This is a genomic window from Rhodococcus sp. FG69 (assembly GCF_057808915.1).
The window spans coordinates 1-56599 of the sequence record NZ_JBMDIX010000041.1 but is presented as its reverse complement, the minus strand read 5'-3'; the positions used below and the strand labels follow the sequence as shown (position 1 = coordinate 56599).

Genomic DNA, 56599 nt, shown 5'->3' with positions numbered 1-56599 from the left:
CGGGGTGGGGACTTTCACCTGGCCACCAGCGGGGACTTCAACTTGGCCATTGACAATTGGCCCGCCTTCTGTCAAACCAAGGAGGCACTTCGTCCACAGGACGTATTCTTCGCTTCCTCCGCAGCGAAACTGCTCACCGAGGCGCACGTGACGCGACGTCAGTCCAAGAGATTTCGCGTACTCCTCGATCTGTTCGAGCGAACCCATTTCGCCGGGTCTCACAATCTGATGCTCATCGAGAAGGAAGACGGGAACGCGGGCGGCGGCAATGAGCTCATCCACCTGTGGGCGGTCAGTGCGGAGTTCGGCCCTGGTGTAGCGGTCGACGGACGTCTCGCGGATCCGGTGCGCTTCATCCAGGATGAGCACGTCCAGGCTGTTCCGCTCGGCCGACATGAACTGATTGAAGTACTTGAACATCTTCTGGACGCGTGGAGCGCGGTGACCGGCGACTTTTCGCAACGTCTGGGTGAAGGAACGTGATCCGGTGGCGTGCAACACTGCGCGGCCACGTCGGGCCAACTCGCCGACGAGGGACAGCGCGACTACGCTCTTGCCGCTTCCGGGCCCACCCGTCACGATGATGACCTGCTTGCTGTCAGCTTGCCGAGCTTGTTCGACAGCGTGAAGAACGAGGTCGACGGCAAGTTGCTGCTCGCCCAGCAGGTGGAACTGCGGACGGTCGCGAACTTCGGCGGCAGCGACCTTCAACAGCTGCTGCGAAGGCGCGACAGCGGATCGGATCAACGTGTCTGCAGGTGAGTGGCTACTACTAGTGGCTGACAGCCGTGACCGAAGAAACGCGTGGAGGTCTTCGCGATCCGACGCGGTGAACAGCCGTCCGTCAGTTGATGGCGGGAGAGCACGCAGATCTGACACGGCCGCTGGATCGAGCGCGTTGTGTAGGTAAGCGACGCCCGCCAACGCGTCAGGCTGGTCAGCTAGCGACTTGGTGAAGTCGGCCATGTATTCGCAGTATCCGCGAACCTGGGCGACTGGATGTAGCTTCGGTCCGCCCGGCATCCCTGGCACATCAACTAGCTCTTCGTTGCCCTCGAACTTGAATGCAGACGACCACTGCTTCAGCTCCACCAAGACGTAAGAAGCTGCACCGGTCACTGGATGCGTACCGGCGAGCACGACGTCGACACGTCTTGAGGTCAGTGGGAGCTGATACTCGACGAGCATCTCGACATTCGACAACCCAGCGTCGACGAGGTCGAGTGCGAAAGCCGGCAGGCTCTTGCTCCACGACGTTTGCTCGGAAGGACTTGCACGTCGACCGGTACGAAAGAGCATCTGTTCCAGCAATTGCTCACTGACCGACGCGGGATCTGCCATGCCGACGATTCTGTCAGCGGTAGTACGAAGCAACGTCACAGAAATGTCCCCAAGGCAGCACGAATCGAGTCGTGCGGGTGGGGGCATGTCCGTAGCTGTGAGTCGCAGCGGAAGTCCGTCGGGCCGCAGTGGAAGGCTATCTGAAACGGGTGGTCTGTTGTCGGACCGACGAGCCAGTGGCGCGCCATGTTGGCGGATGTACGTGGTCGGCTATAGCGTCCTGTACATGGCCACACTCCAGCAGGTGATGGACGACCAGCGAGAGTTCGCGAAGGCACGCGACTGGGGGCAGTTCCACACCCCAAAGAACCTGGCCATGGCTTTAGGTGGCGAGGTCGGAGAGCTCTCCACCGCGATCGCCGACGCGCTCTCCTCCCCGGGTGACAGGGCCGGGCTGGCTTCCTTAGAGTCAGTGACCGGCGAGATTGCAGACGTCACGTTGTACCTACTGAGGCTGTTCGACGTTCTGGGCTGCCCACTGCCGGAACGGCAGGTGCAAAGTGGCCAGGGAGCTACTGCCTCCGATTCGGAGCGCCTTGTGTTTGTGGCTCTTGCGAGACTCGTAGGGGCAGTTGGGGAGATCCTGGAATTCTGGCAGTGGTCAGAGCCTGGCGAACTTCATACCTCGCTCGAACGGATAGAACCCCGAATCAGTGCGGCCTTCGACGATCTGGCTCGTCTTGCTGGCCTGGTAGGTGTAGGGCTAGCGGACGTCGCGGAGGCAAAGCTCGCCCACAACGCGGATAGATACCCAATCAGTAAGAGCTTTGGGGTGCATTCGAAGTACTCCGAATTCGATTGAGGAAGAACCAAATTCGAGTCCGTCGTGCTGAGCCGGTATGGCCATCGCCTTCCGAACGGTCCAGCAAATGCGAATAACGCGGTGTCGCTGCGCGAGCTTTGACACTGTGCGGACTTAAAATTCGCACAGTGTCGGTTCGAGTCCGACTGGGGGCACCAGAGTCCGCACGGATCCTCAATCTCGCTGTCGAGCAGCGTATTTCGGTGGTGGTCGTGGACTGCGGTAGACTGTGCTGTATCTGAATGGACAAGTGAGGCAGCGGATTCAAAAGTCCGATCGGCGCTTGGTTTCGCAATCCCACTGACTTAATTCCCGCAGGTCACAGTTGGGTAGTCTTGGTGACGAACACAAAGCCATGCGGCGAGTGCTTCTTGGCAGCGGCCAAATCGTCGGCGAACTTCTTCTTGATCGTGGTGAATGATTGCTCTCCCCTGGGGAAATACACAACGTGCGTGGTTCGCTCGAGGTGAAGCTCGATCGCGGTACCGTCTCCGAGATCTTCCAGGTTCGCTCGTTCACCCAAGGTCAGCTCTTGGTAGCCCCGTGATTGATTACGGCAGAGGCTTACAACTGGCGGGCGCACCACATTCTTGGGAGAACTCCGACGACGAGACGTTCGTCATGACGAACGATCTTCCACGCTTCCGGCCCGACCAGATATGAACGAGCGACGACGACACCCTAATACTGCAAGCGATCGATCCAAAGTCGCCGTCTCTGACAGCGGAGCGGACGGTGACCGCGCAAACCTACGGCGAGTTTTATAGCGGAGCCGTTATCGAAATTCCGATTCAAGCCGAGTCCGTCGGCAGCAGCTTCCGAGCGGCGGCGGATGCTGCACGAGCCGTCCGAGACTGACGAGGCAAATGCAACACAGCTAGCGTCAGAATCCTCACGGTCAGACGTAACCTGGCCGGCGCGAACTGCACAAGCCAGGAGACTGGAACTGCAACGAATGAACTTGTGCAGTCCTAGTCGCAGAATGGTGAAGTGGGCGTGGACGGGGGTGACAGGTCCCCGATGGTCGGACCACCGCGTTCTAGAGCCGCGGTTTGATTGATTTCAGTCGATCTCGCAGCCGCATGCCGACCGGCTCCCGGGACTGCTCATCGGTCCATGGTCCGTCAGGGCTATTTGAACTGCCCGGGGCTACCAAAGATCAGTAGAAGGGTCGCAAAGATGAAGTAAGCGATCGGAACTGCCCATCGCATAGTCACGATCCGTTTTCGTGCTGAGACTAGGCTTGGTAAGAGGTTGATCGCCGCTCGTTGTTCGCTGGTCAACAAACCTCCCTGGTGGTCCAAATCGTCTTTGAGCTTCTCCGCGGGTAGTGCTAGAAGCGGTCCTTCGAGCGCTGTTGAGGCGATTGCCAAGACGCACAGGAAGAGCGCTACAAGCACTATGAGAAGCCGACTGATATCGTCGGGAAGGACCCTACCTGCGTTCGCCATCAGCACGGCCCCCACTGCGATAAGGGCAGCCAAGGAGCGCTCGCTCGCGCCTTTAAGCATTTCGGTGGCGTTTTTAACGGTTTGGCGTGCTGCTTCCTGCGCTTGTGCGTGTGCTTCTCGCGCACCTTTGACGGCCTCAGCGACCGCTTCGCTTCGCAAACCTACGTAAACCATCTCGGCGCTTGCCTGGATGTCGGCAGCGTGTGCAAAAGGCGTCGATGTGTCGTCGTACAGACTTGCGATCTGGCGCACCGCCAGCAGGCGGTCTGGGCTAAGGTCGTGTAACGCCCAGTCTCTCAGCGCCAGCGCTTCTTTCACCTGACACTGCGTCCAGGGTTGAACGAGCAGGGGAAAAGAGGAGTTCTTGTAGCCGGCGAAGGTCAAGGCAATACCTTCGCTCCCACGCTGCTCCTTCGAGGCAAGAGAGCGCCAAATCTGTTGTGTCATAAGAGCATTAAGATGAACGGTCGCGTTCGACCACGCTTGAGGAACGTGCGCGTACGCATTGCTGAGCAGGGCACCGGCAGGTGGAAAGTGCTCGTGGTGGACTTCGCCATCCAACAGTTTGACAGGCTCCAACTCGACCAGCAAAGGGTGCGGGCGGCCCGGCATGCCGACAAGAACCAACAGGCCACATTGAACAGTGTCAGGCGTGTCGAGTGCGACGAACACCCTGTATCGCTCGTCGGGCAGTAGTTGCCGGATGTGGAGAGAATCTATGTCAAGTATGTAGTCTGTGATGGTCGCGGAGTGCAGCGAGACCGTCACAGTGGCGTCGAAAGGTGGGTCGATCGCCTTTGCAAGGGCAAACGTCCCGGAAATGTTCCAGTCCATCGGCAACCGCAGGGCGGCATCGGCGCTTCCATCTAATGCTTCCAGCGCCAAAGCTTGATCCGCTTGCTCGTCGAAAAGCTCGCGTGGATCTGCGGTCGGGAAGTCGACAATCTCGGGAATCCCGTTCACGAGCCGTATCGTGAATTGTGACCCAGCGCGCAGTCCGACGGCTTCCACGTTCAGGGCAGCTTCGAGTAGCGTCGTCAGTTGTTCGAGGGCTGCAATCGGATCGTGGACCGAGGCCATCGCCACCTTTATGCTTCTAACACCGTCTGTGACCGTCCACCCTCGCTCTTTCAAGCGGACGACCTCGCCCCCAAGGCGCGAAAGTTGTGCTAAATCAAGTGTCAGATCCTCGCTCGTCATACCCAGAAGCGTAGGTGCGGCCACCGACACTGCCCTCTATGTTCCCGCTTGGGGTGGTGTGTCAACGCGAATGCTTAGTACGAAGCCGTTCCCGTCCGGGGTCACGGTGACGTCCGCGGCTCGGTGGGCGGGGACCCTGAGTTCGACACCGTCAGCCCGCCACACAACGGGCTGCGCGGAGATTTTGTTAAGACGGACGACGCCAGCCGGCCGGTTCGCTGCCCCGATACTCTGCGCGGACGGTGCAAGCGATGGGTACTTTCCGGAAAGAGTTTTAAGTACCTTGTCGGCCGGCCCATCCAGCGCGGAAGCCTCCTGCAGTGCCTGCGAAAGCTGGTTTTGCGGGACGTTCTCGATGATTGCCGCTCTAACTCCGCCCTCGGCCTCGGCCGACTTAGGACTCACCCGAACGTCGTAAGCGTTCTCAAAGTACTGCGCGTTCGCGGCGTTCGTGTCAACCATTAAGACGTCGCTGTCCGGCCGCGGATCCGGCCAGGACAGCGCTTTCTGCAGGTCGCGTGGTGTGGGCAGGAGATCGGACAGCACCGTAAGACTGATGGCGCCGTTGAAGATGTCGCGGCGCGCCGCTTCAACGTTCGCGTCGAGTTTGAGCATTGTGATGTGGTTCGGTTGCCCTGGCTGGTCCTGCGCCTGGACCAGTGCTGTGACGCAGTCGCTGGCGTTGCTTGATCTGCTCATCGTCGACGTGAGCAGTTTTTGGAGTGCATATGCGTCTGCCACGAACCTTAGGTCGTCACCGGCAAGCAAGCCTGCGAGTAATGCTGGCACGGTAGAACCGGCGTCGAAAAAGCTGCGGGCTTGGTTTTTGGACCGTACCTTGTCGATATGCCGACCAAGGAAATCTTGCTCGACCGGCCCCGTAAGTGTTGCCAAACTGGGCGCAATGACACTCGCGCCTCTCCGGGCGATGGCGCCGAGGGCGACTCTCACGATGTGCATTCGCCCATTGTGTCGTGTTTCTGGGAATCTATCGGGGCATGACGCGCTGAAAGCTGCGCTTTGCACCGTCATGTCCCGCTCTAGAGCTGAGAAAGCCGTTTGCGTGGCCAGACTGCCACGCGACGATCACCGCGGCGCGCCCAGCGGCTCGCTTCGCCGGCCGGGGTGCGGTCCGAGCTTGCGCACCCCGCGCCGGGCGGGCGTTGTGGGTCGCCCGCACACCTGGGAGTCCGGTCATGTTCCGGTTTGAATTCCGGAAGCTCAGGGGACACTGGCAACCGACACCGAAGTCTCGTACGAAACAAAGACCGTTCGCGCGGTCCGCGGCACGGAGTCGCGCCATCAGGAAGTGGATAGACGAAGGCTGGGAGGCCGGCGGACTCTGACACCACCTTGCTCTCTGGTTGCGTGCACTCGGTGAAGTCGTCGTGGATGTGCCTCCCTCAGCTACGGCGCGAGTGCGTCAATCTGCTGAGGGGGACGACGAAAGAACGACCGTATCGATGCGGCGGCTGCGGCTTGTATGACAGCACTCCAAGGCGACGCCAAACCAGTGCAACCGGAGCCGCATGCTAACTCACTCGCGCTGCTCCTTGAACGACGAAATAGCATTTCCAAACGAGGGCGGGAGGCAAGCCCCTCTCACCCGCCATCGCGCGGAACCGCCACAACAGCAACCGGATCCGCGCACGGCCGCCGCGGATCCGTCCAACCTGGTGTCGCTGTTTGGTCGACGGTCGGGCTAGAAAGGCGCCGCGACTACCTCGGGTATTGGATCACTCCACTAGACCACGCCGTCACATGCGAGAGTTGGACTCGCAGGTATTCGTGTCGTATTGGAGATATTGGGCCGGGGATAGAACAGGTGACGTCCTTCAGATGTATGAACCGGCTGAGGTAGGGGTCGTACGTTTCGTCGTCCTCGCTCGGCGGTTGTAGTGCGGTCGCCCAACGATCAAATGTTTTTGCATAAAGGTCGGCGACTTGCCCCTTATCTGCGGACTCTTTCGCACCGCTTTCGCGAATGCCTTCGGCCATCTTCTCAAAGTATTCTGCGCCGCCGATGATGTTGCCGCTGGCGGCTCCCCACGGGAGGTAAAGCGTGACACCAATTCCGATTATGTGGGCGTAGTCGACGAGATCTTGTAGTACGGCGTCGGGGCGGCTGAAAATGTCCTCCGAGCGGACTGGATCGGGACCACTGAATTCGCTATCGCCAGTTTCAGCGCTCAGCTCCGAAGGCTTCTCAACTTCGATATCGGACATTTTTTATTCCCTTTGCGTTTCGGTCGTGCCGCGGAACGGCCTGAGTTGTACCACGTCGACTGCGACGTTCTTTTCGGGATCTTTGTCGAATTTGACAACCACACGTCGGGCATCGTTTGGCCGTTGGCCTACAACCGTACCGATCCCCAGTGCTTGGTGGCGTACCCTCCCGCCTGCTTGCTCCAACAGCATCCTCACCCGCGCCTGAAGCTTCGCAGCAACCTCGGGGTCTACGTCTCCCGATTCGGATCCGACTGATGCTTCGCTCACAACGCCCTCAGTGGGCAGCAAACCGTGCCGGATAGCGTTATTTCGAAGTTCTTCGGATTCGCGCTTCATTGCATGTAAGTTCGTCATCTGGCTGCTCGGGTTAGGTTCGGGGCTCGTAAGCCTGATGCTCCTTTCAATGCCGCGAACGCGCTCTAGTATTTCGCCGACCAGATCTGGAACTGTACGAGACTGTTCAGAGTCCAGCTCATCGGGATGGGCGTCTTTATCGATTTCTATTTCATTCTTGATTATCGTTATTTTGGCTTCAAGATCTGCCCAGTTGTTCTCGAATACTTTCTCCAAAACCGACTGCTGGAGGGGTCTCGTGCAGTGGTCATTAATCGAGCTGAGAAACTTCAGTACGTCTTGTTTGTCGTGGATCTCGGTATGTTGAAAATCCGCCAGCGGGCCTTCTATGTCCTGTGGCGGGAGATCGAGCAGAATCGTGCGGACAGAAGCCTCGCCTGCCTGCTTGGACAAAGCGCCAGCCTCGAAGTTGAGCCAGGGCTCACGTAAGTTGGCACGGGTTATGCAAACGATGCCTTCGCCCGTCCCTTCCAACTCTTTAGTGATCGTATTTCGACCTCGCGACCCCTTTGCGATGTCCTCGGAGGACACAAAGGGAACGACCTCTTGTATGACTATCTCGAGCCATTCTTTCAATGCCAACGCGACAGCGTGACTGGATGACTTTGACCAGCTGATGAAGATCTTCACCTTCGGGTGCCTCTCGGTTATGGATGCTTCATCATACCGAGTGGTACTGACAGAACATGCTGACACGCCCGGCGGCCGGGGTGGGGCCGGGCTGGAAGTTGATGACCGCTTTGGCGGTGCGTGTGCTGGCGCCCTACCAGGTGAGACGTGGTGCCCTCGAAAGGATTAGAACCTTCGACCTGCCCTTTGGGAGGGGACGGTCGTAGTTCTTTCTGCCGCATTCCGGGTGGTCCGCTGTGGGCGTCTTCCTCTGAACGCATGTTCGCGATCCGGTTCGTTACACCCCCTCGCCCCAAAGTCGCCCATCTCGGATCGACATCATGATCCTCGCCCGCGCCAGCTTCCACGACCAATACTTGTGGTAGTCGAAGTCTCACGCTCCGCTGAGTTTGTGGTTCACACAGCCCCACAGTCCCCATTTGACCTCCGCAAGGAAGCTGCACACCTGGACTCGCGACACCATGGACCACTCCGCGCGACCGAAGAACTCCTCGATCAGTTCCATGATCTGCTGTTCGCCGTAGCACATTTCGGTGACTATGACGGCCAGCTCGTAAGCCCGATCGTTGTTCGACGCGAACTCGTAGTCCACCAACTTCATCGGCAATCCGTCGCCGATGAGGATGTTGCCGGGCATCGGGTCGTTATGACACGCAACCAGATCCAAACCCGACGCTAACATCGCTTGCTTCACCTGCCGGTACTCGGTCAGGATCACTCCGCGTCACGCGGCAGCCGCACACCCAACTCGGCAACCTGTTCGAGGTGCTCGTCGATTATTTCGAATATTGTCTTCGTGACGCTCAGCTTGCTGCCCGAATGCAGCGTCCGATACACATCGATCATCCCCAGCGGAATCTCCGGACGCTTCAGGTCACCGTTCGTGCACGCCCGATAGCCCTCCAAGAGCTCGATGACCTCGACACCGGTGATCGGATCTAACAGCACCACCTCCGGCCCGATCCCCAACGCGCCGGCACGGCGAGCTGCTTCGTTGGCCAAAGCGCGGTCGATGAACGAATCTGTTCCAGCGCCCGGGAGCTCCATGAAGTAGCGCTTGGACTTGCCTTCGACAGTGATGGGCCAGTTGCTGTTCGTCAGCCCGCCGGTGACTGGGAAGTAGGTGACGCTCAGCCCCGCCCACTCGGTGGCGGCAGCGAGAGCCTTCTCGACCTGACAGTTGGGCTCGGTGCGGGCAGATCCGACTGCTATGTCGTTCATGGTCACCTCAGAGGTTCCGTACTCGGTCGTCGAAATGCGGGTCGCGCAAACCAGCGCGTGCCCGAGGGAACTGCCAACCGGGAAACTTCGAATACTCGTGCGCCCCCCGGCTTCACTGCATCACAATACGATCTGACCAACGCCCGGCGCATCGAGTCCGCAATGCCATAAATCCGCGTCCGATCGAACAGTGCAGTATCGAACGACCCCCCACGCTATCTGGAACACCTCACGCGCATCCGAGTCGAACGGGCGGATCTTCGCCAACTACGCACCGAGGTCCTGCAGCAGGTCCATCAGTGCTGCGACATCCCAGTCGACGAGGCGCATGGTGCCGTCGTCGAGCACTAGGACGTTGGAGAAGTTGCCGTTGCCGTGTGGAGGGACCAGACCGCAGCCGGCTGACTGGATCCAGGCAATGTAGAGGGCAGATGATCTGGGCCCACGAACGCGGTGTCAAGTAGACGGTGCACTCAGTTGAACGACTGACAGTCGAATAGCGGACCACCGAACAGCGGACAGACAGCGCGGCTGTGGGTTCGTATATTGAACCCACCGAACGTCGATAAATTATCTGGAGATGCCCCAATGCGCAGGAAACTCACATCGTCGCTGCTTGCGTTGACCGGCGCAGCGACCCTGTTTATGTCCGTAGGCGCGACGGCGCACGCTGGACCGATCGTCGATCTGGGTTCTGGCGCAGTCGAACTGCCCATCCCCGATATCGGTGGCATTGTGTCAGGTAGCGCAGGTGGCGTGCTGAACTCCGTTGCTCCGCTACTCGGATCTGCCGACGCGCCGGGCACGGTCCCGGGGTTCCCTTCCGTTCCGTTGCCCGCTGGTCCACCGGCAGATGACCGCGTCGTCGGCGGTTGGTATGGGACGTGGACCGTCTCCGATGGGACCTATCCGGCGGTACTCAACATCAGCCAGGCGAACCCACTGCGCGCAAACATCGACATCCCGGGCCGACCGTGCAACGCAGACTGGACCGAGGAAAGCCGAAGCGGCGCAGTAGTCGTCGTGCGAGCTACCGTGCGATCGGGTAGCTGCAGTAGCAACACGTGGCTCATGACCCTCACCGAGAACTCGATATACGCAACCGATGCGCAGGGATACACCGCGTCGGTCGAATTTCGTAGAGGCTGAGCTTCGGTCAACCGACTGAGGTGGAGCTCGGCGGCCGGCCAGGCGACCGACTGGTTCCAGTGCGGGGACGGGGTGCCAGATCTCGACCGTCGGCTACCACATCGGACACGCCGAGACGTTGTTTGGGCCGGATGGCTGGCGAGCCCAGCTCCGTGATCGATCGACCCGTGTGACCAGAAGCCAGGCCGCTGAACAACCAGGTCTACCCGAGCGCGTCTGCGATTCTCGGCGCGAGATTGTCGATCGCGTAGGGGATCGACAGGACCGAGTTGTAGGTGATTGCACCGCGCTGATCGATAGTCGCGGGAACGATTGCTCCGTCGCGCCCAGCCTTGGTGTTCGCGAAAGCCGGGTTCTCGGCGACGATGTCGAAGTTCTCGTTCGGGCCGAGCACGAGCATGACGTCGGCATCGAGCAGGTTCACGTTCTCCGCCGACACTTCCACGTAGAAGGTGTCACTGGTATCCCGGCTGGTGACCTCATCGGGGATCGTGAAGCCCAGCCCGGTCAGGAACTGCCCGCGGCCATCTCCAGGGAGGAATCCGGCGTAGACGCCGTCGTAGGACATCACGGCGACGCCCGTCTTACCCGCGAACTCGGGGTATTTCGCGACGGTGTCCGCGATCAGCCGGTCGGTCTGTGCGTTGAGTTCCGCACCTTGTTCAGGGACACCGAGGGCGGTAGCGATAGTGTCCGTCGCTTGGGCGCGGGGGACCGCGTAGGCAGCAGTTCCTTGCGGCCGGGCAATAGTGGGCGCGATTTCGCTGAGCTTGCCGTACATCTGCTCGTCGAACCCCGCGGCGAGCCCGAGGATCAGATCAGGGGCCAGGCCGGCGATCTGCTCGAGATTCGGCTCGGAATCTGACTGGATGCGGGTGAGTTCGGCGTCGCCGACCAGTCCTTCGGCCCACGGCCCTAATCCTGTCTCGTAGAAGGCGAATCCGGTGTTGCCGACGGGAACCTGCCCGAGCGCCAAGACGACATCGGCGTCGGAAACGCCCAGGGCGACGATTCGTTCGGGCTTCTCCGGCACGGTGGTGCTGCCGAATACGTGCTCGATGGTGACGGGGAAAGCACCCGTCGCTTCAGAGGTGTCCGATGAACCTGCATCCGCACCCGAGCATCCCGCCGTTAGCATCATGCCGACCAGCAGTACACCGAACATCTTCGAACTTTTCCGCACCGCGTTCTCCACCTTCGTAGCTGTAGGTAGGCAAACCTAACCTGACGGTCTGGGTTTTGTAAACGCGTCCTCGACGGACCGACCGCCGCTGCGCACGCTGGGCGACCGAGAATGGAGTTGCCAGCGAGACAGGTCAGTGGCGTAGCTGACATCCGGTCGACGTTGTGTAGGCGGTGTGCGCTGTCCTCCGCGTGCATCTGGACCCACTGAGGTTCCCATTCCCACTGACTCGCCTGAAGATCTGTGCCATATTGACCTCCACTCTCCGTATCGGAGCGGGGACCACCTCTGAGGACCGGTTGCCATGGGTGTCAGCCCAGGTTTTCGTATTGTCGTCGCGGCAGCCGCCGTCGTCATGGCCGTCGGTTGTTCGAGCAATGATTTGACCGGCTCGACGGGAGATGATGCCCAATCGTCGAGTGCTGCTCCTGCCTCGAACCCGGGTTTGGTCTTCGACGGAACGTACGACGCCGTTCAGGTTCCAGAGGACCGTCCGGACGTCCCGCCGACGCCACCCGAGTATCGGACAACAACGTTGTCCGTGAAGTCATTCTGCGCCAACGATTCCGGACCGTGCGTGGCCTCGGCTCTGCTCGCGTACCCCAACGTTGTTCCGGCGCCCGCACCACAGCCGCTGGTCTTGGATTACGTCGACGGTCAGTGGATCTACAACCTGCCGTCCGCGGGAACCTGCACCACACTCGACGGAGTAGCTCTCCAGGCGCCGCAATGGCAGGTGGCTGCATTCGAGCAACCGGACGGAGTCGAGGACGGGTCGCTGATAGCGGGGATCGGAACGACGCACGCCGGGCCGCCGTGCGCGAATGACTACGCCATCACCTACACATTCACGCGCACTGGGCCGCTCGATCCCGCGATGAACGTCCCGCCACCAGATGGGGTGCCGGGGCTCGTCGAAGCCGCAGGTTCCGCGCTGTCCGGTACGTATGACTTTGCTTTCGCGCCGTTGTCGGCGACCGATGGGTTGTCTGTCGCGGCACTGAACGAGACCGGGAGATACACGAGCTCATGCACCCGAACGGGCGAGCAATGTGTTTCGTTGTTCGACGCCGAATCCGACGTGTTGCCGATGCTCGAATGGTCCGGGGGAGCGTGGTCGTCGGACGCAACGTACGCGTCAGCCGCATGTGCGAACGGGACTGGTGAGCAGCAGACCACGATTCGTGCGTCATTCACGAACGACGATCCTGGTGCCACACCGGCGCAAGCTCTGACAGGTGAAGTGCGAAAAATCTACAGCGGCGATTGCCCCGGTGAGGTCGCGTGGACGGTCACTGCGACGCGCACGGGTGACTGACGGGCCGGTCAACCGTGCGCCAGAAGTAACGGCTCTAGAGCGTCGACGATCTTCCGAGCTGGCCTGTACGAGTGGGGATCCGCGTCGTCGACTTCGAGTTCAGCGATTTCGACTCCGACTACCTCGCTGTGTGCGAGCACTGCGGCGCACGCATTCAACTGCGCAAGCGTCATTCCGAATGGCACCTGATAGTCGGTCGGCACTGTTCCCGGATCCAGTACGTCACAGTCGATGTGGACGTAGACGGGTCTGCCGGCGACCACGCGCCGGAGCTCCTCTGTCATATTCGACCCGACTGGGACTAGGGCGACGGATCCGCTATCGACGAGCTCTTGCTCGGCCGCGTCGAGATCTCTTGTCCCGACGAGAATCGCGTTGGAGTTCGCGAGCCCTGCTCCGAGCCCCGAGTCCCACATCCCCAGAGGCCCGGACAATGCGAGGCCGCCGAGATAGCCGGTCTCCGTCATCAGCGGTGTATTGAGATCTGCATGTGCGTCGAACCAGACTACGACCGCATCCGGCCGGTGCTTCGCAACCACAGGCACAGTCGCTAGAGCGACAGCGCAACGGCTGAGGGCGGTGACCGGTGTTGCGCCCCTGCTGAGCAGATCGTCGTAGTGCTCTGCCATCGTCCGAAGCTCTGGAGCGGCGAGGCGTAGTTCCTCGTCCCACGTTGTGGGGTGCCGTGACGCTCGCTGGCCGATCACTGTGGCGCTGACCGACAGTCGCTTCTCGAGCACTTTCGCGAGTAGCGGGGTCGCGGCCATTGCACGGTCGTTGTAGTCGCCGACTCGTCCGGCAAAGTGCGTTAGTGCGACGGTCACGGGGTCTCCTCGAACGAATGCGGATTGGGATCGACTCAACCGTAGATAGCAGCGATGTGGTCCTGCAATCGACGTGGTGTCGGCAATGTGCTGCCATTTCGAGCAGATTGATGTGTCCAGTTAGGCTTTCTGCATGATCGATGATCTCGACAGGCGCCTTCTTTCACTCCTGAGGGCTCAGGCCAGAACGCCGGTGGCTGTGCTTGCCCGCGAGCTTGGAGTCAACCGGTCGACGGTGACAACGCGGATCGATGCGTTGACGCGGTCGGGGGTGATCGAATCGTTCACGATCCGGCTCAGCGACGAGATCGACCGTGATGCAATTCGTGCGATCACGCTCGTGCTCAGTGATCCGCAGGCGGGCCAGGACATCGTCCGTGCGGTGCGGGGATTCCCGGAGGTAGAACGGCTGCATTCCACCCTCGGGGCATGGGATCTGGTGGTGCAGCTCAGGGCGCCGTCGATGGCGGAATTCGATGCGGCCCTGGAGCGGATACGCGCCATTCCTGGCGTCCGGGATACGCAGACCAGCCTGCTCATGAACTCGCTCACCGGGCATTGAGGAAGCGATTCGACCTGAACCAGTCCATCCGTGGCGGGCGAACTGGGCCAGGTCTCGTCGGTCCAACGGAACCAACTGGCGTCCGTCGGCGTCTAACCTATTGATCGACGTGATCGAGGGGGTCGGATGCGCAAACGGGTGGCGACGCTTGTCGCTGTGGCGACGATGCTTGCAGGGTGCGGCGGTGGAGTCGAGGGGAGTCCGGTCGCGGCTGAGCGTTGGGATCCGTGCAGCATCCCGGATGAGGCAATCGCCGCGACGGGCCTCGATCCTGCAACCAAGGACGAGGGCTGGGGTGAGGGGATCGAGGTCGACGACTGGGCCCTGTGCACGTACAAAGCTGCGGCGTACTACCTCACGGTCAAGTCATCGTCGACTCGAACGATCGACGAGGTCCGTGAGAACTCGTCCAACCTCGAGGGACGCGATGTTCAAGTAGGTGAGCGCGACACTTACCAGTACAAGACGAGTGTTGGCAGGTTCGGCCGAACCTGCAATGTTGCGGTGGGTATGCGTCCAGGAGTCATAGTCTTTTCAGTAATCGATATGGCTGACCTTGATGGGGATCGCCTGTGTGAGTTGGTCATTCAGCACACGAACGAATTGCAAGACGCGCTACCGAATGCGAAGTAGAGGAGACGTCGATGGCAGATCCAGAAGTTCCGTTGACATACTGGCAGGCACTTGCCGTTGCCGCAGACCAAGGGCACCTGTATTTGAATCCGGAGGCCGCGGCGGCCTGTAGCAGCGCGTGCGACGCCTATATTTCGAACCTGCGGGACTCGAAGGCCAAAGCGGTGGGTCTGGCAGAGATCGACGGGTATGGCGATTTCGCGTCCGGCCAAGCGTTGAGGAAGATATTCGCAGAAAAGGCAGTCGGCGGTAAGAACAACATGGTCGACGTATTGCAAAGCCACATCGACGTCGTCGAAGAGATGAAGGTCGTTTTCGGTAAATTCTTCGCCGCAACCGAGGCCGCTGACGACACCAACGCCACTGACCTGAAGTCTCAGGGGCCGAAATAGCCCGAAAACACACCAGCACGTTTCACGACAACTCCGCGCACCGATCATCCAACATCTGTCTCAACCGCCGCGTCGACTTCTCGTCGAATCCGACCTCATGTATGCCATCGATCCCGTCTCGCACTCCCCGGCACACGTCGTCGAGCAGTTTTCGCGTTGCCCGTTCCGGCATGCCCAGCCGAGTGGCTGACTCGACAAAATGCTCCCGAGTCCATCGATTCGCGCGCCCATAGAAGTTCAGGGCCATGGGGTCGTTCCAGGATGCGTACGGCTGCGTGCACAGTAGGTCGTATGCAGGTGTTACCGACCACATTCCGCGACCGTTCTGGTGTATCGAATAGTTCTTGCCATGCAGGTCACTGTTGCCGATCGCATACGAATATGCCGTCAACCGCAGCAGTTCGGCGGTTGCTTGACGAGCCGATCCTCCTCTCCGTTCGACAGTGTCGGCGAGCAGCGCAATCACCGACTCGGTCTCCATTCGGTACTTCGATGCGGGATACTTGCCAGACACCTGGCACGCGTCTTCCTGCGCCAGCCGAACTGCACCGCTGCGGTCGAAACGGGCGACCAGCAAACCGCTGACTCCATTGTTATCGACGATGATGCGGTGATGGGGTACTTCAATTCCGCATCGACGTGCGAGATCCATGAAGTAGCTCTCGTTTTCGACCAGAAGCGGAAGACGCGTGGGTGGCGCAAGTTTCAGAATGGCCGGACCCGCCGTCGTCGAAACCGGGGTCGAATACAGCTGCGCCGACACCTTTCCTTGCACACCCGGCAGGGCGGCCGCATCCTGATCCACGGACTCACCGGTGGACAGGGAGTCGAACAGTCGATGAAGATCGGGAACCGGGCTCCTCGCATCGAATGCAGGCGACATCGATGACGGGAGTTCGTCTCGGGGAACCACGCGAACATCTCCGATCGTGTCCGCGCCGACTGCAAGCAAGAGTGTGAAGTGATCGTCCTCCGAGGTCTTGGTTGCCGTCACCACCCCGGTCAAACGAACGCCTTCGGGTAGTAGGCCCGCGAAGAAGGGCGGGACGCTGCCTCCTGATGCCGACGTTTCGGATGTCGACTTGGGTATCGACCATGCGAGGTCGGGTGCAGCGGGGAGCGCGAGGTACTCATCGCTGTAACTGAAGACGACATCGTTGCCGCGACGTGTCAGGGTGCCGGCGACCAGGTCGCCCTTGTATACGTCGGCTGCGTCGACGAGGCGCAATTCGGAAGTGAGAATCATGGCGAATCCAGCGGTGGCACAGTCATTCCCGCGCGTGTCGTTAGAGAGATCTCGCAACCCAGTGCGTCCGCGACAGCCACCGCACCGTCGAGTTGCACCGAGTCCTTTCCGCCTTCGAGGGCTTGGACCGTCGAGCGACCCACGCAAGCGAGTAGTGCTAGCTCTGCTTGTGTCAGCCGCAATTGGTGTCGGCGCGCGACGAAGGCGTCGGCCAGACCGCTGGAGCGCTTCCGGGTTCTTCTTCGAGGCTCGGCCATCATCTACCCCTTGTGCTTGCGTTAGCATGCATATCCGACCCTACTGTGCCAAGTCGTCACTGAAAGCTCTTATGCTTGTTATTCAAAGCATAAGTCGTCAAGAGGGTGTCCAGTCGGGGTGAACTGACTTCTATGCCTGCAATTGGATGCATAGCGGGCTTAGTGCCAGTCAAGAATTTGCCGTCGTCGGGCGCGATGGAGACCGTGCTCTTAGCACCATTTGCGCCCCCACAAAATCCAAAGGAACCGGCGGACGTTCGTCGGCGTCTAACCTATTGATCGACGTGATCGAGGGGGTCCGATGCGTAAACGGGTGGCGACGCTTGTCGCTGTGGCGACGATGCTTACAGGATGCAGTGACGGGGTCGACGGGAGTCCGGTCGCGGCTGAGCGCTGGGATCCGTGCAGCATCCCCGACGAGGCAATTCAGGCGACAGGTCTCGATCCTGCGACCAAGGACGAGGGCTGGGGTAAGGGAATAGTCGTCGACGACTGGGCGAGATGCGAGTTCCTGCTGCCAGGTGGCAGCGAGGCCTACGCGCTGAGTGTCAAGTCGTCTATCGATCACACGATCGCCGAGGCTCGTGCGAAACCCGCCAATCGCGAGGGTCGCGATCTTGTGGTGGGTGGGCGTGACGCGTATTTGTACAAGACCGAGTTCGGTGCCGCAATCAGGGATTGCAACATCGCGCTCGACGTGCCTCGGGGAGTCGTGGTGTTCACAGTGCTCTACCAAGAAGACGATGGCGCGGACGCGTGCGAGATAGGGCTCGAACACGTCAATGATCTGGAAAGTGCGGTTCCGGCCGCACCCAAGTAGGAGGTCGCGATGGGTAAACCAGGTGAACCGGCGACATACTGGCAGGCGCTCGCCGTGGCCGCCGATCAAGGACAGCTGTACCTCAACCCCGAGGCGGCGCGGGCTTGCAGCGCGGCGTGTGACGATTACATCAAGAAGTTGCTAGATCATCAGCGAAATGCACGGGAGCTGGCCAACACCCGGGGTTGGGGTGATTTCGATTCAGGCTTACAACTTCAAGACATTTTCGCCAAGAAAGCCGTGGGCGGAGAGAACAACATGTTCGACGTCCTCCAGAGCCATATCGACGTCGTCAAGGAGATGAAGGTGGTCTTCGGCAAGTTCTTCGCTGCGACGGAAGCCGCTGACGAAGTCAACGCCGCCGACCTCCAGTCCCAGGGGCCGAAGTAGCAGAAGCCGCAGAGCCGCTTCGTCGTCGAAATGGTGGCGCAACAGTGCTCGCCGTCATCTGTTGTATTGCAGAACGTTCGAGTTCCAATTTTGCGCAGTCGGCCGTCCCTGATTGATACGACGTGATGGTTATTGACTGCGAACGACTCGGCTGTGGTGAACACTCTCCCTTGACCGGTTCTCACGAAGCAGAAGGCTTGGCTGACCGGCGCAGTAGCGAAAGGGAGACACCATGTCTGTCATCGTCCAGGCCGCCGACGGCCGCAGCCTCGAGGTGCTCCAAGCGGGGCCGGAGGACGGGTTCCCGCTCGTCTACCATCACGGCACTCCGCAGGGCGCGGTTCCGTTCCCGACCCTGGAGCGCGCCGCGGCGGAGAACGGGCTCCGAACCATCTCCTACTCGCGCCCCGGATACGGTGCCTCCTCGCCGCGCCCGGACGGGGCCACAAGGGCGCAGGTGGCCGACGACGCGGCAGACACCGCGACCGTGCTCGACCACCTCGGAGTCGGCGACTTCCTGACGATCGGGTGGTCCGGCGGTGGTCCGCGCGCGCTGGCGTGCGCAGCGCTGCTGCCCGACCGGTGCCTGGCGGCCGCCTGCTGCGTCGGCATCGCTCCGGCCGATCAGTACGACGGCGACATCCGGGACGGCATGGCAGAAGAGAATGTCGAGGAGTACACGGCGGTGTTCGACGGAGTCGACGCGCTGGAGGCGTTCCTGGATATCCGCAAAGGGTTCTTCGGCGTCACCGCGAATCAGGTTGCGGAGGGATTGGGTGCGCTGGCACCGCCTGTGGACCGCGCCGCGTTGACCGATGAGCTGGCCGAGTACCTCGCCTCCTCTGTCAACGCGGCCGGCCGTCAGGGCATCGTCGGATGGCGCGACGACGACCTGACCCATACGCGTCCCTGGGGATTCGACCTGAAAGAGATTCGAGTGCCGGTCGCGGTATGGCAAGGCAGTCTGGACACGATGGTGCCGTTTGCGCACGCGGAGTGGCTGGCCGCGAACGTCGCTGGGACGCAGTCTCATCTGGTCGAGGGAGAAGGGCATATTTCCCTCATACAGAAGGCCCCTGCGATCCTTGCGGACCTCCGTCGGCTCGGCGGCCTGGACTGAAACTCAGGCGATGGGTGGGTGGCTCCGAAAGAGGAGCGGACGGAAGACAGTGACCGCAAATCCTACGAACACAACTGCGACGACGGTCAGTACGACGACTTGACCGACCGAGGCGGTCGGATCCGAGCGGGCCACCATGACCGCAGCCATAGCCGCCACGGACGGCGGAACCAGAGCAAACCAGCCGAGCACCGCATAGAGCGCTTTCTGGGCAGACCGTGCTCCGCGGAAGAGTGACACCGCGGTGACGACGGTTGCTGGAACCACGAGACCGAGGTCGAGCAGAACGATGGACCAGAAGAATGTGCGCGCATCTGCGAATTCGGCCGGCATCGCACCGCCGAAGATGGGGTCGAGGTATCGCGACACTATGAACGCTGCCAGCGCAAGCAGGACTACGCCGTAGACGCGTTGTCTGGTCGGTGTCGTATCCGGCAACGAAGCAGTGTCGGTGATCATCCAGGCCCAGGCGGCGAGAACGACACTCAACGCGAACACTCCGAGGTCGAACAACACAACCGCGTTGAACGTCGCATACTCCGGGCCGAGCGCGTATTGAGCGAACATGTACGCGGTGTAGGCCGCTGGGCCGAACGCCAGAGGACCAGCGGCGCGGTGACCGCGCAGAGCCAGCACTCCGGCGGCAATGCTCAGCGGGGTGACCAGGACGAGGGTGACTATCTCGAGGCCGATCAGCTGGTTCTGCAAAGTGCTCGAGATCGGATAGTCGAAGACTTCGATGCCGAGTGGTCCGAGAAACGAATTCGATACCAACAGAACAGCCAGGACAAACATCCCGGTTCCGAATGCGGCGTGCACACTCGTCGGCGACTGATCTTCGGGTCTATCAAGCGTTTTGGGCGTCACGGCAGGCCGCGTTGTTCCGCAGTGCCGGTGTGGTCGGCCGTTCGAGTCCACCAGATCACTGCGACCCCGGTAACGAGGTAGATCACCTGCAGGAAGTGAAACGCCCGAATGGATGCGATCTCGGCAACTATCCACACGATCATGGTCACCCCGGACAGAATGCTGGCCAGCTGCCAGCCCGCAATCCGTTTGATCATCGCCGACGCCGCGAACAGCGAGCTACCTCCCACGATCGCGAGCAGAATGACGCCGGGGAAGTAGAGACTGGTGAAGTCTGTGTGCTCGACCCACGTGGGTTGTTCGGGGATCAAGCTGGTCATCAGCGCAATCCCCCCGCCGACCGCCGACACCCCATTGAAAAGTAGCAATCCGAGAACGAATTTGCTGACTCTGTTCATGCCTGGAAGCCTATGCCCGGCGCGCGTGAATTGTCGGCCTCCCGACTTCCGCAACGCCGCCAACTTGCCCCCCGATTACCACCCCGGACTCGGTGGCTCCTCCTGGAACGGAACTGCGAACTCACGCCTGTAACTCCGTGTAGCCGTCGAACGAGACAGGCTGGAATCTACACATCACAGTTGCCGAACCTTGCTGAAAACGAACTCGCGCCGACGTCCGTGGCGGAGCTTCGGAACCTTCAAGTTGCGACCCAGCATCACAACGGGGGCCACCTGCATGGTCGCCTCGCGTGCCTGTCGTAGCTACGGGAGTGGGGCATTGGTCCTTCGACAGAAGACCGGGCGCGATGTGCGCTGCGCTGCAATCCTTTTTGCGCACCCGAGCCGATGGCAAATCGCCTGAGCAGGTCGAAGTGCGCATGCGGGTCACGTATTCGACGCTTCCCGCTATCGATGTTTCTCGCTATTCGGCGTGTGCCCGAGTTCGGAGATCACCGTGCTGAGCGCCGTCCAACGACTCTTCTTTACTGTCGACAGCCCGTTGATTGCACCGGCGACTTCCCTGAGTGTGCGGGCGAGACCCTGTTCGTCGTCGGCGAGGAGCTCGGCGTACCTGGGGTCCAAGAGGTAACGAGATTGTTCGCTCGCGTGCATGGCGACTCTGTCGAGCAGAACTTCGAGATCGCGAGCGGCGATCCTGTCAGTCGGGGCCGTTGATGCAGGGATGAAGTCGAAGTCGCCCTTCCACAAGGCGCTTCGGATCGCATCGGGCCTCAAAGTGATGACTGTCCCGAGAACTCTTTCCTGGTCGTACCTGGCATTCATTGCCAGCACCTCGTGCGCTAACCGGAGCACGTTGTCATCGGTCATCGACGCGCCGATGACAACAAGATGACCGGTGGACATGAGTGACTGCACAATCGAACCCAGAGGGCGACGCTCCGCGTCGTACAGCACGAAATCGCGCCGACTGAGCACGATGCTGTCCGGATCTTCGACGTCGCCGTGCATCTTGAGAAGCCACGGCTGATCGGCCACAACGTCGCCACGCGGAAGAACGGAGATCGATGCGGATCGGTGGGCTGCATTGAATGCGTCCTCGTACAACGAGTCGTAGTTCGTTGTGACGACCTTGGCGACGTTGAGCGATGCCAACAGACAATGCGAGAGCGTCGGCTTCTTGACACCGACCGATTTGATCAGCTGCGAGACGCTGTGCCCCAACGCTTTCGATGGACTCGAATTCGCGAGCAGCTGTGCCTGATCGAGCACTCCGAGTTCTGAGAACACCTCGGGATCGAGATCGGGAAGGAGCGTGTTCTTGAGCTGGCCGAGCAGGTTGTCCCATGTCGGCAGGCCGGCGGAAATGCTGACACCTGCGCCGAGAAGTAGTGCGACGTCACCGCCTGCGATGAGCTCGGCCAGCCGTTTGGCTTCATCACGTCCTTCGTTCGATGCAGCCTTGCGTATGGACTGGAACGCTGCATAGTCGGCCGCATTTTCGACCACGAACACGACGTCGAAGTTCGAATGCGCGACGAAGTCCATTGCCGTCGAATGAAGAGCGCGGATCACCTCCCCTCGGACTCCCTCGTACCCACCCTGACCCACGCCTAAAGTGGGAAGAGCAACGAGAGGACGAACCCGTCCATCACCGAGGCTGTGCAATGCGAGTTCGGCCGCGATTCGGTCGAACGCGGCCCTGAGACCGTCGACCAGCCAGTTGACCGATCGATGCCCGTCGTGAGCCACGTTCAGCAGCCACGCGGGGCCGTGATTCGAGTCGGTGGGGAAGAGCCGGACTCGATCGTCTGACGCGCCGGCCGGTGCCGTGCGGTCCTCGACACCGAGAACCGAGAACCACGTGTACCGCGGGCGAAAGCTCGAGCTAGTGGGAACAATGACCGCATCGCACGCAATGGACTCGAGAAGACCGCGAACCACGAACACATGTCCGGGCAGCGTGCTCGTTGTGGGCTGGTCGGCAACCGGTGCGGTCACATGGCTCCTCGTGCAGATCGATACGGGCAGAGGGAAGGTACCAACAAGAAGCGAGGTAGGTGGACAAGGAATTCGAGTGGCGGTCAACCATTGTGGCTCGGCTCGCTCACGTGACCATTCCTGCCCGAAAGGCAGCCAGGGCCGCCTCGACTCGATTGCGTACACCGAGCTTGACGAAGATCCCGGAGATGTGGGTCTTCACCGTCGTCTCGCTGAGATACAGCTCGGAGGAGATGTCCGCATTGGTCGAACCAGTAGCCAGAATGCACAGCACATCTCGCTCCCGCGGGCTCAACACGTCCATCGACACCGATGTCGGGGTCATTGACAACACCGACGTTGCCACAATTTTTCGCAGCGAGTCCTCGCTGAACAGCGTGTTGCCGGATGCCACTGCTCGCACCGACTGATGGAACGTCTCGGGCGCCTCGCTCTTGCTCAGGAAGCTGTGGGCCCCCGCCTCGATGGCCCGTACCACCAGATCGTCCACATCCATCGCCGTCATCGCAATGACCTTGGGTGGATGGGCCAGCGCCATCAATTCGCGAGTGGAATCCAACCCGCCGACCCGTCGCATCTGAAGATCCATCAGTACTACGTGCGGCCGGAACGCCGTCACCGCAGCCGGCACCTGGTCGCCGTCGTCTACGTCGGCCACCACCGAGATGTCCGGGGTCTTCGCGAAGATGTCGGTCACCCCACGCCGAACGAAGGGGTCGTCGTCGACGATCAGAACGGTGATCACGGCTGGCGATGTCATGGTTCGCTGAGCTTAGAACGTGACTCCGACAATGCCCGTCAGGAGTACCACGGCAACCAGCACGACACCACGAACTCGTCCGCCTGCGCGCCGGTAGCGAACGTGCCGCCCACCGCGCGGACCTGTTCGGCCAATCCTGCCAACCCTGTACCCGACCCATGCGCAAACGCCGGTTGTCCCATCAGCTGGTTGCGCACTTCCACGCGAACGCCCGCCTGATCGGACCCGTACACCGCCACCCGAATGGTCGAACCGGTGGCATGCTTCTGAGCATTGGTGAGCGATTCCTGCACTACCCGATACGCCACATGGCTGCTCGCAGCACCGATCTCACCGGGCGTCACGTCGAGCATCAGCGACGTGTGCAAGCCCGCGTCCAGCGCCGAGTGCACCAGATCGGAGATGCCCTCGACGCTCTGCCGACCACCGCCCGCGTTATCGGCCGATCCGCGTAGCACGCCGATGATGCGCTTGAGTTCATCGAGTGCATCGTGCGCGGTCTGCCTGATCAACGACGCTGTTTGGGCTACCTTCTCGGGTCCATCGGCGCTGTTGACCTGCATTCCGCCTGCGAACAAGGAGATGCGGCTGAGGCTGGCGGCGAGGGTGTCGTGCATGTCGCGGGCGATGCGGGCACGTTCCGCGGTCAGCAGCATCTCCTCACGGAGTGCGTTGGACTCGACCGTCACTTTGTCTCGCGTGACCACGGCCTCCGTCAGGTCGGACCGCGTGCGGCGCAGCACTGCTCCACCCACGACCAACCCGACCAGTACCGCCGCGACCACCCACGGAATCCACGCCGCGACGTCCCACTCGATCGGCGTCGACCCATCCTCGGTCTTCGTCGAGCCGAGGGTCAGAACGGAGTAGTACCGACTGCGATGCGCGTCGTACGTCAACGACACCCCGCACGCGACGTACACCGCGATGGCAGCCGCCACCAGAGGCTTGGTGTGCGCGAACGCGCCGAGGGCAAACAGTGCAATCAACGCTGCTGTCGCATCGGTGGCAAAGAACAGCGGCCCGGCCAACGCCAGTCCCAGAACGGTCCATGGCCGCTCATGTCGCCAGATCAACGCGACGCCCGCGACCAGGTTGAGCGCGACGCCGATGCCCAGGTTCCACCCCGGCGTCCCCGACGCGCCCGCCAGCCCGGCGGTCATGATCGAGCAGAACAAGCTGAACGCCACCGCCGCCGCAGTCCAGGCCTTGCGGCGCAGGGTGCCTGTCCGGTGCGTGCTCACGAACAGCAGCGTACGGCCGAGCACCGACATGGCGGATCGCCCGGTCGGCCCACATCACCGTCCGTATGCGACCGAAAGGAGGAAGTTCACCGTCCGATCTGCCGAGGCGCGGACACGGCCGACTGCGGTGTTGTTGACGCATCGCCGAACGGAAGGAATCCGACATGACCACTCACAATCCGAACCCCCAGCCGCAGTACGCCCCGCCCGCTCCCGAGCAGAAGAGGAATTGGTTGGCCCGACACAAGATCTTGACCGTCATCCTGGCGATCGTCGTGCTGGGTGTTCTCATCCGGCTTGTCGGTGGCGGTTCTTCGGAGACCCCGCCGACTCCCGCGCCGGCCGGGTCCTCGGTGTCGGAGGAAGCGGCTCCGGCGGCACCGGCCGAGTCGACGCAACCGGGGATCGGCGTCCCGGTGCGCGACGGCAAGTTCGAGTTCGTGGTCACCGCCGTCGCACCACCCGTCGCGACCGTCGGTTCGGAGTACTTGACGCAGACCGCTCAGGGCGAGTTCGTTCAGGTGGCAATCTCCGTCCGCAACATCGGTGATCGAGCGCAGAGCTTGGACGCGTCCTCTCAAAAATTGCTCGACGCCGACGGCAAGCAGTACTTGGTTGACAGTGTCGCGACCGCCTACCTCGACGAGGGCATCGGATACGAACAGATCAACCCGGGCAACGCGCTGGACACGACCGTCGTGTTCGACGTCCCCGTCGGGACCGTGCCTGCCGAGATCGAGCTGCACGATTCGGCGTTCTCGGGTGGCACGACGGTCGCCCTCCGGTGATCGACGCGAACAGCTCTATCGGTACTTCCACATCCATCGCACTCATTGCCGTGTCGTCTGCGTCCTTCAGGAGAAGAACATGACCAACTCGCAGCTGTCCGTCGTCGCCGCACTGCCCGACCGGTCCGGCTCGGTGCATTCCATCTCCGACGATATCCGCGGCGGATTCGACACGTTCATCATCAAGGAGCGTGAGGCCGACGGTCGGACAATGGTCACGCTCGCACAGTTCGACGACCGGTACGAGCTGGTCTACGACAGCACGCCCATCGAGGGCGCCAACCCGCTCGTGCTCGACCCGCGGTGCCGGGCTATCCGCCATATCGGAGGACGAGCGCCCCGGCTCAGCGACGGTTCGCGTGATGACCGACGGTCACGAGAACGCGAGCCGGGAATGGACGAATTCTGCTGCGCGGAAGCTGATCACGGCAGGCGAATGAATACAGCTGGGACGTCGTGTTCCTGTGATCGAACATAGACGCCGTGGAGGTAGGTGCCGATCTGTTCTTTCAGCGGGACACGTCGATGACGTATGTCTCGACGTCGGTCGGCGTGACAGCAGCCTTCGATTCGGTGACGTATTTACCAGGAGCCGAAGCGGTCGGTCGTTCTGGCGCGCCTCCGGTGTTGGCTTTCTCTCTCCCCCCCGGCAAACGGCAGTCGAGTGCTTCCGCTGTTGAGCAAACGATGGGGAAGGCGCACGGCGCGTGGTCATTCGGTCGAATGAATCTGCAAGCTGCAATGAAACATTCCGACCTTCCGGTCCAATACCCAATAAGCACCACTTCGACCAGAGCCCTCAGGAACTGCCAGTCGGAGAACTTCGAATACTCCTGCGCGCCAGGCACAACGGTGCCCAAGCTCGAGTACATCGGACCCGACCAGGAGTCCAGGCCCGTCGACCATTCGGTGGATCTGTTCGGGGCGGATCGGACGAGGCTGAACGTGCGGACCAGCTCGTTGGTGAGTGCGTCGCTGACCCAAGCTGCGTGCCTCCCGGGGGCCTCCGGCCCCAGTGGCACGGTTGAGTTTCCCCTGGTGCGCATTTCCGTGCCACCGGAAGTCCTGCGAACGGCGGACTGTGCCCGACGATGAGCGCCGCTAATGTTCCGTGCATGTCCCGGATAGTGCTCAGTGTCGTGGCAGCAGCGATGTTCGCTCTTGTCTCCTGCTCGTCCGACCAACCGGTGGAGGTTCCCAATTCAATCGTCGGGTTCGAAGGTCGGTCGACTTCCGATGCTCCGGCACCGCCGGCCACTCCAGCGCCGACGCCGACGTTGGTCGATCCAGCCGGGTTCCTGTACGAATCAGGTGGAACCAGCGGCTACTACTTCACGACGCCCAGCGGGTTGTGGCGCTGCGCGATCCTGGCGGACAGCGCGCAGGGCGGTTCGGACAACCAGATGGCCGGCTGCCAACCGAAGACAAGTAAGGACATGCCGGTCGAAGCGGCGCCGCTCGTCGAGCAGTTCGGGTCCGGCGCGTTGGGTGCGCCGAACGCAATCCTGGTGAACAGGTCGGATGATGCGCGTTTCGCGAGCCTGAGCCAGGCGCTGTTCTGGCGGATGGACGAGACCACACCGGTGCTGGGGTACGGACAGACACTGTCGGCGAACGGATTCTCCTGCAACGTCCAGGAGTCTGGTGTCTCGTGCGGCTCGGATAGTTCCGGCAGGGGATTCCAGTTTTCGACGGGCGGTTACCGATTCGAGTACGTCGAAGCACTGGGGGCGCCCACTGCCGCTGCTCCGAGCGTGAGCGCAGAGCCGGTTTTGGGGCGAGTGTGGGGTCCGGACCAGAAGGGATACGGCGAGGTCCGGCCCGCTGACATCTACAACGGAGGCAGTCTGTCCGGGCTCGTCGAGAACATCGTCTGGCAGGACTGGGGTGGGGCACAGGCCACGGGTACAGGAGTCGCGCGCAACGTCGACCAGTCGTCGGGAGTCGCCAATGCGCCGATCGAACCCGTCACGATCGTCGGATTCGATCTCGGCGATTGTGAACGCACGTTCATGTACCGGTCGGTGGTGTGGTTCTTCCCGGACAATGGCGAGACGTTCGAGTCCGCGAAAGATATGTCCACCAAACCATGTGAGGAGAACGCATATACCGACCCCAATTCGGGAAGCTCAGGTCGAGGCACCTGCGGGGTTGTGACGGCGGCGGACGGAATTCCGCGAGATGTGCTGGTATCGAAGGGAAGTGTCTCGTGCCCCGAGGCGATGACCGTGATGAATGCGACGTACCTCACGTTGTACGACAAGCCGCTCGAGATTATGGAGTACGCCGAGTGGTACTGCTCGATCAATCCCGCCGGTGAGATCCTGTTCAGCTGCGGCGACGGTAACCAGGAAGCAAGTTCCCTGGTGGTCATCTATCGATCGATGGACGACCCCTACAGGTGACGCTTCGGATCATGACCCGTTGACGACATTCCCCGTGAACGCCAAACAGGGATAAATATTGCATCGAACCACCCTGCCAAGTTAACTGCAGCAGTGACCACCGACCTTCGGGGTCTCCGGCGCTAGATCGAGGGCATCGGATTGCCGTCGAAGAAGCCCGTTGGCTTGAGGTGAAGGCTCACGTGGCTGACCGGCATGACCGGCCAATCGTCGGGCCGCGGTGGCCCGTGGGGAACGAGGCGTGGGTGACATCGGAGACGCCCATCCGTAGGGGGCGACGGCGGAGATCAGAGCCAGAGCTGCGGCGATCCTGTTGATCAACATCCTGGTCCGCTCCCGTCCGTCGACTGTGCTACCGACGGTAGGGGTAGACCATTTCTGGGTGTCGAGCCTCGTGTGAGGGGTGTATTGCTCAGTGCGAGGGGCAGGGTTGCGGTACTGCGACTACGGCGGAACGGCTGTGTACACGGACGGTTCGTACGTCGTGAACGACCCCGCCTGTGTAGACACGTCGTCCCTGCCGCGAGTGGATATCCGTACAACGAGGCCGAGGGCCCTAATGGTGACGGCGTCGTCAAAGGGTACGAACGTTGTGGACTCCTGTGCGGAGACGAGCCCACCGGCGGAGAGACATTCAAGCCCAACATGGGTGCGAACAGGGCTACACCACCGGCCCGCAATGCGATTGATGCCCAAGAGGTGTCCAGCTGATGCTGTGAACGGGCGGTCGGAACCGCGCCAATGTCCAGGCGGGTGGGTGAGTTGTCAGTCCTTCACCACAGGATCATCTCGATTACGGCGCGCCAAGACCGTAGGTAAACGAGCCTGTTGTCCAATTCATCGTGGAGTTGTACTTGAACCCGCTCATGGTGCCGTCGCCGTTGTCCGTGGTTGCGGCAAAACATTCGAACACAGTCGTGGTCGCGGTGAGGTCGTCGGTCGAACCACCGCTCACTGGTGAGCATGAGACCGAGATGATCGGTCCGTCGACGATGCCCTTCTGAACGTGGTCTTCGGCCATCTTCTTGACACTGCCTTCGACCTCAAGCACCGAAATCGATCTCGAGAGGCGCTCTGCGTCGTCGGACTTCTCTTTGGCTGCGGCAGCGGCCGTGATTCGGTCCGACTCTTGCTGAGCCGCTTGATCTGCAGCATCCTGCGCCAACTGTTGAGCAGCTAGTTGTTCGGACTCCACGTTGGAGTCGTGAACCACTTTGGCGGTAGTTCCCCCGATGGCCAATACGAGCAACACCCCGGCTGCGATCAGAACAAGCTTCTTGGACGGCCGCCACCTCGGAGGCTCAGCGATCGAAGGTGCTGACGGCTCGGGCAGATCCAGCCAAGTAGAGCCGTTCCAGTACCGTTGGCGGCCGTCTGGCGTCGGATACCAACCGGGCTGGGCGGACCGTGATTCATCAGGCATTTCGCCATCCGTTCGTAGCATGCTCTGCGTCGACAGCAGAAGTGCGCCGACCAGTTTGCCCCTTCAATTATCTACGGAGAAGCTCGACTAAATCACCAGTTTCATTCATCCGACTGAATGAACTTCGACCAGGGACCCGGGCGTTGTCCGCGAACGGCCGTGGATCTGGTGGACGCTCGCGAATGATCCTGCATGGTGATCCTGAGCCGTGCCTATATCGTCGGGAGTACAGATTCATGCGCAATGCAACTGCGGTCAAGGATGACCGCTGGGTCGTCGTCGATGTGGAGACGTCGGGGTTGAAGGCCAGCCGTGACCGCGTGCTCAGCATCGCCGCACTGACGATCGACGAGAACGGGACGGTCGGACGCGAACTCTCGACGCTGGTGAACCCCGGTTGCGATCCCGGTCCGGTGTACATCCACAATCTCACCCCGGAACGGCTGGCAGGTGCGCCGAAGTTCGAGGATGTTGCCCCGCAATTGATGGAGATGCTCGACGGTCGCACCATGGTCGCGCACAACGCGAGCTTCGACCATGGGTTCTTGAAGTTGGAGGCCATGCGTGCCGGCTTGGACATGCCGACCAAACAGCGACTGTGCACGGTCGCGTTGTCGCGCCGACTGCAACTCGACCTCCCGAACCACAAGCTGGCAACGCTGGCCGCTCATTGGAAGGTGCTGCAGTCCAACGCCCACGATGCGTACGACGACGCTGTCGTGGTGTCGCAGATCTTCACCCACAGCTCCCGCCTCGCTCGATCCTTGGATCTACCGCTGCCGGTGACCATGTGTACCGAGCGGTTGACGCTATATCCCGACTCTGTCCCGCGTACCGACTGCAAATGGCAGAATCCTGGCCGGTTCGAATCGTCCTCGGGTTTGGTCCAGGGAATGCGCGTCGTGATCAGCGGGGAGACGAATGTGCCCCGGCTGCAGCTGGCTTCCCGCCTTACGCACGCCGGACTCGATGTCATGAACTCGGTGAGTCGCTACACGAGCCTGGTGGTGTGCTCCGACCCGGTTTCGGACAGCTCCAAGGTGCGCCGCGCTCGATCGCACGGACTGGAGGTGGTGAGCGAGACGGAGCTCCTCGAACTTCTCCACACCGTCCGCCCTGGGACGCCCAAGATCGCGCGGGCAACGGTCGTCGTTGCGGCGCGGGTCCCGATATCTTCGTCGACCGGCAAGCCGTGGCAGAATCGCCGCGTTCTGGTGATGGGCGGTTCGCATGCCGAATCAGTCCTGATGCGGTCGCGGTTGATACAGCTCGGCGCGACGCCGGCTGTCAACCTGAGCGCAGGCGTGACGGACGTCCTGGTGCTCACCGGCGGTGATGGTGATCCCCGGATGCCGCGCGTCGCCGAACGTGGACTCGCTGTTCTCACACCACTCCAGGTCGACAGCGCCCTGAATGTCGAACAACCAGCCGTTGTGAGCCTTGTCGGACCGAGGATCGCGCCGTTGGTTCCGCGCGGGGGCGTAGTCGATCTCGCTCCGTCCGCGACGTCGTTGTCCGTCAACGCATCGTGGAGAGTCAGTGATACTGGATCCACCGCCGTCGACGTCGTTGCGTTCCTGCTCAACAGCGACGAAATCGTTTCGAGCGACGAGGATTTCGTTTTCTTCAACGCGCCGGCCACATCGGACGGCGCAGTTGCGTTGACTATCGACGGAGATAGCGAGCAAGGCATCCGGATCGATCTCACCTCCGTGCCGTCGGACTGTGATCGGATTGTGGTCGCGGCAGCCATCGACGGGGATAGCACGTTCGGCGATATCGGGGCAGTGTCCATCGCTCTCGACGGGACGGAATCTCCTATCGCCGCTGCGGTTCTGGACGCTGCGACGACCGAGCGGTCGATGCTCCTCGCCGAGATCTACCGTCGGGGAGCGGGATGGCGGTTCCGCGCAATCGGGCAGGGATACGACGACGGGTTGGCTGAACTCGCTGCGCGCTACGGCGTAGAGGTGGACGAGTAACGCCAGCATGTGAGCAGGCAGCGAGGTGGAGCGTCATCTGTTTCTGGTGGTTCCAATGGTGAGCGCATCTGCGGCAGAGACCAATTCGAACTCCCGTTCTCCGAGCAAGTTCGCGATGGCAATCATGCCGGGCGTCGGCGTATTACGCACCACGCTCCAATCTCCGATGATGTAGAGCCGCTTCTGAGCGCGTGTGATCCCGACGTTCAACAACTTGGCCGCGGACACCTCTCGCTTGCTCCCGGACAGATCAGCCTGGGCCGCCCAACGTAAACGACCCGAGTCCTGCATCAGGTCGAGGATCACGACATCGTACTGTCGCCCTTGGAATTTGTGGGCAGTCCCGCATTCGATGGCCAACCTCTTTCTCCGCGTCAGTGCTTCTGCCTGTTGGGCATGCGCTGCGTACGGGCACACCACTCCCATCGAGGTGCCCGAGTCCTCCCGGTGACGGTTGTGGATGGCTTCGATCAAGTCGAGCCCGAGAGGGTGGGTCCACGACTGGCCGCGTCGACGCAAGCCTTGTTCGGGGTGCGTGGAGGTGTCCACGAAGACTACATAGGGCGGACCGATACTGTCGTCGTCGCTGCGCCAGGAACTTTCGAGTAGGCCGTCGTAGCAGAACTCGTTCACGATGCTGGCGATGACGGGTGGATATCGATACTGCGTGCGCAGAGCCACGCATCGCGAATTGCGTTCAGTGGAGGCTCGATCCACGACACCGTGCAGCGCAAAAATGTCGTCTTCCTGCCAGTGCAGCACGCGCTTGTCGTCCTCGGTGATGGCGTCGTCGGTCTCGGTGATCGGCGCATTCTGCAGGAAGTCACCCACGAACGCGAGGCAGTGGTCGGCTTTCGATCCGGCGTACACAAGTTGCGGGATCTGTGCCGACGCCGCCTCGTCGACAATGACCGTGTCGAAGCGACGGTTCGCGAGCTCGGTCTTCGTCGTCAACGACGACAGTGTGCACGCGATGACCGGAGCTGTCTCGAGGAGGTTGCTCTTGGTCTTTGCGTATTCGTCGTCCAGCAGCTTTTTCTTGCGGATCAGCTCTTTCATGGCAGTGTCGAGTGATGCGACGCGTTCGTTGTAGTCGTCGCGTTCAGCCAGGGCCTCCAACGTTCCGTCGACTCGACCCTCAGCAATGATGACCTCCCAGTCGGGAACGGCGTCGACAACGCGCTGAGCTTCTGCATATTGAGCTCGTGTCTGAATGATGTGGGCCTGCGCAGCAGATTCCGCAGCCTGAACGATAGATGCTTCTCGGGCCAGCTCCCGAGCGCGGCGCTGGGCGGATTCGGCGATCCCTACTCGCTCATGTGCGCTGGTGGCCTCGCCGCCAGCGGCAGCGGCTGCCCTTCTGAACGTTTCGACTCCGGCTTCGGCAGAGTGGACATCGGCGGCAAGTATGTTGCGACGCTCATTTGCCAGTTGTATTCGTGAGTCGAGCGCATGCCGCCGCCACGGCAAACCCGCGCTCCAGGACTGTCGGGCCGACGTGGCCTCCGACCACTCCAGGACGGCATTGGACAGCTCGAACCTTAGCGACGCAAGTGACTGCTCTGCGGCGTAGACCTGGTGAGCGCTATGGTGAGCAGTTATAGCGGCAGACTCAGCGCGTTCTCTCAGCTGAGGTAACGCGGACGCCGAGGCCGCGCTGTGTGCGGTTGCCGCATCAATTCGCTCGAAGTCGGCACGGCGGCGCGCGGACTCGGCTCCCGCCATCACCAAGTCTTCTGCAAGGTGCCGTGCTCTGTCCGCTGCTTCCTGAGCTCGAAGCGCAGATTCGAGCCGTAGACCGTTTCCCTGTTCGAGACGCTGCACGACAACGCCGAGGTGGAGGCGATCTGGGTGCGATTCGTTCTCGCCCATTGCGTCCTGAATCGACTGCAGTCGCGCAACGCGGTTGGTTATCGCTGCGGCGGCCTTGTCGACGGTGAGCCAGGGATGTTCCGACACCTTCCGTGCCAGCTGGCCCGATGCTCCGACTCGGACGACTTGACCGGCTTTTTTCACGGTCTCCGCGACTGATTCGACGACGTTGTCCACTGCGACGTGGGTGTGTGACGTGATGAGAACCGAATGCCCCTGGCTCAACGCACGAGAAACGGCTTTCACGATGACATTCGTCTTTCCGGTCCCCGGCGGGCCCCAGACCAGTCATGCGCCCTCGGAGGTCATGGCGTTGAAAGCCCACTGTTGCTCGGTGTTCAGTCCTTCGACAGCGGGAGCCACGGGCAGGACACCGGGCGACCACAAGTCGACGACCAGGGGTGCACGGGTCGCCTGCTGAACGCACACACGCAGTTGTCGGAGCAGATCGAGATCGAAGTCGTCGGCGTACGCAACCCGGACGTGAGTCGCAGTTCCGAGCGCCCGACGCGTCGCTGAGGTGACCTTCAGCTTGAGTTTGCGGGCCTTGGGTTCGTATGCTAGCTCGACCTCGCAGCGTGCCGGGTCGCCGGCATCCGCGGTGTCGGCGTCCAACAGGAAGAATCGGTGGCTAGACCATCCACTCCGAGGTGGAGAAACGGAAGTTACTACTTCCAGTAGCGTTCGCTCAGGCAACGGCAACGAATTGTCCGTAATCTTGGTCAGCTTTGCGTTCCGTAACCTGCGCTCGATCAACGCGTCGAGGCCCGCGAGCGTATTTTCGCGTATCCATGGCCACGTAGCTGCAGACCCATTCACCGGTTGCTGTCTACGCACGACGGCGCCATCCGTTGTTCCCCCACCCGACATGCCGCAACCGTATACGGGGATCACGACAACCGCGAGCAACAGGCATCGGGTGCAACGATAGGGCGAAAGTCCCATGTGTAATTGGTGTTTCATTGAATATGCAAACTGTTCACCCCAGCGTGCATAGTCAGGGTGCCGGCGTTTTCGGATTGCGTTCGGTTCAGCGAGGTCCTTGGCGAGCTCGATCCGAGTTCAACCCCTCTAGCACCGGCCGGATGACCACGGAGCGCATGGACCGAACAGCCGGTACTGAAGTGCTTGCCAGATGTCGGCCGAACCCGTACTGAGGACGGCTAGACCCGAATTCGCCGCTGCAGAGCCAGTATCCACCACCGCGCTCCCGGTGTTCGGTAGGGGAGCCGCTGACACCGACGCTGCACCGACCAAGCCGAACGCGCATGTGATCGATAGGGCGGCCATCAAGTGGGCAGTGCGCATCCTCATTAGGCCATCCTCGTACTTGTCCGGTCACCGATCGAAGTGACGAGCCAACCATGGTTTCTGCCTGCGAGCCAGTCGTTCGGTCGGCTGACTTTTCGGCGGTCATTCGAACGTTCGACTGCGCCATGCTGCTCACGCCTACCGTCGACACATGTTGTGTCGCGCCCGCGGAGTGCTCGGACAGGTACTCGTCGTCGGGTTCGCTCTGGTTGGATCGACGGTGTGCGAACCAGCCCGCCATTGACGACACCTACGACTACGCGACTCCGTCGGACAGCACGGTCGACCGATCAGCCTGACTGAGTCACAACTCCCCGCGCCAACACGCGATCCTCGGAGTCGAGAACGAGTACTTCGCTGCCGGTATCGGTGGCACGTCCCACCAACCGGACTTCTGTGTCGACGAACACCGGTGCCTGCATCTGGATCGAGAAGCTCCGCGGGCGCGCACCGGGCTGCGACCGTACAGCGAAGTCGAGCAACAGCATCCGCACCAACGGCCCGTGCACCAACAGATCCTGCAGACCCTCGACGTTGCGAGCCCAATCCCGGTCGTAATGCACCAGATGGGTGTTGAAAGTCAGCGCGGAGAACCGGAAGAGCTGGCGGGAATCGAGGGTCAACGACTCGGTCCACGACCACTCCACATCGGGAGCCGGGGCAGGCGGCTTGGCCACCGCATCTGGTTTCGTGGCCTCGAGAAACACGTCGTGCCACACACTGGAGACGGCCAGTTCACCGTCGACGAGATAGCTGCGCTCGACGTCGGCGAATACGAGCCGCCCACCCCGTCCCTGTTTGTCGACGATGGACCCCGCCTGCACACGCTGCTCCACGACGTCGTCGTACGCCAGTGGCCTGTGAAAGACGGTGTCCTCCCCGGCATACATCCGTCGCGGTAGATCGATGACGGGCAGGACACCGTCGTCGGCAGGGGAGCCGTCGGGACGAAGCTCGGCCAGCGCGGCGTCGAACGGGAAGTAGATGCCCTCCCAGCCGGGAGGAAGCTCACCCGTCGACTTCGGTTCCGCTGCTGCGGGAGCGAACGTACCGCGATAGGCAACCGCGGGTGCCAGTCGCAGAGACTCGGTACGTACGACGGCCATCAGACGACGCCGTCGGTGCGCAACGCTGCGATCCTCTCGGGCGAGTACCCGGCCAAGCCCGCGAGGACCGAGTCGGTGTGCTCGCCGAGACCGTTCGCTTTGCGCCCAGGCTCGGCCGGAGTGGCACCCAGCTTGATCGGCTGGCCGAACATCCGCAGCGTCCCGAACTTGCCATAGTCGGCCTCGACGACCATGTCCCGCTCTGCCGTGCCCGGATCCTCGACCACCTCACCGATGTTCTTGATCGCCGTCAACGGAATGACTGCGCCGGCGAGGTCTTCGAGTTCGGATCGCTTGCGGCCGTCGAACCAGCTGATCACCAACGGCTTGACGCGGCGCTCGTAGACCTCCGGGTCGAAACGCTTGCGCATCGTGTCGATCTCGGGATCGGTTGCCGCCTCAGGAGTGCCGAAGAGCTCGCAGGAGGCGTTCCACAGCTTGTCGGTGTAGCCGCCGAAGAAGACCTGGCCGTCTGCGCACGGGAACAGCTCATATGGGCGGACCCACGCGTGCTTGTTGCCCGACGGCGCGGCCGTCGTGCCGTCGACCGTGTAGTCGACGACGGCTGTCTCCGTCATCGCGAAGATGCTGTCGACCTGAGCGACGTCGACGAGCTGGCCGACGCCCGTCCGCTCGGCGTGACGCAGCGCGGTGAGGGCGCCGATCACTCCGAACATGGTGGCGGACAGATCACCGATCGTGACACCGACCCGGACCGGATCTTCTCCGACCTGTCCGTTCATCGACCACAATCCGCCGGCTGCCTGCGCGGTATTGTCGAACGCCGGATACGAACTACGCGAACCTGTTTGGCCGTAACCCGAAATCGCGAGATAGACGAGCCTCGGATTGATCTCGGCCAACACGTCGTAGTCGATGCCGAGCTTCTTCGTCGTTCCGGGCCGAAAGTTCTCGATCAGCACATCGGCTTTGGCAACCAGATCCTTCAGCACGGCCTTGCCCTCGTCCGCACGTAGATCGAGCGTCAGCCCCAGCTTCCCGCGGTTGTACTGGGCGTAATAGGCGCTGAACTCGTCGTCCTCGGTCTTGAGGTAGGGCGGGAACCCTCGTGCCACATCGGGACCCGTCGGATTCTCGATCTTGATCACCGTCGCTCCGAAGTCGGCGAACATCTGCGCAGCGTAAGCACCGGCGAGGACGTGCGAAAGGTCGAGGACCACAACGCCGGCCAACGAGCCCGTGTTGCCTACCAGAGGGAAAGTCATGAATTCGCTTTCTATGAGAGGTACTACGGGTCAGCTGACGGGTTCGACGTCGGCGACCATGATGGGATCCAGTGTGGCGTTCTTGGCCTTCGAGGGCAAAGTCTCCGGCAGGAAAGCGATGCCGATGAGACCGATGATGCTGAGCCCCATCAGGTATGCGGCGACGAGCCACGGACTGCCGTTCGACGTCGCAACCAGTGCAGTGGCGACGAGAGGCGCAGTTCCGCCGACAGCGGCTGCGGGGATTTCACGGGAGATCGCGATACCGCTCCAGCGAGCATTCGTCGGAAAGATCTCGGCGAGCAACGCTGCGGAGACGCCGATCGTCGCGCCCTGAATGATGGCCAGTCCGAGGACCAGACCGACACCGACCAGCACGATGTTCTCCGTGCCGTACAACCAGAACAGCGGGAAAGCGAGGATGATGCCGAACACGGCCGCGCCGAGCAGTACCGGTTTACGGCCGATGCGATCGGCAAGTTTGCCGAAGTAGAGGGTCGCGGGGATGGTCAGCAGTTCGGCGATGATCAGCGCCACGAGCACCGCGGTCGGGTTCACCGTGAGAGTGCCGGTGACGTAGGAGACCGAGAAGGTCTGCACGATGTAGACCCACGGCAAGGTGAACGTGAACAGGGCCATGCCGCAGATGAGGATGCGCCAGTGGTTCTTGACGGCTCCGGCAAGCGGCGAATTCTGCACAGCGCCGTCCTTCGCTGCTTCTTCGAACGCGGCGGTCTCGCTCACCCGTAGTCGGAAGTAGAGGGCGAAGGCGACAATGACCGCGCTGGCGATGAACGGGATACGCCAGCCCCAGGCGAGGAACTGCTCGTCGGGAAGCATGGTCAGCAACGCGAACGTGGTGGTCGCCAACGCCATTCCAAGATACACCGACGCACCGGGGAAACCGGCGGTGTAGGCGCGGCGCTGCGGATCGGATGACTCGCTCGCCATGGTCATGGCGCCCGCGAACTCGGCGCCGGCACCGGCGCCTTGGAAGATACGCAACACGATCAGCAGAATCGGAGCCCAGATACCGATCGATTCGGCAGTGGGGAGCAGACCGATGAACGTCGTCGCGATGCCCATCATCATCAGCGTCACCAGGAGCGTCATCTTGCGTCCGACGCGGTCACCGTAGTGCGCGAAGATCAGACCGCCGATTGGGCGTGCGCCGAATCCGACGGCGAAGGCCGCGAATGCGCCGAGCATTCCGGCGAAGCTCCCGGCGCCCGGGAAGAACAGCGGAGCGAACACCAGCGCGGACGCGAGGCCGTAGAGGGTGAAGTCGTACCACTCGATGATGGTGCCGACCGAGCTGCCGATGACGGCGTGGCGGCGTTCCTTCTTGGTCTTCGAGTCGACCTCGGGGAGGCTCGGGGTGTGGGACATGTCGGACATATCGATTCCTTGGGGTGCTGCGATCAACGGGTAGGGGAGAGCGTGCGGTCGACGCGCGCGGCGGACAATGCGCGGACGACGGCAGAGGAGCTGGGACGGCCCATCGTGTCGGCCAACCACGCCGACACGTCGGACAGAGCATGGAGGTCGACGCCGGTGTCGATGCCGAGCCCGTCGAGCATCCACACCAGGTCTTCGGTGGCGAGGTTGCCCGTCGCGCCTTTGGCGTAGGGGCAACGTCCCAATCCACCTGCCGACGAATCGAATTCGGTGACACCAGCCGCCAACGACGCATGCACGTTGGCAAGCGCCTGGCCGTAGGTGTCGTGCAGATGCATGGCGACCGTGTCGACGGTGATGCCCCGGGCGAGGACGGCGTCGAGGACCGCGAGAACGTGCGCGGGGGTGGCGACGCCGATCGTGTCCCCGAGGGACAATGTCCCGACGCCCATCGCCATCAACTGCTCGGCGACGTCGGCGACGCGGTGGACGTCCACCGAGCCCTCCCATGGATCGCCGAAGCACATCGAGATGTATCCACGGGTCGTGATTCCCGCTGCGGCAGCGCCGCTCACGACGACCTCCGCCGAAGCCAACGCATCGGACATCGTCGACCCGAGGTTCTTGTTCGCGAACGTTTCCGTCGCGCTGACGAACACTGCGATCTCGGTGGCCCCGGCCGCCAGCGCACGATCGAGACCACGGGCGTTGGGCGCCAACACGATCTGTCGCACGGACGACGGCAGATCGAGCGCCGCCATCAGGTCCTCGGCGTCCGCCAGCTGGGGGACCCAGCGAGGGGAGACGAAGCTCGTCAGTTCCAGGTTCGTGATGCCCGACGCGACCAGACGTCGGCAGAATTCGACCTTGGTAGCCGTCGGGACCATCGTCTTCTCTGCTTGCAGCCCGTCTCGGGGACCTACCTCGTACACCCGGACCGACCGCGGGAGCGATGAGTCCCGATGGACGTCGGGTCGGGGGAGATCGCCTGATGTCATACGAGGCTGCCGTTGCGTAGCTCGCCGAGAACCTTCTCTGCATGTTCGACGCGAATCGACCGGTCGCCGATCAGCCGTTGCACGACGTTGTCGAGTTCGTCGGCGGAGGCACCGGCGGTCACAGCGACGGTGCGGGCGTGAAGTCGCATGTGGCCCTGCTGGATTCCTTCGGCGGACAACGCGCGGCATGCGCCGAGGTTCTGGGCGAGTCCGACGGCGACGATGACCTCGGCCAGTTCGGTGGCCGAGGTGACGCCGAGAATCTCGATCGACGTCCGCGCCACGGGATGCGCCTTGGTGGCACCGCCGACGAGACCGACCGCCATCGGCACTTCCAGTGTTCCGGACAGGTGCCCGTCGGCTGTCTTCTCGAAGTGCGAGAGGGCGGTGTAGCGGCCGTCGGCGCCGACGGCGTGGGAGTGGCAGCCGGCCTCGACAGCACGAGTGTCGTTGCCCGTCGCAAGAACGACTGCACTGATGCCGTTCATGATGCCCTTGTTGTGCGTCGCGGCGCGGTAGGGATCGGCTTCTGCGAAGGCCGACGCGTGGACGATGTTGTCCACGACCTCGGCTCCGCCGAGGAGATCGCGATCGAACACTGCGCGTGCTCGGACGATGCGCCGGTCTGCCTTGTTGGTCAGAATGCGGAGCAACGGTCGTCCGCCTGCGATCGCGGCGAGCCTCGGGGCGACGGACTCGGCCATGGTGTTGACGGCGTTGGCGCCCATGGCATCTCGGACGTCCACGACGATGTGCGCGATGACGTGGACACCGGTGCGGGTGGGGAGAACACGAACCGTGAGGTCGCGAGCGCCACCGCCGAACTTCACCAGCGTCGGATCCTGAGCGTTCGACAGTTCGAGGATCTCCTCGCGCGCTTCGAGGATGCGCAGGCGAGCGGCCTCGGGATCCTGAACGTCGAGCAGCTGAATCTGAGCCTGCATGACGGGCCCGGTGTGGGAGACGAAGAAACCGCCGTGCGGTCGCGTCATCCGTGACGCGTTGCTCGCGGCAGCGATGACCGACGGCTCCTCGGTGGCCATCGGCACTAGGTACTCGTTGTCGTTGACGATGACGTTGGTGGCGATGCCGACTGGTATGCCGAGGACACCGACGACGTTCTCGACCATGTGATCGGCCTGCTCGACCGAGAGTCCAGTATTCGGATCCAGTGAGTCGAGTGCGGATGCGGAAAGGCCGGTGCGATCTGCGACCGTTCGGCGACGCACCAGCGGCGACAAATCCTTGAATCCTGGAATTCGACTGCTGACGGGCACTACTTCCTCCACACGTTCGACTCGGCCTGCCCGATCGGGCGCGGCCGTCGGGATATCGAACGCAACGCTACGGCTGAATTGTGACGTGGGATATGTGTCATGAACACATCAATAATGGACATAGATGTGTCACTGACACATCATGAACGGAACCGCGCCGCGCGTAGAGAATCCAGTCGCACTGCCGTCGAGATACGGAAGAGCGGTTCGTCGTCGCGCCAGCCGTCGCCGAGCAGGAGACGCAGTCTGTCGAGGCGCTGCAGGATTGTGTTGGTGTGGTAGCTCAGGGCGCGGGCCGTCTTGGTCGGGCTCGACTCGTTGCGCACGAATGCTCGTAGGGTCGCCACGAGGTCGGTGCCGTGCTCGGCGTCGTAGGCGATGACCGGTCCGATGACGTGGTCGATGAACGCGTGGACCGCGTCCGGATCGGATCCGAACATGACCATGTAGGGATGGAACGACTCGGTGGTGACGACGTCGTTGTCGATGCCGAGTGCCTCGAGGAGTCGCGCCGTGCGATGGGCGACGTCGAACCGTTCCGACAATGCGTCGACGTTCGGGGCCTGCGGCGGGACGATGACGAGAATGTCGGGCACTCCGCCGGCCAGGAGGGCGCGTCGGACGTCGTGAGCCTCGGTTATCGGTTCGGCGCTGTGCAGGACGGCGACCAGGACATCGGAGTAGTTGCTGACCAGACCGCCCTGTTGGTACCGCGCTGCGAGCAGCGCCGCCGCAGCAGATCGGAACTGCGCGGGGGCGACGATGACGAGAACGGTATCGAGCAGGGAGGCATCGACGCTGTGGGCACGCGCCCGTCGATCCAGGTCTCGACGTCGTTCCGGTGACGGGTCGAGTACATCGGCGATGAGTTCGTGCCGGACGCGTTGGTCCGCGTCGGCGACGGCGTTCTGCTGCAGCGTGAGCAGGGCCGCAACCTGCGCTGCGCGCTCGATGGTGCGGTCGTCGACGGAGCCGAGTTCGAGTTCACCCGAGCTGAGCAGGACGGCTCCGAAGTAGAGCTCGCCTGCGGTGACCGCTGCGACGACCTGAGTATCCGATGTACCGGCGTCGACGTAGGAGCAGTGTCCGGTCGCGCGGCTGCGTTCGATCGCGTTCCGAACGCCGACGGACACGCTGACGATGGCCGAGATGTGGGTGGACGGCTCGGAGGAGGCGAGTATGCGCATGTCCGCGTCGACGATGGTCACGTACCGATCCAGCGCCCGCGCCAAAGTGGTTGCCACCTGGTCGAATCCGCCACCGACGAGAACTGCCTGTACAAGTTCCTGGTGGACCGTGTTGGAACGGTCGCGCACCGCGACATGATCGGTCAACGTCCGAAGGGCTGTGCGGGCTTCCTCCTCCGAAGCACGCAGCTGCGTGAGCGTGTTGGCGGTCTGCAGGACGATCGACGCATGGTCGGCGAGCGCCGACAGCATCGCGATCTGTTCCGGTGCGAACACGTGCTCCTGGCGGGTGGCCGAGAACAACACCCCGAGGACCCGGCCGTCGGACAGCATCGGTACGCCGAGGATGGACACGATGCCCTCGCGCGAGACAGCGTCGTCGATGTCGGTGTCGTGGGTGCCCTCGTCGTAGTCGCTGTAGCGCTGAACCCATTGCGCACTGCGGGAATCGGCGACCCGACTGGCCAAACCCATGCCTGCAGGGACCCGAAGATTCCGGAACTGAGGAGTCACCGACCCGATTGTCTTGCGGACGTGCAAAGTCCGTGTCTCGGAATCGAACTCGGACAGATAGGTGACGTCGCTGCCCATCATGTCGTGTGCGCGGGAGACCAACCGTTCGAGCAGGCCGTCGATGTCGCGGACCTCGGCCAGATCACGCGCGCTGGCGAACAGGGTGCCCAGTTCGTGTTCGCGACGACGAAGCCGAATCAGCTCTTCCCTGGTCGCGCGGGTTCGGTGCAGAGCCGTGGCCCGGGTGGCGGCGTCGACGCCCAACTCGCTCAGCACGCGATCGAGCTCGGGTTCCTCGACGTCCCGGGACAGCGCGTCGGCGATTCTGCCGGCAATTCGGGAGAGGTCGGTGCTCGTCATGGTGCGAGCCTAATGAACCGTCTCACGCACCAGTGCCCTCACCGGGGTGGGGTCGCGACCCAACAACGCCCCGGTGACAACTCAGCTGGCCAGAAAGTCGAAGTCCGCGACGAACAGGTCGACCTCCTCCCCACCTATGACCAACGGTGGACGAATCTTGAGCGTGTTCCCGAAACACCCGGTCGCCGAGATCAGCACCCCATGCTCCCGCATCGCGTTGACCACCCGTAGCGCCTCGGCTGGATTCGGTTCCCCACCAGGCCCGACGAACTCGACCCCGACGAACAACCCCGCACCCCGGACGTCGCCGATCGACTCGACCTCCGAAGCGACCCCTCGCAACCCCGCGAGCAACCGAGCGCCCATGGCCGAGGAATTCGCCACCAACTCCTCGTCACGGATCACGTCGAGCACCGCCTGCGCGGCAGCGATCGTCACCGGATTCCCACCGAAAGTGTTGAAATAGCGCAAGTCCCGACCGAACTGCTCGGCCAGCGAACCTTGCATCACCAAACCCGCAATCGGCATCCCGTTGCCCATCGGCTTGCCCATCGTCACGATATCCGGCAGCAACCCGTGTCGTTCGAAGCCCCACATCGACGACCCCAACCGGCCGAACCCCGGCTGCACCTCGTCGGCTATCAAGAGACCCCCGGCGGCGTGGACAGCATCGACAGCCGGCTTCAAGAACGGCGTCGGCTCCGGCAACACTCCGTCGGAGGCGAAGATCGAATCGATCAACAAAGCTGCGACGCCGATACCCGACGCCTGCAGGTCATCGATCTGCGCCTGCACATGCTCGGCGAACCACGTCCCCAAATCCCCATCCACCCGGTACGCATCCGGGGCCGGGATCGTCCGCACCCACGGCGCGTCGCGCACGGACGCCGGACCCATCGACGGTGAACACGCCGCCACATCCACTGTGCCACCGTGATAAGCGCTTTCGGTGACGATGACACCCTGCCGTCCGGTCGCATGACGTGCGATACGAAGAGCCAGATCGTTCGCCTCCGACCCCGTGCACGTGAACATCGCCGTCGTCAGCTCAGCGGGAAACGTCGCGACCAGGTCCTCCGCATATCCGATCACCGCATCATGCAGATACCGCGTATGCGTGTTGATCAGCGACATCTGCCGACTTACCGCCTCCACCACCCGCGGATGGCAATGCCCGACGCTCGCGACGTTGTTGTACATGTCCAGGTAGCGCGTGCCGTCGGCGTCGTAGACGTACACACCGTCACCGCGCACCAGCTCGAGCGGCTTCTCGTACATCAGGTGATACGCGGGCCCGAGGACTCGGCGGCGTCGGTCGATCAGTTCACGAGTGCGGGTATCCAGGGCGCCAGAAGATGCAGCGTCGAAACCGTTGACATTCAATGCCCCTACACGATCGAGAATAGCCACCTCACAACCCCTGAAGCCAGAACGCCCACCGCGGATCGGCCATCTTCAGCCGAGCCCGAGCGAGCTTCCACGCGCCATACTTGTGATAGTCGAAATCCCATGCCGTACTGAGCTTGTGATTCATGCAGCCCCACAGGCCCCACTTGACGTCGGCGAGCGCACTGCACACCTGTACCCGGGAGATCATCGACCACTCGGCTTTACCGTAGAACTCCTCGATCAGCTCCATCGTCTGCTGCTCGCCGTAGAACATCTCGGTCACCATCACCGCGAGCTCGTACGCCCGATCGTTGTTCGACGCGAACTCGTAGTCCACCAACTTCATCGGCCTACCCGGCGCAACGAGAATGTTGCCAGGCATCGGATCGTTATGGCACGCAACCAGATCCAAACCGGACGCGAGCATCGCCTGCTTTGCCTGACCGTATTCTGCGAGGATCACGTCGGCATCGCGGGGGAGTCGCACACCGAGTTCGTTGACCTGGTCGAGGTGCTCGTCGATCATGTCGAAGATCGTCTTGGTGACACTGAGCTTGTCCCCGGAATGCAGCACCCGATACAGGTCGATGATGCCCAGCGGAATCTCCGGACGCTTCAAGTCGCCGTTGGTGCAGGCGCGATACTCCTCCAGAAACTCAATCACCTCCACACCCGTCACGGGGTCGAAGAGAACCACCTCCGGCCCGATGTCCAGAGCACCCGCCCGTCGAGCAGCTTCGTTCGCCAGCGATCGGTCGATGAACGACTCCGACCCGGCGCCAGGCAGCTTCATGAAGTAGCGCTTCGGTTTTCCGTCGACGGTGATGCGCCAGTTGCTGTTCATCAACCCGCCGGGCACCGGGGTGTACGTGATGTTCAGACCCTCCCACTCCGCGACTGCGGCGAGCGCCTTCTCCACCTGCCGCTCGGGTTCGGTACGGGCAGATCCCAATGCGATCTCGTTCATGTCCACCTCAGATGTTCCGTACTCGGTCGTCGAAATGCGGGTCGCGCAGTCCAGCGCGTGCCCTCAGGAACTGCCAGTCGGAAAACTTCGAATACTCCTGCGTACCCGGCCTCATCGCGTCTGCGTAGGAACCGATCAGCGCCCACCTAAGCGAGTCCGCAATGCCATAGATCCGCGCCCGATCGAACAGCGCACTGTCGAACGACCCCCACGCCATCTCGAACACCTCACGCGCATCGGAATCGAACGGCCGAATCTCCGCGAGCAGTGCTCCGATGTCCTGGAGAGGATCCATCAACGCCGCGACATCCCAATCGACGAGACGCATGCTGCCGTCGTCGAGTACCAGAACGTTGGAGACGTTGCCGTCGCCATGGCAGGGGACAACGTCGTAGCCGGCCGTCTCGATGCGGGCCTGCGCAGGCCCGAGTGTGCGCAACATCCACTCGAAGTCGGCGGGTAGTGCGCCGCCGACCTTCTCGACCAGATTCCGAGCATGCGCGAGGTCGTCGAACACAGAAGCTCGACGCTTAACCCCGTCCAAGCCGTGCACCGACGTCCGCAGCGCGACCAGCTTCTCGACGTTCGCATCCTCGTCGAACAGATCCAGCGTCGCGGTGTGGCACATGCCGGTGAACTCCTCCATGACCAGCACACCGGAGTCGGCGTCGGAGATGAAGATCTTCGGTCCGATGCCGGCGACACCAGCGGCCGCGGCGGCAGCGAAGGCGTTCTCGATGTCGACGTAGTCGCGTGCATGCGGTTCCATGACCTTGACGAACGCAGCCGACCCGGCATTGCTGTCGGCGACGGACGCCCTGGCCGAATAGCGCTCCGAGTCTGCACCCCACCAGCTCGGGCTTGCCATCGTCGTGCCGGGATCCAACGTCAGTTCGGCGGATGTCCACACGCCCAACTCGCTCAATGTCTGCCGTACCGTCATCCGAGTGCTCCGATCTTGTCCGCGGCCACAGCTGTCGGCCAGTTCATCTCGATCTCGCGTGCACCTTCGAGCCACTTCGTCAGCCGCAGCACCGCCTGATCCGCGAACCGAGGCCCGACGACCTGTATCCCGACGGGCATGTGCTCGCTGAACCCGAAGCACAACGCCGACGCAGGCTGAGCCGTCTGGTTGAACCACGCCGTGAAACTGCAGTGACCGAGCGGCTGCACCGGATCGAGCCCGACCTCATCGGCCGCGAACCCGACAGTGGGAATGACCGGACTGATCACGAAATCGAACTCGCTCGTCCTCGCCCGCACGATCTCCTGCGACCGCATCACCGCCTCGGTATCCCGCGAGAACTGAGCCGCAGAGTAATTCGCCGCCGCCGAGGCCCAATCCGCGACCGCCGGAAGAACCTGTGAGCGGCGATCCTCGGGAATGGACTCCCACTCCGTCCGAGCACGAACCTGGAACAGTCGATCGAGTGCCGGGTACGGATCCTCACGGAAGATCGGCGGCATCGTGGTGACCAGGGCACCCGCCGCCATCAGTTCCGCTGCTGCAGAATGGACCATGCGCAGCACCTCGTCGGAAATGGTTGTGCCGTAGCCCATGTCGAGCATGACGCCGATGCGAAGTCCGGCAGGAGTGAGAGCCGCGTGTATGTCGGCGGTGTCCTCGGGCGGCAGGCTCCAGGTGTCCCGCGGATCAGGCCGGCTGATGACGCGGTAGAGGTCGATCAGATCGTCGACGCTGCGTGCCATCGGCCCGGCGGACCGCATGGTCGACGGCGCAGTGTGCGGGATGCGCCCCTGCGTCGGCTTCAGCGCGACAAGTCCGCAGTGCCCGGCGGGAAGCCGTACTGATCCGGCGATATCCGAACCGACAGAACCGAAACCGATGCCCGACGCCAGAGACGCTCCCGCACCCGCGCTCGACCCGCCGGTATTGCGGGAGAGGTCCCAGGGATTGCGGGTGATTCCGTAGAGGGAGCTGACGCCGGCGGCCATCATGCCCATGTCGGGCATTGTCGTCTTGCCGAGGATGACAGCGCCCGCTTCTTTCAGTCGTGCAGCTGGGGGAGCGTCGACAGTGGACATGGGCAGGTTCGCGTTCGCAGCGACACCGTGCCGCCAGGGCATCCCGATTGCGTGCACACTGTCCTTGATCGTCACCGGAATACCGTCGAGGTCGCCGCGGGAACGCCCCGAGATGAGGCGATCCGTCGCTGCCTGTGCCGCGGCTCGAGCGCCCTGTTCGTCGACGTAGGCAAGCGCATTGATCACCGGATCGGTCGCTGCGATGTGTTCGAGGGTCGCGTCCAGCAGATCGACCGGGCTGGACTCGCCCGTGCGGAACGCCTCGCGTATCGCTGCGAGAGGCTGGGTGAGAAGGGGGTTCATCGAGCGCCTTTCATGCCGATACCGCTGCTGACACCGATAGTGGGACAACGGGTGTGCCGACCAGCCAGCCCCCGTCCACGGCTATGATCTCGCCGCAGATGTGGTCGGACAATGTCGACGACAGGAACAGCACGGTATCCGCAATGTGTTGCGGATCAGCCCATTTGCCGTTCGGGGTCTGCGCTTCCAACGCGCCCCGGATAGAGGCGTCGTAGATCGCGGTCATGTCGGTTTCGACGAACCCGGGTGCGACACCGTTGACGTTGATGCCCAGCGGCGCATAGTCGATGCCGACCTGACGGGTGAAGTTGACCATCGCACCCTTGGCCGCGCAGTAGCCCGCAAAACCAGGGTTCGCCCGCAGACCGCTGATCGACGCGACGTTCACCACTTTGCCGCCCTTGCCTGCGTCGACCATGTGCCGTATCGCCGCCCGCGTGCAGAAGAAGGTCCCATCGACGTTGACCGCGAAGATCGACCGCCACGCCTCGTCGCTCGTCTCGAGTACCGTTCCGGCGCTGAGTACCCCGGCGTTGTTGACGAGAATGTCGATGCCGAACCGGGTTGCAATATCACCGAACACGGCGTCGACCTGCTGGGAATCGGCGATGTCCAGCAATACGGATTCGGCGATGCCCCCTGCGGCAGTGATGACGTCCGAGGTCGACGCGCCGTCGGTGCGGAGGGCATCGCTGCGATCGGCGATCACTACGCGCGCGCCAGCTGCAGCCAGTGTGGTGGCCACAGCTCGCCCGATTCCTCGGGAGCCGCCGGTGACCACTGCGGTCTTACCGGTCAAGTCGATCATGTCTGCCTACTTCCTACGCCTGCAAGTTCCGTAGCTTCTAAGTTGCCAGCTTCTACGTTTCCGATGTCGCCCCGGACCATGCGGGCGACAGTCTCGGTCAGCATCGTGACGCCGTCGACTAGGTCGCTGTCGCGGGTGAGTTCCTTTTCGCTGTGTGAGATGCCGTCGACACTGGGGACGAAGAGCATGACCGTCGGGACGATGTCTTTCAGGTTGACCGAGTCGTGACCGGCCATCGTGAGCATCCGGCGATACGACAGGCCCAGGTCTTTCGCAGCTTCTTCGGCGAGTTCGACGGCATCGCTCTGGTAGCTGGTGGACGGCCGCAGTGCGGAGGAGTCGATGCTGACGTGGACTTCTGTCTCCTGAGCGATCGCCGCGAGCAGCATGTTGTGGGCCTGCTCGAGCACGTCGGGATCCGAGGATCTGACGTCGATGGCCATGGTGACCTTCGACGGCACGACGATGGGGGAGTTGGGTTCGACATCGAATTGCCCGACCGACGCCAGCAGCAGACCGTCGGGGAACTGCGCGGTGAGTTCCCGTGCAGCGAGGACGATCTTGCTGGCGCCGACCAACGCGTCGTGACGCAGCGCCATGTGTGTTGCGCCGGTATGGGACTGCTCGCCGTGCACGGTGATCGAGTACTTTCGTGCAGCCCAGTTGGCGGTCACGATACCGATCGTCGAGCCCTCCTGCTCGAGGATCGGTCCCTGCTCGATGTGGATCTCGGCGTAGGAGACGGCGTCGGGTTGCTGTGCGTCACCGTGGAAGCCGATATCGGACAGCGCATCTCGGACTGTGATGCCACCGCGGTCGGCGACCTTCAGGATGTCGTCGGCGTCGAACTTGCCGATGAAGACCCCGCTCCCCATGAGACTGGGTGAGAAGCGGGAGCCTTCTTCGTTGAACCAGTTGACCACCGCGAGGTTGAACTGCGGAGTCACAGAGCCTCGTTCGACGCATTCGATGACCTGATGCGCGGCGTGGGCTGCGGCGAGAACACCGTAGGCGCCGTCGTATTTGCCGGCCGTCGGCTGACTGTCGAGATGCGATCCGACGAGCACGTACGGAGCACCGGGTACGAACTCGATGCTGCCGTACATATTTCCGACAGCGTCGACGGTGGTGGTGAGGCCGTGCCGGTCGAACCAGTCGGCGAGGAACCGCCTGGCTCGACCGTCGTCCGCAGTCGCCGCCTCGCGGTGCACACCACCATTGGCGGTGGCACCGAACGAGGACAGTGTCGCGAAATCATCCAGGAATGTCACGGTCAGATCTTTTCCGGAGCGGGGTTGGAGGCGAGTTCTTCGATCTGATCCTCGAAGGACAGGTCGACGGGTGCGGTGCGGGTGGGACGCTTGCCGACCTCGAACATCTCGTTGACACGTGCCTTCTCCTCGGCCGTGGTGCCGGTGGCCTTGGAGACGATGAGGAAGACGGCCAGGTTGACGGCCATGCCGACGACGCCGCCGGTGAGGCTGCCGAGTCCGGCGATGTCGTCCGGGTAGATCGCGGTGAGGACGAGTGCGGTGACGAAGCCGGAGACCATGCCGGCGACAGCTCCCTTGCCGTTGCCGCCTCGCCAGAAGACACCGAGGAACAGCGGGATGGCGAGCTGCACGACACCTTGATACGAGATCTGCGCGAGGAGCTGGAGACGCGTCATGTTGAAGGTGGCGTAGGCGACGATGGCCGCGGCTGCCATGAACGCGAGCATGCTGCCCTTGGCCACCTTGGTGAGTTGGCTGTCGGTGAGCTGACGCTTGTCGGAGTTGACGAGGTCGTTGGCGATCTGGAGGCCGCAGACCTGGACGCTGCCGTCGATGTGGCCCATGGATGCGGCGAACACCATGGTGGCGCCGAGTCCGAGGAGCCACGTTCCGCCGTAGCTCTCCATGATGGTGAACCAGCCGGTCTGCGGGGAATCGGCGACGGCCGGCATGACCGTGCTGGCGATTCCGACGAGCATGAGCAGGGAGTAGAAGACACCGGAGATCAGGACGGTGCGGATGGTGCCGGACTTGACTGCGCGAACGCTCGACGCGGTGTAGATGCGCTGGAAGCTGGTCGGCCAGCACAGCGATCCGACGACGCCGGTGAAGATGAGCGCGAAGAGGTAGAACGGGCCGTAGGAGTCGCCGTCGCCGGGGACGCGGAGGTACTGGTCGGCCACGTCACCGAGGGTGCCGAAGCTGATCGGGCCACCGGCGACACCGGAGAGCAGGATCAGGCACAGTGCGGCGGAGAAGACGTAGGCGACGATGCCCTGGAACATGTCGGTCATGATCAGCCCGCGCATGCCCATCTTGACGGTCCAGTACTGACGGACGACGATGACGGCCAGGCCGACGAACAGGCACGTGGTAACGGACCATGCTCCGGCACTGGCGATCTGGAAGACCTCGCCGAGTGCCTGCATGCCGAGGACGACCCACGGGAACAGTGAGACGATGCCGATGACGCTGGCGACGACCTTGGTGCCGCGCGAGTTGAAGCGTAGGCCGAGCAGATCGGGCTGTGAGCGGAGATTGTACTTCGCGCCCCAGCGCCACGCTCGGGTGGCCATGAAGTACATCATCGCGACGCCGAGGCTGGAGTACGCGAGGCCGTAGAGACCGAACACTCCTGCGCCGCTGGCGAGTCCGAAGAACGCGATGAACACCGATCCGGGCCACCACGAGTTGACGTAGCTCATCGCGACGTACCAGGGGCCGTAGCTACGTCCGCCGACGGAATACTCGTCGAACGTGGGAGAGGACTTCTGTTGAGTGGTGTACAAAATGAAGATGACGATGGCGTAGAAGACGCCGAGCATTCCCAGCATGATCAACATGTCATTCTCCAGTCAGCGGTGTGGTAGCGGGGAGGAGGTCCTCGTCGAGCTCGCCACGGATATCCTCGACGATGTAGAGGCCCCAGAGGGTCAGTCCGAGAACGACTCCGTTGATCAGCCAGTACATGATGGCGAACGGAATGCCGAGAATTTCGAAGCGAATTCCGCTGCTCCACATGTAGAGCGGAGGGAACAGTGCGAAGAGCAGAGCGAGTGCGTAGATGCTGCCGAAGAACGTCATGATGCTCTTCCGGCTCAGGCTGCGAATGTACTCTTTCATGTGCGTCATCCTTGGTTGACTATTTTGAGAACCGAGTCGTGCACTGCGCCGTTGGACGCAATACCGTTGCCGCCATCGAAGTCTCGCGCTCCGTCCAGCGTGGTGAACATGCCGCCGGCCTCTTCGATGATGACCGGCATGGGAGCGAGATCGTATGCCTGCGTGGTGTAGTCGACGATCGCCTCGGCCTGGCCGCACGCGACCATCATGTAGCCGTAGGCGTCGCCCCAGGTGCGTAGAACAGCGCCTGCGGCGTGCAGGTCGACGATGACATCGGGGTGCCAATCCTCGAGCCACGTCGCCATCACGTAGGCGCCGTCGAGTTCTGTTCTGTCCGAGACGTGAACCTGGGTGCCGTTCTTCCAGCAGCCCTTGCCGCGCTCGGCGTGCATGAGCACGTCCGCGTTGGGGATGTTGATGACGCCGAAGACGATGTCCTTGTCTTCCTGTAGCGCTATCAGGTTGGCGTACAGCGGAACTCCGTGCACGAAGGACTTGGTGCCGTCGATGGGGTCGACGATCCAGCGATACTGCGAGGTGCCGATGGTTTCGTCGAACTCTTCGCCGAGAAAGCCGTCGTCCGGGAAGTGCTCGGATACTGCGTTTCTGATGTGTTGCTCGATCTCGCGATCCGCCTGCGTAACAGGGGAACCATCCTGTTTGTGCTCGACGGCGAGTGTCGACGTGTCGAACCAGCGGCGGGCGATCTCTCCCGCCGAGCGGGCGAGCTCGACGCCGAGTGCGGCGCGAGCCGACCGGGAATCTTCCACAGTGGTGCACCCTTCGGTAGGAGTTCTTGTCTTGACGAGTAGAACGATGCGCGTAGACCATTTCTGGTTTTGTTCGTCGTGTGTGAACTGCGTGTAACGCGTGGCTGGGGTGAAGTGCCATACGACACCAGCGGTGTTAATCGTGCGTAAATCTGCAGGTAGATGAACATTGAATGGGTTCTGCGGGGGCTAGGTTTGTCCTGTACTTGTAATCGGAGGTGGACCGTTGCTGATCATGGAACACACCCATGCCGCGCTTCTTCGGCTGGTGGGCGAACTCGAACAGCGCTCGGTGGCCCGGCTCCCACCGGAGCGTGAGCTGGCCGAACGTCTGGGAACCTCGCGTACCACCGTTCGCAAAGCCATGGACCTGCTCGAACGTGACGGGGTGATCCGCCGCCTGAAAGGTAGGGCCGGCGGTGCGTACTTGACCTCGGTCGCGCCGCCATCACCGTCGCCGGAGAGCGCCCGATCCGTGTGCCAGAGCCGCAGATTGCTGCGCAGCCTCAACACCGTCAAGGGCGTCCCACAGATGTTGCACGAGCAAGGGTTTCGTGACGGTACCAAGGTGATTTCGGCTCGGATGACCACACCCTCCGAGAGCGCGGCTCGGGTACTGGGCGACGGACCGGCCGTGTCGTTGCTGCGCCTGCGATTCGCAGACGGTGACACCCTGTCGCTGGAGCAGATGTACCTGAGCGGCAGTCTCTGTGGGCGGGTGCTCGAGACGCCGCTCAATTCGGTGTACGAGACGCTGCGCAACAAGTTGGGGATTTCCGTCTGCATGGCGGACGAGTCGATCGAACTGGCCACGCTTAGTTCCTCGGCGGGGGCGTTGCTCGGACAGCCCGAGGGCACGGCGGTGCTCAAGCTCGAGCGCATCGGATACGACCAAGAGGCCAGGCCAGTCGAGTATTCGGTGGATCTGTTCCGGGCGGACCGGACGAGGTTGAACGTGCGGACCAGCTCGCTGGTAAGTGCGTCGCTGACCTAGGCTGCGTGGCTGGCTGCGTCGCTCCTGATTGGCCTCAGGGCTTCCCGGGGCCTCCGGCCCAGTGGCGCGTTTGAGTTTCCCCTGGTGCCCTTTGCCGTGCCACTAGTCCTGCACACGGCGGACTTTGTACGAGTCGGGCGGAGCCAGCGGTTACCGTCAGTCGCTGCAACAATGTCCAGCTGACTTCGGCGTCTCCGGCGCTAGATCGAGCATCGGATTGCCGTCGAAGAAGCCCGTTGGTTTGAGGTGCAGGCTCACGTGGCTGACCGGCATGACCGGCCAATCCTCGGGCCGGACGACGTGGTGGGCCGCGATCGTCGGCCAGATCACCAGGTCCGCGTCTTCGAGCGAACGATCCTGCGCGGTGTACGCGACGAGCCCGTCATGGCCGGGGTTCTGCGCCACGTACTCGCCGGCAGCGTAACGCTCGCGCTCGGCATACGGCGTCGCCCAGAGGTGCTTCGTCGCGAACCCTCCTCGGCGTGCCTGCTGCGAACCGGGCTGTGCGAGAGGCAAAGCGACGGCGCCGGACGGCTCGATCTTGTACCCGATGTGCCCGCCGAGCGTGTTCTTCTTGTCGGCGTTGGTTATCAGCCACGTTCGCGCCTTCAGTGGATCAGCGACGCGCTGGGCCTCGGACTCACTGGTGAGCTGGCGCTTGGTCTGTCGCCAGGCGTTGCCGTGCGGATTCTCCGGCCCGACGGGAACGGCCTCGGCTTCGAGTTCGTAGAGGTTGTTGCGTTCTCCGTCGATCTTCATGTCCAGGCGCACACTGAAGAAATGCTGGTGATGCGGCCCGTAGAGCCCAGGGGCGACGAGCGTGCCGAACTCCGGGATCTGGCCCTGTTCGATCGCACCGGTGGAAATGATGCCGGTCAGCTTGATCTCGAATTCGATCGATCCGTCCAGATACAGGTGCCAGTAGAAGCCGTAGTCGTAGTTGCCGACGGTCGCGAAGAACGACACGACCAGGCGACGGTTGCGTCGAACCTGCCCCACGTTGTCGCGAAAGTCGGTGTGCTTCCAGCCGATGCTGTAGTCCTCCTCGTGCATGCAGATGGCGTTCGGAAGCTCGATCGGCTGACCGTCCTGATCGTTCACATACGCGTCGAAGTAGTGAATCTCGCCGAGGCAATCACAGCCCAACTGAAGCGAATTGGCGAGTACACCAAGCCCGTACTCGCCTTCGTCGAAGACGTTCTTGTTCCACTGACTGTCGCCGGGATCGCCGTAGGGGACATACATTTCCGACAGCGACGCGCGGTGGATGACGGGACGAAGAGTGCCGCGGTCGACGTAGTTGACGTCGTGCAGCACAAGGCCTTCTCGCGGTGTGAAGCCCACGCGCAGGCGCCAATTGGCCCATTCGACGTAGTGGCCGTCGACAGTGAACGACGGACCGTCGGGCTGGGTGATGTTGATGGTCTTCATCGGTGCGCGCTGCTCGGCGAACTCGGGGACGTTCCCGGGGCGCTCGTAGAAGCCGGGAAGGTAGTTCCCCGGAGTCTGGGGGATGGGTACGACGCCGGTGTCGGCCACGTCGACGACCTCCATCGTGTCCATGTCGACGGTCACGACGAGGTTCTCGACGGGTCGCGCGTAGCCGTTCTCCTGTGCTTCGCTGCGAACGAAGGTGAGGGGGCGCGCGAGGCGTCGACCACCGGGGTTGTCGGTCTCGGTCGTGTGTCCACTGGCCCACTTGTCGACCATGGCGAGGCTGAAGTCGGTGACGCCGCGCTTGATCATCGCGTTCTGCCAGCGTGGGTCGGCTTTGATGACGTCCTCGCATTGCAGGAATTCTTCGAGAGTGATGGGCGGTTGGGCGTCGGCGATCTCGGTGTAGCTGACTACCGAATCCTCGGTGAGGGAGACGACGGCCTCGAACGTGGCGTGGGCGTCGCGGTCGCGGAGGACGAGGAATGCACGCCGGTCCGTATGCGATTGTTTCAGTTCGTTCTTGGACGGCTCCTCGAGCTCGATATATACGAAGCGGGCGGCGGAGGTCAGGTTCTGTTCGCGGATCACGATCGCCGACGCCTGCGAAATCTCATGTGGAGTGAGCGGTTCGAGCGGGTGGGTGGTGACGGGCGCGAACGTGTCGGTCATCGAAGCTCCTGCAATTGATAGGGACGAAATTCGGACGGAATCTTGCGGGTACGGATGAAGACGACGGATCCCGCGAGAAGTAACTCGAGCGCGGCGACGGCGGATGCGGCGGACATACTCGGTGTCTGGCTTGTGACATGGTGGTGACCGGACGGGAACGGCGAATGCGCGAGCAACATCCCCGCGCTCGTCGCCGCGACCATCACCCACGCTCGAAGTTCGGCTGTGCGCCAGAGGTGAACGGCACAGACGACGCACAGCAGGGCCATGACGATCGGGCCCGAGTCCATGTCGAGGTGCAGAACTGCCGAAAGTAGAGCCAGTGCCGCCGCGATTCGGCTGACCCACATGCATGCCCTCCCATCGTCGCCTGTGGACTCTGACGTTATGGGTAGACCATTACTGGTTTTCGCGACTCGTGTGAGGGGTGTGTTACTCGATCCAGCGCTCGATTGGACGTTGCCAGTGATCAAGATGGCCGGTGAGTTTTCCATGCAGTCGAAGTCTGACCTCGTATGACCACCTTCACGATGAATGTTCCCGGCGCAACCCTTGCTTACGACGTCCTCGGCGAGTTGGCTCCCGAAGCGGTACCTCTGATGTTGATCGGTTCGCCGATGGATGCCAGCGGGTTCACCACTCTCGCGTCGCTGTTCACCGATCGAACCCTGGTGACGTACGACCCTCGAAACACCGGTCGAAGCACGCGAGAGGATCCGACCTCGGCCGTGACCCCCGCACAGCATGCAGAGGATCTCCATGCTGTGCTGCAAGCGGTGGGGCCGGTGGATATGTTCGCGTCCAGCGGCGGTGCCGTCAACGCGCTCGCTCTGGTGGCGAAGTACCCGGACGACGTCCGCGTCCTGGTGGCACATGAACCACCTGCAGGGGGGACGCTTCGGGACCGCGACGCGCTGCGAGCGGTGTGCTCGGACATCGTATCTACCTATGATTCTGCGGGCATTGGCCCGGCGATGGCCAAGTTCATCGAATTGGTGATGCACCGAGGACAGCTCGATTCCGGTTACCTTCAGCGACCGGTTCCGGACCCGTCGGTCTTCGGGCTCCCGACAACGGACGACGGCACGCGTACCGATCCGATGATCGCGAATCTACGCGGTGGCACAGCGGATTTCGTGCCTGACGTCGACGCCCTGAAGTCTGTGTCGACGACCATCGTGGTCGGTGTCGGTGAAGAATCGGGTGGACCGTCCGACGGCGAGATGGCTGGACGCGCGGGCTTTGCCGTTGCCGCGTTGCTGGGTATCGACGCGACCATGTTTCCGGGCGGCCACTCCGGCTTCCTCGGAGGCGAGTTCGGTCAGACAGGCAAGCCGGTCGAGTTCGCAGCAAGACTGCGGGAGGTGCTCGCATGAACGCCGATCGTGAACGCCTCGTGGTCAGCCGGACGATCGCCACGACACCGGCCGCTATTTTCGCGGTTCTCGTAGACCCCACCCGACACCACGAAACCGAACCGGGTGATGGGGTGCGATCGGCAGTGGATTCCGATCCCATCACCGCGACGGGACAGGTCTTCGCCATCAATATGTTCATCGAGGCGGCGGGCGGCCACTACGTGATGCACAACTCGGTCACTGAATATGTGCAGGACTGCGCCATCGCGTGGCTGCCGGGTGCACGCACCGGCGGCGCGGATATCGAGTACAGCGGTTGGTGGTGGCGTTGCGATCTGGCTCCGCACCAGTCCGGCACGGTGTTCACCCTCACCTACGATTGGACAGACACTCCTGAGACCACGCGTGCCGCGGTAGATGGTCTGCCTTCGGTACCGGAGTCCTTCGTCGCAGCGTCCCTGGCTGGTTAGTCGTAGCTGATCGGGTGCAGTGGACCGCGCGCAG

At 62.4% G+C, this 56599-nt stretch carries 54 protein-coding genes; 16 read left to right on the top strand and 38 right to left on the bottom strand.

From position 1 onward, the window contains the following. Positions 1-1341 (bottom strand): DNA/RNA helicase domain-containing protein (locus ACODSO_RS24835; protein WP_489039328.1); only part of this gene is annotated, 1341 nt, incomplete at its 3' end. Positions 1342-1567: 226 nt separating this feature from the next. Here ACODSO_RS24835 and ACODSO_RS24830 point away from each other — a divergent pair. Beyond that, positions 1568-2143: a nucleoside triphosphate pyrophosphohydrolase family protein gene (locus ACODSO_RS24830; protein ID WP_489039327.1), complete on the top strand. Its 576-nt coding sequence runs from the start codon at positions 1568-1570 to the stop codon at positions 2141-2143. Positions 2144-2462: 319 nt separating this feature from the next. On the opposite strand, the gene ACODSO_RS24825 is transcribed toward ACODSO_RS24830, so the two are convergent. The 7 genes from ACODSO_RS24825 to ACODSO_RS24795 form a co-directional block, all read right to left on the bottom strand. Further along, the gene (locus ACODSO_RS24825; protein ID WP_489039326.1) at positions 2463-2666 is read right to left on the bottom strand and encodes a hypothetical protein; all 204 of its coding nucleotides are present in this window, start codon (positions 2664-2666) and stop codon (positions 2463-2465) included. A 607-nt stretch (positions 2667-3273) separates the two neighbouring features. Then, positions 3274-4794, bottom strand: coding sequence for a hypothetical protein (locus ACODSO_RS24820; RefSeq protein ID WP_489039325.1), 1521 nt, complete (start codon positions 4792-4794; stop codon positions 3274-3276). Positions 4795-4830: 36 nt separating this feature from the next. Continuing rightward, positions 4831-5754, bottom strand: a complete 924-nt coding sequence (locus ACODSO_RS24815; protein WP_489039324.1) for a hypothetical protein — start codon at positions 5752-5754, stop codon at positions 4831-4833. Positions 5755-6513: 759 nt separating this feature from the next. After that, a complete protein-coding gene (locus tag ACODSO_RS24810; protein WP_489039323.1) occupies positions 6514-7020 on the bottom strand; it encodes a hypothetical protein in 507 nt (168 codons plus the stop codon). 3 nt (positions 7021-7023) lie between these two features. Further along, on the bottom strand, positions 7024-8007 hold the full coding sequence (locus ACODSO_RS24805; RefSeq protein ID WP_489039322.1) for a hypothetical protein: 984 nt from the start codon (positions 8005-8007) through the stop codon (positions 7024-7026). 373 nt (positions 8008-8380) lie between these two features. Next, positions 8381-8689 (bottom strand): phosphotransferase family protein, encoded by a 309-nt coding sequence (locus ACODSO_RS24800; protein WP_489039332.1) that lies wholly within the window; start codon positions 8687-8689, stop codon positions 8381-8383. A 32-nt stretch (positions 8690-8721) separates the two neighbouring features. Next, positions 8722-9228 (bottom strand): choline/ethanolamine kinase family protein, encoded by a 507-nt coding sequence (locus tag ACODSO_RS24795; RefSeq protein WP_489039321.1) that lies wholly within the window; start codon positions 9226-9228, stop codon positions 8722-8724. A 588-nt stretch (positions 9229-9816) separates the two neighbouring features. Here ACODSO_RS24795 and ACODSO_RS24790 point away from each other — a divergent pair. Beyond that, positions 9817-10377 (top strand): hypothetical protein, encoded by a 561-nt coding sequence (locus tag ACODSO_RS24790; RefSeq protein WP_489039320.1) that lies wholly within the window; start codon positions 9817-9819, stop codon positions 10375-10377. Positions 10378-10579: 202 nt separating this feature from the next. Here the strand turns inward: ACODSO_RS24790 and ACODSO_RS24785 are convergent, their stop codons facing one another. Then, entirely contained in the window at positions 10580-11542 is a 963-nt protein-coding gene (locus ACODSO_RS24785; RefSeq protein ID WP_489039319.1) for an ABC transporter substrate-binding protein, read from the bottom strand. A gap of 322 nt (positions 11543-11864) precedes the next feature. Between ACODSO_RS24785 and ACODSO_RS24780 the strand changes: the two genes are divergently transcribed. Continuing rightward, positions 11865-12878: a hypothetical protein gene (locus ACODSO_RS24780; protein ID WP_489039318.1), complete on the top strand. Its 1014-nt coding sequence runs from the start codon at positions 11865-11867 to the stop codon at positions 12876-12878. An 8-nt stretch (positions 12879-12886) separates the two neighbouring features. Here ACODSO_RS24780 and ACODSO_RS24775 read toward each other — a convergent pair whose 3' ends face one another. Further along, on the bottom strand, positions 12887-13702 hold the full coding sequence (locus ACODSO_RS24775; RefSeq protein WP_489039316.1) for an arginase family protein: 816 nt from the start codon (positions 13700-13702) through the stop codon (positions 12887-12889). A gap of 133 nt (positions 13703-13835) precedes the next feature. Between ACODSO_RS24775 and ACODSO_RS24770 the strand changes: the two genes are divergently transcribed. From ACODSO_RS24770 to ACODSO_RS24760, 3 genes are all read left to right on the top strand, one after another. Continuing rightward, the gene (locus tag ACODSO_RS24770; protein ID WP_489039315.1) at positions 13836-14264 is read left to right on the top strand and encodes an Lrp/AsnC family transcriptional regulator; all 429 of its coding nucleotides are present in this window, start codon (positions 13836-13838) and stop codon (positions 14262-14264) included. Between the two features lie 126 nt (positions 14265-14390). Continuing rightward, on the top strand, positions 14391-14897 hold the full coding sequence (locus tag ACODSO_RS24765; protein WP_489039314.1) for a DUF3558 family protein: 507 nt from the start codon (positions 14391-14393) through the stop codon (positions 14895-14897). Between the two features lie 11 nt (positions 14898-14908). Next, positions 14909-15289 carry a hypothetical protein gene (locus tag ACODSO_RS24760; RefSeq protein ID WP_489039313.1) on the top strand — a complete coding sequence of 127 codons (381 nt, stop codon included), beginning with the start codon at positions 14909-14911 and terminating at the stop codon, positions 15287-15289. Between the two features lie 22 nt (positions 15290-15311). Here the strand turns inward: ACODSO_RS24760 and ACODSO_RS24755 are convergent, their stop codons facing one another. Both ACODSO_RS24755 and ACODSO_RS24750 read right to left on the bottom strand, forming a co-directional pair. After that, positions 15312-16535 (bottom strand): type II toxin-antitoxin system HipA family toxin, encoded by a 1224-nt coding sequence (locus ACODSO_RS24755; RefSeq protein WP_489039312.1) that lies wholly within the window; start codon positions 16533-16535, stop codon positions 15312-15314. Further along, positions 16532-16792, bottom strand: coding sequence for a helix-turn-helix domain-containing protein (locus ACODSO_RS24750; RefSeq protein ID WP_489039311.1), 261 nt, complete (start codon positions 16790-16792; stop codon positions 16532-16534). The genes ACODSO_RS24755 and ACODSO_RS24750 overlap by 4 nt, the downstream gene beginning before the upstream one ends. Before the next feature lie 301 nt (positions 16793-17093). Here ACODSO_RS24750 and ACODSO_RS24745 point away from each other — a divergent pair, with 301 nt between their 5' ends. The 3 genes from ACODSO_RS24745 (at position 17094) to ACODSO_RS24735 (ending at position 19122) form a co-directional block, all read left to right on the top strand. Beyond that, entirely contained in the window at positions 17094-17612 is a 519-nt protein-coding gene (locus ACODSO_RS24745; RefSeq protein WP_489039310.1) for a DUF3558 family protein, read from the top strand. Between the two features lie 9 nt (positions 17613-17621). Then, positions 17622-18002, top strand: a complete 381-nt coding sequence (locus ACODSO_RS24740; RefSeq protein ID WP_489039309.1) for a hypothetical protein — start codon at positions 17622-17624, stop codon at positions 18000-18002. A 232-nt stretch (positions 18003-18234) separates the two neighbouring features. Beyond that, a complete protein-coding gene (locus ACODSO_RS24735) occupies positions 18235-19122 on the top strand; it encodes an alpha/beta fold hydrolase (RefSeq protein WP_489039308.1) in 888 nt (295 codons plus the stop codon). A 3-nt stretch (positions 19123-19125) separates the two neighbouring features. Here the strand turns inward: ACODSO_RS24735 and ACODSO_RS24730 are convergent, their stop codons facing one another. The 5 genes from ACODSO_RS24730 to ACODSO_RS24710 form a co-directional block, all read right to left on the bottom strand. Further along, positions 19126-19917: a hypothetical protein gene (locus ACODSO_RS24730; protein ID WP_489039307.1), complete on the bottom strand. Its 792-nt coding sequence runs from the start codon at positions 19915-19917 to the stop codon at positions 19126-19128. A 68-nt stretch (positions 19918-19985) separates the two neighbouring features. Then, on the bottom strand, positions 19986-20387 hold the full coding sequence (locus ACODSO_RS24725) for a hypothetical protein (RefSeq protein ID WP_489039306.1): 402 nt from the start codon (positions 20385-20387) through the stop codon (positions 19986-19988). 447 nt (positions 20388-20834) lie between these two features. Then, positions 20835-22388, bottom strand: a complete 1554-nt coding sequence (locus ACODSO_RS24720) for an SIR2 family protein (RefSeq protein WP_489039305.1) — start codon at positions 22386-22388, stop codon at positions 20835-20837. Positions 22389-22494: 106 nt separating this feature from the next. Further along, a complete protein-coding gene (locus ACODSO_RS24715) occupies positions 22495-23148 on the bottom strand; it encodes a response regulator (protein ID WP_489039303.1) in 654 nt (217 codons plus the stop codon). Between the two features lie 38 nt (positions 23149-23186). After that, the gene (locus ACODSO_RS24710; protein ID WP_489039302.1) at positions 23187-24392 is read right to left on the bottom strand and encodes a sensor histidine kinase; all 1206 of its coding nucleotides are present in this window, start codon (positions 24390-24392) and stop codon (positions 23187-23189) included. A 164-nt stretch (positions 24393-24556) separates the two neighbouring features. Here ACODSO_RS24710 and ACODSO_RS24705 point away from each other — a divergent pair, with 164 nt between their 5' ends. The 3 genes from ACODSO_RS24705 to ACODSO_RS24695 all read left to right on the top strand — a co-directional run bounded on the left by ACODSO_RS24705 (position 24557) and on the right by ACODSO_RS24695 (position 27585). Next, positions 24557-25180, top strand: a complete 624-nt coding sequence (locus tag ACODSO_RS24705; RefSeq protein WP_489039301.1) for a DUF4352 domain-containing protein — start codon at positions 24557-24559, stop codon at positions 25178-25180. Between the two features lie 79 nt (positions 25181-25259). Further along, a complete protein-coding gene (locus tag ACODSO_RS24700; protein WP_489039300.1) occupies positions 25260-25658 on the top strand; it encodes a hypothetical protein in 399 nt (132 codons plus the stop codon). 613 nt (positions 25659-26271) lie between these two features. Further along, positions 26272-27585, top strand: coding sequence for a hypothetical protein (locus tag ACODSO_RS24695; protein ID WP_489039299.1), 1314 nt, complete (start codon positions 26272-26274; stop codon positions 27583-27585). A 122-nt stretch (positions 27586-27707) separates the two neighbouring features. Here ACODSO_RS24695 and ACODSO_RS24690 read toward each other — a convergent pair whose 3' ends face one another. After that, positions 27708-27782: a hypothetical protein gene (locus ACODSO_RS24690; RefSeq protein ID WP_489039331.1), complete on the bottom strand. Its 75-nt coding sequence runs from the start codon at positions 27780-27782 to the stop codon at positions 27708-27710. Between the two features lie 596 nt (positions 27783-28378). After that, complete coding sequence (locus ACODSO_RS24685) at positions 28379-29008, bottom strand: DUF2510 domain-containing protein (RefSeq protein ID WP_489039298.1); 630 nt, start codon at positions 29006-29008, stop codon at positions 28379-28381. 236 nt (positions 29009-29244) lie between these two features. On the opposite strand from ACODSO_RS24685, the gene ACODSO_RS24680 reads away from it, so the two are divergent. Continuing rightward, positions 29245-30990, top strand: coding sequence for a TerD family protein (locus ACODSO_RS24680; protein WP_489039297.1), 1746 nt, complete (start codon positions 29245-29247; stop codon positions 30988-30990). Between the two features lie 33 nt (positions 30991-31023). Here the strand turns inward: ACODSO_RS24680 and ACODSO_RS24675 are convergent, their stop codons facing one another. The 17 genes from ACODSO_RS24675 to ACODSO_RS24595 all read right to left on the bottom strand — a co-directional run bounded on the left by ACODSO_RS24675 (position 31024) and on the right by ACODSO_RS24595 (position 51637). After that, entirely contained in the window at positions 31024-33150 is a 2127-nt protein-coding gene (locus ACODSO_RS24675) for a DEAD/DEAH box helicase (RefSeq protein WP_489039330.1), read from the bottom strand. Beyond that, positions 33151-33681: a hypothetical protein gene (locus tag ACODSO_RS24670; protein WP_489039296.1), complete on the bottom strand. Its 531-nt coding sequence runs from the start codon at positions 33679-33681 to the stop codon at positions 33151-33153. It abuts the gene before it with no gap. A 782-nt stretch (positions 33682-34463) separates the two neighbouring features. After that, positions 34464-35279, bottom strand: coding sequence for an HTD2 family dehydratase (locus ACODSO_RS24665; protein WP_489039295.1), 816 nt, complete (start codon positions 35277-35279; stop codon positions 34464-34466). Then, a complete protein-coding gene (locus ACODSO_RS24660; protein ID WP_489039294.1) occupies positions 35279-36505 on the bottom strand; it encodes a CaiB/BaiF CoA transferase family protein in 1227 nt (408 codons plus the stop codon). The genes ACODSO_RS24665 and ACODSO_RS24660 overlap by 1 nt, the downstream gene beginning before the upstream one ends. Positions 36506-36535: 30 nt before the next feature. After that, complete coding sequence (locus ACODSO_RS24655) at positions 36536-37903, bottom strand: MFS transporter (RefSeq protein ID WP_489039293.1); 1368 nt, start codon at positions 37901-37903, stop codon at positions 36536-36538. A gap of 23 nt (positions 37904-37926) precedes the next feature. Beyond that, positions 37927-38901, bottom strand: coding sequence for a hydroxymethylglutaryl-CoA lyase (locus ACODSO_RS24650; protein ID WP_489039292.1), 975 nt, complete (start codon positions 38899-38901; stop codon positions 37927-37929). Continuing rightward, positions 38898-40178 (bottom strand): hydroxymethylglutaryl-CoA reductase, degradative, encoded by a 1281-nt coding sequence (locus tag ACODSO_RS24645; RefSeq protein WP_489039291.1) that lies wholly within the window; start codon positions 40176-40178, stop codon positions 38898-38900. Before ACODSO_RS24645 ends, ACODSO_RS24650 begins: the two co-directional genes overlap by 4 nt. A gap of 140 nt (positions 40179-40318) precedes the next feature. Further along, a complete protein-coding gene (locus tag ACODSO_RS24640) occupies positions 40319-42238 on the bottom strand; it encodes a helix-turn-helix domain-containing protein (protein WP_489039290.1) in 1920 nt (639 codons plus the stop codon). A gap of 81 nt (positions 42239-42319) precedes the next feature. Then, complete coding sequence (locus ACODSO_RS24635; RefSeq protein ID WP_489039329.1) at positions 42320-43621, bottom strand: aspartate aminotransferase family protein; 1302 nt, start codon at positions 43619-43621, stop codon at positions 42320-42322. A gap of 28 nt (positions 43622-43649) precedes the next feature. After that, the gene (locus tag ACODSO_RS24630) at positions 43650-44594 is read right to left on the bottom strand and encodes a phosphotransferase (protein WP_489039289.1); all 945 of its coding nucleotides are present in this window, start codon (positions 44592-44594) and stop codon (positions 43650-43652) included. 7 nt (positions 44595-44601) lie between these two features. Then, positions 44602-45537, bottom strand: a complete 936-nt coding sequence (locus tag ACODSO_RS24625) for a phosphotransferase family protein (protein WP_489039288.1) — start codon at positions 45535-45537, stop codon at positions 44602-44604. After that, positions 45534-46943, bottom strand: coding sequence for an amidase (locus ACODSO_RS24620; protein ID WP_489039287.1), 1410 nt, complete (start codon positions 46941-46943; stop codon positions 45534-45536). Before ACODSO_RS24620 ends, ACODSO_RS24625 begins: the two co-directional genes overlap by 4 nt. A 10-nt stretch (positions 46944-46953) precedes the next feature. Further along, positions 46954-47751, bottom strand: coding sequence for an SDR family NAD(P)-dependent oxidoreductase (locus ACODSO_RS24615; protein ID WP_489039286.1), 798 nt, complete (start codon positions 47749-47751; stop codon positions 46954-46956). Continuing rightward, complete coding sequence (locus tag ACODSO_RS24610) at positions 47748-49022, bottom strand: M20 family metallo-hydrolase (RefSeq protein WP_489039285.1); 1275 nt, start codon at positions 49020-49022, stop codon at positions 47748-47750. The genes ACODSO_RS24615 and ACODSO_RS24610 overlap by 4 nt, the downstream gene beginning before the upstream one ends. A 2-nt stretch (positions 49023-49024) precedes the next feature. Then, complete coding sequence (locus tag ACODSO_RS24605) at positions 49025-50587, bottom strand: sodium:solute symporter family protein (RefSeq protein WP_489039284.1); 1563 nt, start codon at positions 50585-50587, stop codon at positions 49025-49027. A 1-nt stretch (position 50588) separates the two neighbouring features. Next, positions 50589-50867: a hypothetical protein gene (locus tag ACODSO_RS24600; RefSeq protein WP_489039283.1), complete on the bottom strand. Its 279-nt coding sequence runs from the start codon at positions 50865-50867 to the stop codon at positions 50589-50591. A 5-nt stretch (positions 50868-50872) separates the two neighbouring features. Further along, a complete protein-coding gene (locus tag ACODSO_RS24595) occupies positions 50873-51637 on the bottom strand; it encodes an inositol monophosphatase family protein (protein WP_489039282.1) in 765 nt (254 codons plus the stop codon). Positions 51638-51872: 235 nt separating this feature from the next. On the opposite strand from ACODSO_RS24595, the gene ACODSO_RS24590 reads away from it, so the two are divergent. Beyond that, positions 51873-52631 carry a GntR family transcriptional regulator gene (locus ACODSO_RS24590; RefSeq protein WP_489039281.1) on the top strand — a complete coding sequence of 253 codons (759 nt, stop codon included), beginning with the start codon at positions 51873-51875 and terminating at the stop codon, positions 52629-52631. A 156-nt stretch (positions 52632-52787) separates the two neighbouring features. On the opposite strand, the gene ACODSO_RS24585 is transcribed toward ACODSO_RS24590, so the two are convergent. Together ACODSO_RS24585 and ACODSO_RS24580 are read right to left on the bottom strand one after the other, a co-directional pair. Beyond that, a complete protein-coding gene (locus ACODSO_RS24585) occupies positions 52788-54737 on the bottom strand; it encodes a primary-amine oxidase (RefSeq protein WP_489039280.1) in 1950 nt (649 codons plus the stop codon). After that, positions 54734-55087 (bottom strand): hypothetical protein, encoded by a 354-nt coding sequence (locus tag ACODSO_RS24580; protein ID WP_489039279.1) that lies wholly within the window; start codon positions 55085-55087, stop codon positions 54734-54736. The genes ACODSO_RS24585 and ACODSO_RS24580 overlap by 4 nt, the downstream gene beginning before the upstream one ends. Positions 55088-55252: 165 nt before the next feature. Between ACODSO_RS24580 and ACODSO_RS24575 the strand changes: the two genes are divergently transcribed. Next, positions 55253-56113 (top strand): alpha/beta fold hydrolase, encoded by an 861-nt coding sequence (locus tag ACODSO_RS24575; RefSeq protein WP_489039278.1) that lies wholly within the window; start codon positions 55253-55255, stop codon positions 56111-56113. Beyond that, positions 56110-56565: an SRPBCC family protein gene (locus ACODSO_RS24570; protein ID WP_489039276.1), complete on the top strand. Its 456-nt coding sequence runs from the start codon at positions 56110-56112 to the stop codon at positions 56563-56565. Before ACODSO_RS24575 ends, ACODSO_RS24570 begins: the two co-directional genes overlap by 4 nt. The last annotated feature ends 34 nt before the right edge of the window (positions 56566-56599 follow it).

Excerpts from the sequence above, each read along its gene's own strand:
- ACODSO_RS24570 (WP_489039276.1), top strand. The coding sequence starts at position 56,110 with ATGAACGCCGATCGTGAACGCCTCGTGGTCAGCCGGACGATCGCCACG.
- ACODSO_RS24680 (WP_489039297.1), top strand. The coding sequence starts at position 29,245 with ATGCGCAATGCAACTGCGGTCAAGGATGACCGCTGGGTCGTCGTCGAT.
- ACODSO_RS24660 (WP_489039294.1), bottom strand. The coding sequence starts at position 36,505 with ATGACTTTCCCTCTGGTAGGCAACACGGGCTCGTTGGCCGGCGTTGTG.
- ACODSO_RS24725 (WP_489039306.1), bottom strand. The coding sequence starts at position 20,387 with ATGAACAGAGTCAGCAAATTCGTTCTCGGATTGCTACTTTTCAATGGG.
- ACODSO_RS24605 (WP_489039284.1), bottom strand. The coding sequence starts at position 50,587 with ATGTTGATCATGCTGGGAATGCTCGGCGTCTTCTACGCCATCGTCATC.
- ACODSO_RS24715 (WP_489039303.1), bottom strand. The coding sequence starts at position 23,148 with ATGACATCGCCAGCCGTGATCACCGTTCTGATCGTCGACGACGACCCC.
- ACODSO_RS24575 (WP_489039278.1), top strand. The coding sequence starts at position 55,253 with ATGACCACCTTCACGATGAATGTTCCCGGCGCAACCCTTGCTTACGAC.
- ACODSO_RS24580 (WP_489039279.1), bottom strand. The coding sequence starts at position 55,087 with ATGTGGGTCAGCCGAATCGCGGCGGCACTGGCTCTACTTTCGGCAGTT.
- ACODSO_RS24630 (WP_489039289.1), bottom strand. The coding sequence starts at position 44,594 with ATGAACGAGATCGCATTGGGATCTGCCCGTACCGAACCCGAGCGGCAG.
- ACODSO_RS24740 (WP_489039309.1), top strand. The coding sequence starts at position 17,622 with ATGGGTAAACCAGGTGAACCGGCGACATACTGGCAGGCGCTCGCCGTG.
- ACODSO_RS24760 (WP_489039313.1), top strand. The coding sequence starts at position 14,909 with ATGGCAGATCCAGAAGTTCCGTTGACATACTGGCAGGCACTTGCCGTT.
- ACODSO_RS24735 (WP_489039308.1), top strand. The coding sequence starts at position 18,235 with ATGTCTGTCATCGTCCAGGCCGCCGACGGCCGCAGCCTCGAGGTGCTC.
- ACODSO_RS24730 (WP_489039307.1), bottom strand. The coding sequence starts at position 19,917 with ATGTTTGTCCTGGCTGTTCTGTTGGTATCGAATTCGTTTCTCGGACCA.
- ACODSO_RS24765 (WP_489039314.1), top strand. The coding sequence starts at position 14,391 with ATGCGCAAACGGGTGGCGACGCTTGTCGCTGTGGCGACGATGCTTGCA.
- ACODSO_RS24640 (WP_489039290.1), bottom strand. The coding sequence starts at position 42,238 with ATGACGAGCACCGACCTCTCCCGAATTGCCGGCAGAATCGCCGACGCG.
- ACODSO_RS24620 (WP_489039287.1), bottom strand. The coding sequence starts at position 46,943 with ATGAACCCCCTTCTCACCCAGCCTCTCGCAGCGATACGCGAGGCGTTC.
- ACODSO_RS24770 (WP_489039315.1), top strand. The coding sequence starts at position 13,836 with ATGATCGATGATCTCGACAGGCGCCTTCTTTCACTCCTGAGGGCTCAG.
- ACODSO_RS24815 (WP_489039324.1), bottom strand. The coding sequence starts at position 5,754 with ATGCACATCGTGAGAGTCGCCCTCGGCGCCATCGCCCGGAGAGGCGCG.
- ACODSO_RS24785 (WP_489039319.1), bottom strand. The coding sequence starts at position 11,542 with ATGTTCGGTGTACTGCTGGTCGGCATGATGCTAACGGCGGGATGCTCG.
- ACODSO_RS24650 (WP_489039292.1), bottom strand. The coding sequence starts at position 38,901 with ATGACATCAGGCGATCTCCCCCGACCCGACGTCCATCGGGACTCATCG.
- ACODSO_RS24685 (WP_489039298.1), bottom strand. The coding sequence starts at position 29,008 with ATGCCTGATGAATCACGGTCCGCCCAGCCCGGTTGGTATCCGACGCCA.
- ACODSO_RS24655 (WP_489039293.1), bottom strand. The coding sequence starts at position 37,903 with ATGTCCGACATGTCCCACACCCCGAGCCTCCCCGAGGTCGACTCGAAG.
- ACODSO_RS24800 (WP_489039332.1), bottom strand. The coding sequence starts at position 8,689 with ATGTTAGCGTCGGGTTTGGATCTGGTTGCGTGTCATAACGACCCGATG.
- ACODSO_RS24810 (WP_489039323.1), bottom strand. The coding sequence starts at position 7,020 with ATGTCCGATATCGAAGTTGAGAAGCCTTCGGAGCTGAGCGCTGAAACT.
- ACODSO_RS24695 (WP_489039299.1), top strand. The coding sequence starts at position 26,272 with ATGAGCGCCGCTAATGTTCCGTGCATGTCCCGGATAGTGCTCAGTGTC.
- ACODSO_RS24790 (WP_489039320.1), top strand. The coding sequence starts at position 9,817 with ATGCGCAGGAAACTCACATCGTCGCTGCTTGCGTTGACCGGCGCAGCG.
- ACODSO_RS24665 (WP_489039295.1), bottom strand. The coding sequence starts at position 35,279 with ATGGCCGTCGTACGTACCGAGTCTCTGCGACTGGCACCCGCGGTTGCC.
- ACODSO_RS24780 (WP_489039318.1), top strand. The coding sequence starts at position 11,865 with ATGGGTGTCAGCCCAGGTTTTCGTATTGTCGTCGCGGCAGCCGCCGTC.
- ACODSO_RS24705 (WP_489039301.1), top strand. The coding sequence starts at position 24,557 with ATGACCACTCACAATCCGAACCCCCAGCCGCAGTACGCCCCGCCCGCT.
- ACODSO_RS24585 (WP_489039280.1), bottom strand. The coding sequence starts at position 54,737 with ATGACCGACACGTTCGCGCCCGTCACCACCCACCCGCTCGAACCGCTC.
- ACODSO_RS24830 (WP_489039327.1), top strand. The coding sequence starts at position 1,568 with ATGGCCACACTCCAGCAGGTGATGGACGACCAGCGAGAGTTCGCGAAG.
- ACODSO_RS24745 (WP_489039310.1), top strand. The coding sequence starts at position 17,094 with ATGCGTAAACGGGTGGCGACGCTTGTCGCTGTGGCGACGATGCTTACA.
- ACODSO_RS24615 (WP_489039286.1), bottom strand. The coding sequence starts at position 47,751 with ATGATCGACTTGACCGGTAAGACCGCAGTGGTCACCGGCGGCTCCCGA.
- ACODSO_RS24600 (WP_489039283.1), bottom strand. The coding sequence starts at position 50,867 with ATGAAAGAGTACATTCGCAGCCTGAGCCGGAAGAGCATCATGACGTTC.
- ACODSO_RS24700 (WP_489039300.1), top strand. The coding sequence starts at position 25,260 with ATGACCAACTCGCAGCTGTCCGTCGTCGCCGCACTGCCCGACCGGTCC.
- ACODSO_RS24590 (WP_489039281.1), top strand. The coding sequence starts at position 51,873 with ATGGAACACACCCATGCCGCGCTTCTTCGGCTGGTGGGCGAACTCGAA.
- ACODSO_RS24755 (WP_489039312.1), bottom strand. The coding sequence starts at position 16,535 with ATGATTCTCACTTCCGAATTGCGCCTCGTCGACGCAGCCGACGTATAC.
- ACODSO_RS24795 (WP_489039321.1), bottom strand. The coding sequence starts at position 9,228 with ATGAACGACATAGCAGTCGGATCTGCCCGCACCGAGCCCAACTGTCAG.
- ACODSO_RS24750 (WP_489039311.1), bottom strand. The coding sequence starts at position 16,792 with ATGGCCGAGCCTCGAAGAAGAACCCGGAAGCGCTCCAGCGGTCTGGCC.
- ACODSO_RS24820 (WP_489039325.1), bottom strand. The coding sequence starts at position 4,794 with ATGACGAGCGAGGATCTGACACTTGATTTAGCACAACTTTCGCGCCTT.
- ACODSO_RS24625 (WP_489039288.1), bottom strand. The coding sequence starts at position 45,537 with ATGACGGTACGGCAGACATTGAGCGAGTTGGGCGTGTGGACATCCGCC.